At 65.5% G+C, this 56,110-nt stretch carries 54 protein-coding genes and 1 tRNA gene (1 of these 55 running past the window's edge); 32 read left to right on the top strand and 23 right to left on the bottom strand.

Features of this window, described 5'->3' with window-relative positions:
• Positions 1-648, top strand: partial view of an NRDE family protein gene (locus IE122_RS08375; protein WP_189620704.1) — the 3' portion only. It extends 81 nt beyond the left edge of the window; the window shows 648 of its 729 coding nt (coding positions 82-729); its start codon lies off the left edge, out of view; it ends in the stop codon at positions 646-648.
• Between the two features lie 192 nt (positions 649-840).
• Here the strand turns inward: IE122_RS08375 and IE122_RS08370 are convergent, their stop codons facing one another.
• On the bottom strand, positions 841-1,449 hold the full coding sequence (locus tag IE122_RS08370; RefSeq protein WP_189620703.1) for a hypothetical protein: 609 nt from the start codon (positions 1,447-1,449) through the stop codon (positions 841-843).
• Positions 1,450-1,838: 389 nt separating this feature from the next.
• Between IE122_RS08370 and purB the strand changes: the two genes are divergently transcribed.
• The 3 genes from purB (at position 1,839) to pyrF (ending at position 4,257) form a co-directional block, all read left to right on the top strand.
• The gene (gene purB, locus IE122_RS08365; protein ID WP_189620702.1) at positions 1,839-3,152 is read left to right on the top strand and encodes an adenylosuccinate lyase; all 1,314 of its coding nucleotides are present in this window, start codon (positions 1,839-1,841) and stop codon (positions 3,150-3,152) included.
• Positions 3,153-3,242: 90 nt separating this feature from the next.
• On the top strand, positions 3,243-3,578 hold the full coding sequence (locus IE122_RS08360; protein WP_189620701.1) for a LapA family protein: 336 nt from the start codon (positions 3,243-3,245) through the stop codon (positions 3,576-3,578).
• Position 3,579: 1 nt separating this feature from the next.
• Positions 3,580-4,257, top strand: a complete 678-nt coding sequence (gene pyrF, locus IE122_RS08355) for an orotidine-5'-phosphate decarboxylase (RefSeq protein WP_189620700.1) — start codon at positions 3,580-3,582, stop codon at positions 4,255-4,257.
• A 21-nt stretch (positions 4,258-4,278) separates the two neighbouring features.
• Here the strand turns inward: pyrF and IE122_RS08350 are convergent, their stop codons facing one another.
• Positions 4,279-4,998: a glutathione S-transferase family protein gene (locus tag IE122_RS08350; protein ID WP_189620699.1), complete on the bottom strand. Its 720-nt coding sequence runs from the start codon at positions 4,996-4,998 to the stop codon at positions 4,279-4,281.
• A gap of 180 nt (positions 4,999-5,178) precedes the next feature.
• Here IE122_RS08350 and IE122_RS08345 point away from each other — a divergent pair, with 180 nt between their 5' ends.
• The gene (locus IE122_RS08345; protein ID WP_189620698.1) at positions 5,179-5,943 is read left to right on the top strand and encodes an SIMPL domain-containing protein; all 765 of its coding nucleotides are present in this window, start codon (positions 5,179-5,181) and stop codon (positions 5,941-5,943) included.
• A 7-nt stretch (positions 5,944-5,950) separates the two neighbouring features.
• Here IE122_RS08345 and IE122_RS08340 read toward each other — a convergent pair whose 3' ends face one another.
• Positions 5,951-6,361: a DUF4019 domain-containing protein gene (locus tag IE122_RS08340; protein ID WP_229813911.1), complete on the bottom strand. Its 411-nt coding sequence runs from the start codon at positions 6,359-6,361 to the stop codon at positions 5,951-5,953.
• 55 nt (positions 6,362-6,416) lie between these two features.
• On the opposite strand from IE122_RS08340, the gene IE122_RS08335 reads away from it, so the two are divergent.
• The 5 genes from IE122_RS08335 (at position 6,417) to IE122_RS08315 (ending at position 10,931) form a co-directional block, all read left to right on the top strand.
• A complete protein-coding gene (locus IE122_RS08335) occupies positions 6,417-7,061 on the top strand; it encodes a phosphoribosylanthranilate isomerase (protein ID WP_189620697.1) in 645 nt (214 codons plus the stop codon).
• Positions 7,062-7,133: 72 nt separating this feature from the next.
• The gene (gene trpB / locus IE122_RS08330; protein ID WP_189620696.1) at positions 7,134-8,375 is read left to right on the top strand and encodes a tryptophan synthase subunit beta; all 1,242 of its coding nucleotides are present in this window, start codon (positions 7,134-7,136) and stop codon (positions 8,373-8,375) included.
• A gap of 46 nt (positions 8,376-8,421) precedes the next feature.
• Positions 8,422-8,814 (top strand): endonuclease domain-containing protein, encoded by a 393-nt coding sequence (locus IE122_RS08325; protein WP_189620695.1) that lies wholly within the window; start codon positions 8,422-8,424, stop codon positions 8,812-8,814.
• On the top strand, positions 8,811-9,593 hold the full coding sequence (trpA, locus tag IE122_RS08320) for a tryptophan synthase subunit alpha (protein WP_189620694.1): 783 nt from the start codon (positions 8,811-8,813) through the stop codon (positions 9,591-9,593). Before IE122_RS08325 ends, trpA begins: the two co-directional genes overlap by 4 nt.
• Positions 9,594-9,596: 3 nt before the next feature.
• Positions 9,597-10,931: a bifunctional folylpolyglutamate synthase/dihydrofolate synthase gene (locus tag IE122_RS08315; RefSeq protein WP_189620693.1), complete on the top strand. Its 1,335-nt coding sequence runs from the start codon at positions 9,597-9,599 to the stop codon at positions 10,929-10,931.
• Here IE122_RS08315 and IE122_RS08310 read toward each other — a convergent pair.
• Positions 10,920-12,572 (bottom strand): AmpG family muropeptide MFS transporter, encoded by a 1,653-nt coding sequence (locus tag IE122_RS08310; RefSeq protein ID WP_229813908.1) that lies wholly within the window; start codon positions 12,570-12,572, stop codon positions 10,920-10,922. The genes IE122_RS08315 and IE122_RS08310 overlap by 12 nt on opposite strands.
• A 109-nt stretch (positions 12,573-12,681) precedes the next feature.
• Here IE122_RS08310 and IE122_RS08305 point away from each other — a divergent pair, with 109 nt between their 5' ends.
• Together IE122_RS08305 and rsmD are read left to right on the top strand one after the other, a co-directional pair.
• Complete coding sequence (locus tag IE122_RS08305; RefSeq protein ID WP_189620692.1) at positions 12,682-13,650, top strand: pseudouridine synthase; 969 nt, start codon at positions 12,682-12,684, stop codon at positions 13,648-13,650.
• A gap of 38 nt (positions 13,651-13,688) precedes the next feature.
• Complete coding sequence (rsmD, locus tag IE122_RS08300; RefSeq protein ID WP_189620793.1) at positions 13,689-14,237, top strand: 16S rRNA (guanine(966)-N(2))-methyltransferase RsmD; 549 nt, start codon at positions 13,689-13,691, stop codon at positions 14,235-14,237.
• Between the two features lie 235 nt (positions 14,238-14,472).
• Here the strand turns inward: rsmD and IE122_RS08295 are convergent, their stop codons facing one another.
• On the bottom strand, positions 14,473-15,099 hold the full coding sequence (locus IE122_RS08295; protein ID WP_229813906.1) for a hypothetical protein: 627 nt from the start codon (positions 15,097-15,099) through the stop codon (positions 14,473-14,475).
• Between the two features lie 147 nt (positions 15,100-15,246).
• On the opposite strand from IE122_RS08295, the gene IE122_RS08290 reads away from it, so the two are divergent.
• Positions 15,247-17,529, top strand: coding sequence for an ATP-dependent helicase (locus IE122_RS08290; RefSeq protein ID WP_189620791.1), 2,283 nt, complete (start codon positions 15,247-15,249; stop codon positions 17,527-17,529).
• Positions 17,530-17,587: 58 nt separating this feature from the next.
• On the opposite strand, the gene IE122_RS08285 is transcribed toward IE122_RS08290, so the two are convergent.
• On the bottom strand, positions 17,588-18,184 hold the full coding sequence (locus IE122_RS08285; protein WP_189620691.1) for a methyltransferase family protein: 597 nt from the start codon (positions 18,182-18,184) through the stop codon (positions 17,588-17,590).
• Positions 18,185-18,402: 218 nt separating this feature from the next.
• Here IE122_RS08285 and IE122_RS08280 point away from each other — a divergent pair, with 218 nt between their 5' ends.
• Positions 18,403-19,191 carry a sterol desaturase family protein gene (locus IE122_RS08280; RefSeq protein ID WP_189620690.1) on the top strand — a complete coding sequence of 263 codons (789 nt, stop codon included), beginning with the start codon at positions 18,403-18,405 and terminating at the stop codon, positions 19,189-19,191.
• On the opposite strand, the gene IE122_RS08275 is transcribed toward IE122_RS08280, so the two are convergent.
• Entirely contained in the window at positions 19,177-20,625 is a 1,449-nt protein-coding gene (locus IE122_RS08275; RefSeq protein ID WP_189620689.1) for a DEAD/DEAH box helicase, read from the bottom strand. The two genes, IE122_RS08280 and IE122_RS08275, sit on opposite strands and share 15 nt — an antisense overlap.
• Positions 20,626-20,820: 195 nt before the next feature.
• Complete coding sequence (locus tag IE122_RS08270; RefSeq protein WP_189620688.1) at positions 20,821-21,414, bottom strand: hypothetical protein; 594 nt, start codon at positions 21,412-21,414, stop codon at positions 20,821-20,823.
• Positions 21,415-21,570: 156 nt separating this feature from the next.
• Here IE122_RS08270 and IE122_RS08265 point away from each other — a divergent pair, with 156 nt between their 5' ends.
• Positions 21,571-23,004 (top strand): FAD-binding oxidoreductase, encoded by a 1,434-nt coding sequence (locus IE122_RS08265; RefSeq protein WP_189620687.1) that lies wholly within the window; start codon positions 21,571-21,573, stop codon positions 23,002-23,004.
• A 124-nt stretch (positions 23,005-23,128) separates the two neighbouring features.
• Positions 23,129-23,914 carry a SapC family protein gene (locus IE122_RS08260; RefSeq protein ID WP_189620686.1) on the top strand — a complete coding sequence of 262 codons (786 nt, stop codon included), beginning with the start codon at positions 23,129-23,131 and terminating at the stop codon, positions 23,912-23,914.
• A gap of 370 nt (positions 23,915-24,284) precedes the next feature.
• Here IE122_RS08260 and IE122_RS08255 read toward each other — a convergent pair whose 3' ends face one another.
• Positions 24,285-25,253, bottom strand: coding sequence for an N-formylglutamate amidohydrolase (locus tag IE122_RS08255; protein ID WP_189620685.1), 969 nt, complete (start codon positions 25,251-25,253; stop codon positions 24,285-24,287).
• A gap of 155 nt (positions 25,254-25,408) precedes the next feature.
• Here IE122_RS08255 and cpdR point away from each other — a divergent pair, with 155 nt between their 5' ends.
• The 4 genes from cpdR (at position 25,409) to IE122_RS08235 (ending at position 27,944) form a co-directional block, all read left to right on the top strand.
• Positions 25,409-25,783 carry a cell cycle two-component system response regulator CpdR gene (gene cpdR / locus IE122_RS08250; protein ID WP_189620684.1) on the top strand — a complete coding sequence of 125 codons (375 nt, stop codon included), beginning with the start codon at positions 25,409-25,411 and terminating at the stop codon, positions 25,781-25,783.
• Positions 25,784-25,903: 120 nt separating this feature from the next.
• A tRNA-Val gene (locus tag IE122_RS08245) sits at positions 25,904-25,978 on the top strand.
• 199 nt (positions 25,979-26,177) lie between these two features.
• A complete protein-coding gene (locus IE122_RS08240; RefSeq protein WP_189620683.1) occupies positions 26,178-26,582 on the top strand; it encodes a nuclear transport factor 2 family protein in 405 nt (134 codons plus the stop codon).
• A gap of 138 nt (positions 26,583-26,720) precedes the next feature.
• Entirely contained in the window at positions 26,721-27,944 is a 1,224-nt protein-coding gene (locus tag IE122_RS08235; protein ID WP_189620682.1) for an NADP-dependent isocitrate dehydrogenase, read from the top strand.
• A gap of 68 nt (positions 27,945-28,012) precedes the next feature.
• Here the strand turns inward: IE122_RS08235 and IE122_RS08230 are convergent, their stop codons facing one another.
• A complete protein-coding gene (locus tag IE122_RS08230; protein ID WP_189620681.1) occupies positions 28,013-28,510 on the bottom strand; it encodes an acyltransferase in 498 nt (165 codons plus the stop codon).
• A gap of 95 nt (positions 28,511-28,605) precedes the next feature.
• A complete protein-coding gene (sthA, locus tag IE122_RS08225; protein WP_189620680.1) occupies positions 28,606-29,997 on the bottom strand; it encodes a Si-specific NAD(P)(+) transhydrogenase in 1,392 nt (463 codons plus the stop codon).
• 166 nt (positions 29,998-30,163) lie between these two features.
• On the opposite strand from sthA, the gene IE122_RS08220 reads away from it, so the two are divergent.
• Entirely contained in the window at positions 30,164-30,664 is a 501-nt protein-coding gene (locus tag IE122_RS08220; RefSeq protein WP_189620679.1) for a hypothetical protein, read from the top strand.
• Between the two features lie 67 nt (positions 30,665-30,731).
• On the opposite strand, the gene IE122_RS08215 is transcribed toward IE122_RS08220, so the two are convergent.
• Positions 30,732-31,400 (bottom strand): outer membrane protein, encoded by a 669-nt coding sequence (locus tag IE122_RS08215; RefSeq protein WP_189620678.1) that lies wholly within the window; start codon positions 31,398-31,400, stop codon positions 30,732-30,734.
• 279 nt (positions 31,401-31,679) lie between these two features.
• On the opposite strand from IE122_RS08215, the gene rlmN reads away from it, so the two are divergent.
• Positions 31,680-33,014: a dual-specificity RNA methyltransferase RlmN gene (rlmN, locus tag IE122_RS08210; protein ID WP_189620677.1), complete on the top strand. Its 1,335-nt coding sequence runs from the start codon at positions 31,680-31,682 to the stop codon at positions 33,012-33,014.
• On the opposite strand, the gene IE122_RS08205 is transcribed toward rlmN, so the two are convergent.
• The 5 genes from IE122_RS08205 to IE122_RS08185 form a co-directional block, all read right to left on the bottom strand.
• On the bottom strand, positions 32,986-33,351 hold the full coding sequence (locus IE122_RS08205; RefSeq protein WP_189620676.1) for a hypothetical protein: 366 nt from the start codon (positions 33,349-33,351) through the stop codon (positions 32,986-32,988). The two genes, rlmN and IE122_RS08205, sit on opposite strands and share 29 nt — an antisense overlap.
• Complete coding sequence (locus IE122_RS08200; protein ID WP_189620675.1) at positions 33,348-34,193, bottom strand: PhzF family protein; 846 nt, start codon at positions 34,191-34,193, stop codon at positions 33,348-33,350. Before IE122_RS08200 ends, IE122_RS08205 begins: the two co-directional genes overlap by 4 nt.
• 7 nt (positions 34,194-34,200) lie before the next feature.
• A complete protein-coding gene (locus tag IE122_RS08195) occupies positions 34,201-34,746 on the bottom strand; it encodes a glutathione peroxidase (RefSeq protein WP_189620674.1) in 546 nt (181 codons plus the stop codon).
• Positions 34,747-34,825: 79 nt separating this feature from the next.
• Complete coding sequence (locus tag IE122_RS08190; RefSeq protein ID WP_189620673.1) at positions 34,826-35,476, bottom strand: CoA transferase subunit B; 651 nt, start codon at positions 35,474-35,476, stop codon at positions 34,826-34,828.
• Positions 35,476-36,183 carry a CoA transferase subunit A gene (locus tag IE122_RS08185; protein WP_189620672.1) on the bottom strand — a complete coding sequence of 236 codons (708 nt, stop codon included), beginning with the start codon at positions 36,181-36,183 and terminating at the stop codon, positions 35,476-35,478. The genes IE122_RS08190 and IE122_RS08185 overlap by 1 nt, the downstream gene beginning before the upstream one ends.
• A gap of 92 nt (positions 36,184-36,275) precedes the next feature.
• On the opposite strand from IE122_RS08185, the gene IE122_RS08180 reads away from it, so the two are divergent.
• Positions 36,276-37,160, top strand: a complete 885-nt coding sequence (locus IE122_RS08180; protein WP_189620671.1) for a LysR family transcriptional regulator — start codon at positions 36,276-36,278, stop codon at positions 37,158-37,160.
• A gap of 117 nt (positions 37,161-37,277) precedes the next feature.
• Here the strand turns inward: IE122_RS08180 and mmsB are convergent, their stop codons facing one another.
• From mmsB to IE122_RS08160, 4 genes are all read right to left on the bottom strand, one after another.
• Positions 37,278-38,147 carry a 3-hydroxyisobutyrate dehydrogenase gene (gene mmsB, locus IE122_RS08175; protein WP_229813904.1) on the bottom strand — a complete coding sequence of 290 codons (870 nt, stop codon included), beginning with the start codon at positions 38,145-38,147 and terminating at the stop codon, positions 37,278-37,280.
• 159 nt (positions 38,148-38,306) lie between these two features.
• Positions 38,307-39,002, bottom strand: a complete 696-nt coding sequence (locus IE122_RS08170; RefSeq protein WP_229813902.1) for a TadE/TadG family type IV pilus assembly protein — start codon at positions 39,000-39,002, stop codon at positions 38,307-38,309.
• Positions 38,999-39,601, bottom strand: coding sequence for a TadE/TadG family type IV pilus assembly protein (locus tag IE122_RS08165; protein ID WP_189620669.1), 603 nt, complete (start codon positions 39,599-39,601; stop codon positions 38,999-39,001). The genes IE122_RS08170 and IE122_RS08165 overlap by 4 nt, the downstream gene beginning before the upstream one ends.
• Positions 39,598-41,523, bottom strand: coding sequence for a pilus assembly protein TadG-related protein (locus tag IE122_RS08160; protein ID WP_229813900.1), 1,926 nt, complete (start codon positions 41,521-41,523; stop codon positions 39,598-39,600). The genes IE122_RS08165 and IE122_RS08160 overlap by 4 nt, the downstream gene beginning before the upstream one ends.
• Before the next feature lie 287 nt (positions 41,524-41,810).
• Between IE122_RS08160 and IE122_RS08155 the strand changes: the two genes are divergently transcribed.
• The gene (locus IE122_RS08155; RefSeq protein WP_189620667.1) at positions 41,811-42,287 is read left to right on the top strand and encodes a low molecular weight protein-tyrosine-phosphatase; all 477 of its coding nucleotides are present in this window, start codon (positions 41,811-41,813) and stop codon (positions 42,285-42,287) included.
• Here the strand turns inward: IE122_RS08155 and IE122_RS08150 are convergent.
• A complete protein-coding gene (locus IE122_RS08150; protein WP_189620666.1) occupies positions 42,278-42,877 on the bottom strand; it encodes a GNAT family N-acetyltransferase in 600 nt (199 codons plus the stop codon). The genes IE122_RS08155 and IE122_RS08150 overlap by 10 nt on opposite strands.
• Before the next feature lie 423 nt (positions 42,878-43,300).
• On the opposite strand from IE122_RS08150, the gene purC reads away from it, so the two are divergent.
• Positions 43,301-44,083 (top strand): phosphoribosylaminoimidazolesuccinocarboxamide synthase, encoded by a 783-nt coding sequence (gene purC / locus IE122_RS08145; RefSeq protein WP_189620665.1) that lies wholly within the window; start codon positions 43,301-43,303, stop codon positions 44,081-44,083.
• Positions 44,084-44,140: 57 nt separating this feature from the next.
• Positions 44,141-47,008, top strand: a complete 2,868-nt coding sequence (locus IE122_RS08140; RefSeq protein WP_189620664.1) for a M16 family metallopeptidase — start codon at positions 44,141-44,143, stop codon at positions 47,006-47,008.
• Between the two features lie 208 nt (positions 47,009-47,216).
• Here the strand turns inward: IE122_RS08140 and IE122_RS08135 are convergent, their stop codons facing one another.
• On the bottom strand, positions 47,217-47,894 hold the full coding sequence (locus IE122_RS08135) for an HAD-IA family hydrolase (protein ID WP_189620663.1): 678 nt from the start codon (positions 47,892-47,894) through the stop codon (positions 47,217-47,219).
• Between the two features lie 60 nt (positions 47,895-47,954).
• Here IE122_RS08135 and glmU point away from each other — a divergent pair, with 60 nt between their 5' ends.
• From glmU to IE122_RS08105, 6 genes are all read left to right on the top strand, one after another.
• Entirely contained in the window at positions 47,955-49,337 is a 1,383-nt protein-coding gene (gene glmU / locus IE122_RS08130) for a bifunctional UDP-N-acetylglucosamine diphosphorylase/glucosamine-1-phosphate N-acetyltransferase GlmU (RefSeq protein ID WP_189620662.1), read from the top strand.
• Positions 49,338-49,384: 47 nt separating this feature from the next.
• Positions 49,385-50,215 (top strand): AIM24 family protein, encoded by an 831-nt coding sequence (locus IE122_RS08125; RefSeq protein ID WP_189620661.1) that lies wholly within the window; start codon positions 49,385-49,387, stop codon positions 50,213-50,215.
• A 39-nt stretch (positions 50,216-50,254) separates the two neighbouring features.
• A complete protein-coding gene (locus IE122_RS08120; protein ID WP_189620660.1) occupies positions 50,255-50,509 on the top strand; it encodes a ribbon-helix-helix protein, CopG family in 255 nt (84 codons plus the stop codon).
• Between the two features lie 3 nt (positions 50,510-50,512).
• Complete coding sequence (locus IE122_RS08115) at positions 50,513-50,878, top strand: type II toxin-antitoxin system VapC family toxin (protein ID WP_189620659.1); 366 nt, start codon at positions 50,513-50,515, stop codon at positions 50,876-50,878.
• Between the two features lie 18 nt (positions 50,879-50,896).
• Positions 50,897-52,720 (top strand): glutamine--fructose-6-phosphate transaminase (isomerizing), encoded by a 1,824-nt coding sequence (gene glmS / locus IE122_RS08110; protein ID WP_189620658.1) that lies wholly within the window; start codon positions 50,897-50,899, stop codon positions 52,718-52,720.
• Between the two features lie 1,037 nt (positions 52,721-53,757).
• Positions 53,758-56,064, top strand: coding sequence for a putative bifunctional diguanylate cyclase/phosphodiesterase (locus IE122_RS08105; RefSeq protein WP_229813934.1), 2,307 nt, complete (start codon positions 53,758-53,760; stop codon positions 56,062-56,064).
• The last annotated feature ends 46 nt before the right edge of the window (positions 56,065-56,110 follow it).

Raw genomic sequence — 56,110 nt, 5'->3', positions numbered from 1 at the left:
CGCCTCGCCGCGCCCTTGGCCCGCTGGCCTGACGAGCCGGGCCTGATCGCCGGCCGCGACCTGACCGGCGGCGGCACCTGGCTGGGGGTGAGCGAGGCCGGACGATTCGCCGTTGTCACCAACTACCGCACGCCTGAAGGCGCACAGCCCGGCCGCCCGTCGCGCGGCAAGCTGGTAACCGATGTGCTGTGCGGACGGGAGAGCGAGCCGGTGGCGACGATGAACCCGTTCAACCTGTTCCTCGTCGATCGCGGCAGGGTTAGCCTCCTCACCAACTACCCGGCGCAAGAGGACCGCCCGCTGCCCCCCGGCCTCCACGGCCTGTCCAACGGCGGCTTCGATGCGCCCTGGGCCAAGACCCGCCGCCTGATCGCCGCGCTTGACCGCTGGCTGGCAAGCGGCACCGGCGATCCCGCAACACTGCTGACCACCCTGCGCGACGAGACCCCGCCGGCCCCGGACGCACCAGCGGATTCGCCCGACGCGATCCCGCTGTTCATCCGCAACGCCGTCTATGGCACACGGTGCTCTACGGTCGTCGCCGTGGGCCGCGACGGCACGGGGAAGATCGTGGAACGACGCTTCGATGCCGAAGGTGCGGTGACGGGGGAGACCGCGATCGGCTTCCGGTGGGAAGCCCGGGGCTGAAACGACCGGGAAGCACGCCTCTGTTCACGCCAAGGCCGCTTCGGGCGCGCAACATCAAGCTCCCTCACCCCCCTCTTTCGTCATCCCCGCGAAGGCGGGGACCCAGTTGATGTTCCAGCAACAAACACCTTCAACAGATGGGTTCCCGCTTTCGCGGGAATGACGAGGTTGGGTGCGTCGCGATAAATCAGGCTATTCTGCAACTTTTGCATCACTGCCTAAAATAAATCTCACGCTATATAACTCTACGTGACTTACGGCCTTCCCACCGCAATCCTTCACGATTGCGGTCGTCTGACCTATTATTTGAGAGCACGCTTGAATCGCGTAGGCCTGGTACTTGTCCGCAGCATTTTCGCAGCGGTCAACCGCCCCCGCTGCTGACACGAGAAGATTCAGGTTGATGTCAAGGAAACCCTTTACCCCCTTGGGCAAACGATTCACACTGAGGACGAGGTCCCGCGGCCATACGAACTGGGGCGGCTTGCCACCACCATCATAGCCCATGACCACGGTTTCCGCGCGTCCGAAGGCCGGCATGCCATCGATTTTGGCGACGTTTCTGAAACGGAGCTTGAGCGCCAACGAACATACCTGCTCCATGCTCGAAGCAGCGCCTTGTCCATCGCCCGCTTCGCAGGCCAACACTTGTCCATCTGGCGATATATCCAAGGTAACCGCGCGAACAAAAGGCAGTTTCAGCCCTGCGGCATCGACCATTTCATGAAACTGCTCCGCAATTTGCACATCGGCCTTTGAAGCGGTCAGGGCGATGGCCAGAGGGATAAGGATTGCGGTCATGTGCGCTCCTAGTGCGAACGTCACTCCATGTACCAGAAGTGCCAAATTTCTCTAGCCATCGCGCTGTCCGTTCACACGCGAGAATTGTTGGCTTGCTGGCAGACATCAATCGCATGGGAGAAAATCAAAATGATTTCACGCGGAGGCGCAGAGGCGCAGAGGTGTCGCGCCTGCGGCTATGCCGCCGTTCTCTTCAATGGGTGCGTTTGCCGCAGCGTCGAAAGGGAGAGGAAGCCTGCGGCGCCGAGCGACACCTCTGCGCCTTTGCGCCTCCGCGCCTCTGCGTGAACCATTCTTTTCTTCAATCAGCCCGCCGCAAAACGCCCCGGCCTTGCCTTTCGCGCCCCCCCGCCCTAGCGGCGGGCCGTCAGGAATTGAGGAGTCGAACCATGGTACCCCGCTACGCCCGCCCCGCGATGACCGCGATCTGGGAGCCCGAAGCGCGCTACCGCATCTGGTTCGAGATCGAGGCGCACGCCGCCGTCAAGATGGGCGAGATGGGCACCGTGCCCGAAAGCGCGGGCAACGCGCTGTGGGACTGGTGGGCAACCAACCCCGCGATCGACGTCGCCGCGATCGATGCCATCGAGGCGGTGACCAAGCACGATGTCATCGCGTTCCTGGACTGGGTGGCCCAGCAGGTCGGTCCCGAAGCGCGGTTCATGCACCAGGGCATGACCAGCTCCGACGTGCTTGACACCACGCTGAACGTCCAGCTCGCCCGCGCCGCCGACATCCTGATCGCCGACATCGACGCCCTGCTCGCCGCGATCAAGCGCCGCGCGGAAGAACACAAGTACACCCCCACGATCGGTCGCAGCCACGGCATCCACGCCGAGCCGGTCACCTTCGGCCTCAAGATGGCCGAGGCTTACGCCGAATTCACCCGCGCCCGCGCCCGTCTCGTCGCCGCGCGCGCTGATGTGGCGACATGCGCGATTTCCGGCGCGGTGGGCACATTCGCCAATGTCGATCCGGCGGTGGAACTCTACGTTGCCGACAAGCTGGGGCTGGAAGTGGAGCCGGTTTCCACCCAGGTCATCCCGCGCGATCGCCACGCGATGTTCTTCGCGGTGCTGGGCGTCATCGCCAGCTCGATCGAGCGCCTCGCCACCGAAGTGCGCCACCTGCAGCGCACCGAAGTGCTGGAGGCCGAGGAATACTTCTCGCCCGGGCAGAAGGGTTCGTCGGCGATGCCGCACAAGCGCAACCCGGTGCTGACCGAGAACCTGACCGGCCTCGCCCGCGTGGTGCGCTCGGCCACGATCCCGGCGATGGAAAACGTGGCGTTGTGGCACGAGCGCGATATCTCGCACTCGTCGGTGGAACGGTTCATCGGCCCGGACGCCACGATCACGCTCGATTTCGCGCTGGCGCGGCTGACCGGAGTGATCGACAAACTGCTGGTCTATCCCGAGCGCATGCAGAAGAACCTCGATCGCATGGGCGGCCTCGTCCATTCGCAGCGGGTGCTGCTGGCGCTGACGCAGGCCGGCCTCAGCCGCGATGCGTCCTATCGCCTGGTTCAGCGCAACGCGATGAAGGTATGGGAATCCGACGGCCAGCTTTCGCTGCTGGAACTTCTCAAGGCCGATCCCGAAGTCGCCGCCGCGCTGACGGCGGAGCAGATCGAGGACAAGTTCAACCTCGACTATCACTTCAAGCACGTCGACACGATCTTCGCGCGCGTGTTCGGCGGCTGAAAATCCGCGCGATTCTCCTCAACCGTGGCCTTCCCTTCGGCGGTATTCCGTCTTAGACCGCGATAAGCGGACGGGGTTGAGGAGAACGCAATGCAGGTCATCCGCACCATTGGCTGGGTCGTACTGACCGCGATTCTGGTCGGGTTTCTGGTGATGAACTGGGGGCCCGGCGTGCCGGTGAACTTCTGGATCAAGCCCAGCGGTGAAGCCGGCGGGTTCCTGTGGCCCGTCGGCGTGGTGGCGCTGGCATTCCTGCTGCTGGGCGCAGTGCCGATGTGGCTTTACCAGCGCGCGTTGCGCTGGCGGCTGACGCGGCGGATCAGTTCGCTGGAAAACAGCCTGCGCGCGCTCAGCATGCCGGCCACCGATGCCCCGGTCGTTCCGACCGACCCTGTTGCAACCCAAACCCCCTTGGAAAATCCGTAAGATGAATCGCAATCCCGTCTATCTCGCGCTCGACCTTCCCCGCCTTGACGCCGCCGAAGCGCTGGCGCGCAAGGTTTCCGGGCATATCGGCGGGATCAAGCTGGGGCTCGAATTCTTCTGCGCGCATGGCCACCACGGCGTCCACGAACTGCACAAGCTGGGGCTGCCGATCTTCCTTGATCTCAAGCTGCACGATATTCCCAACACCGTCGCCGCCGCGATGCAGGCGATCCACGTGCTGGAACCGGCGATCGTCACGATCCACGCTGCCGGCGGGCGGGCGATGATGGAAGATGCCAAGGCGGCTGCGGGAGAGAACTGCAAGGTCGTCGCGGTAACCGTGCTGACCAGTCTGGATGATGACGATCTGACTGCCATCGGTGTGTCGGCAGACCCGCATGCCCAGGCCCTGCGGCTGGCCGAACTGGCCCATTCGGCCGGGCTCGACGGCATCGTCTGCTCCGGCCACGAAGTCGGCGCGGTGCACAAGCAGTGGAAGGACGGCTTCTTCGTCGTCCCCGGCCTGCGCCCGGCAGAAGGCAAGACCGGCGACCAGAAGCGCATCGTCACCCCGCGCCAGGCGCGTGACAACGGCGCTTCGGTGCTGGTCATCGGCCGGCCGATCAGCCGCGCCGAAGACCCCCTCGCCGCCGCCCGCTCGATCGAGGCGACGCTTTAAGCGCCGCCCCCTCGGCAAAAATCAGACGATCACCACGTACTTGCCGATGCCATCCATCGGATAGAATGCCGCGCCCTTTTCGTTGCGTTCGTATCCGGTATCGACGGCGTAGGCCTTGCGATAGCCTTCCTGCACGGCCGGCCGCGCCGCGACGGCTGTGGTCCAGCGTTCGACATTGGCGAATTCGCCGGGGTATTCGGTGCGCGGGTCCATGTATTCGATCCACGGGAAGCAGGCCATGTCGGCGATCGAATAGTCGCCGCCCAGGTATTCGGCTTCGGCCAGCCGGCCGTCCATACGGGTCAGCATGGACCGCCACATGTTGCGATAGCGGTTCTCGGAATAAGTCGTGTCCGCCCCGTTCTTGAAGTGATCGGCCAGCGCGCGGAAGTGCCAGTGCTGGCCACCGATCGGGCCGAGGCCGCCCATCTGCCAGAACAGCCATTCGACCACCCGCTGGCGACCGCGCAGGTCGGCGGGCAGGAAACGGCCGGTCTTTTCGCCGAGGTACTGCAGGATCGCGCCCGATTCGAACGTCACCAGCGGCTCCCCGCCATCGGCCGGTTCATCATCGGCCAGCACCGGCAGGCGCCCTGCGGACGAGCCGCTGAGCAACGAAGTGTCGCGATGTTCGTTCTTGCTGAGGTCGATCGGCTTGAGCGCATAGGGAAGTTCCATCTCCTCCAGCGCGATGCAGATCTTGTGAACATTTGGACTGGGGCAATAGTAAAGCGTGATCATTGGCATTTCTCCCGTGCGCCACGCTACTCCCGTCCGGCCCGCACAACAATACCCTGACCAAATGGTGTCATTAGGGTCAGGACCGATGAATTGCCTTGCCGTCGTTCAGCCAAATGCAATTCGCCGCATTTCAAACACCGTTCATGGCCGGTCATTCCGGCGTCGAGAGAGAAACGAACCATGCGCAAACTAGCCCTTCTTGCCGCAGCCTCGCTGATTGCCGCCCTGCCCGTCTGCGCGGCGCAGGCGCAGGATGCCTCGGTCATCCCGGCGATTGCCGCCGGGCACACCCTGCTGACGGTATCCGCCCAGGGCGCGTCCACCCGCACCCCGGACATGGCCGGTTTCTCGGCCGGGGTGACCACGCAGGGGGCCACCGCCAGCGAGGCGCTGACCGCCAATTCCGCCGCCATGGCCAAAGTGATCGCCGCGCTCAAGCGCGCCGGCGTTGCCGACAAGGACATCCAGACCAGCACGATCAACCTCAACCCGCAATGGGCCCAGCCCAAGCGCCTCCCGGACGGCAGCTATGAAGACGCGCCGCAGCGGATCATCGGCTATCAGGCCAACAACTCGGTCAACGTGCGCGCCCGCAAACTGGACCAGATGGGCAAAGTGATCGACGCCCTCGTCTCGGCCGGGGCCAATCAGGTCAACGGGCCCAACTTCATGCTGGCAGAACAGGCAGCGGCAGAGGACGAAGCCCGGGTGGACGCGATCAAGGCAGCGCGCGCGCGGGCCGAGCTCTATGCCCGCGCTGCCGGGCTGCGGGTGGTGCGGATCGTCTCGATCAACGAAGGTGGCGGCTATGCCCGGCCGATGCCGATGATGTACGCCAAGGCCGACATGGTAGCCGCTGCCCCGCCGCCGGCACCGCCGCCGGTTGCTGCGGGGGAACTGGAAACCTCGGTCACCGTCTCGGTCGCCTTCGAACTGGCACCGTAAGCGCCGCTCAGTTGATAATCATGTCCTGCGACTGGATATTGTAGCCCGCCAGTTGCAGGTTCTTCTCGTCGATTTTGCGATAGACGAACTGCTCGGTACCGGCACCTTTCTCGAAAGTGGTCTCCATGGCCAGGGTGAGGAAGGTGCCACCGGTGGTGGCGTTGGTGTTCCACCCAACCTGCTTGCTGTCCTTGACCCCGCCCAGCTTGCGGTGAACGGCGGCCAGTACCTTGGTCAGTTGATCCTGGGTGGTGGCCGCACGCATGTCCGAGCCGGTGGTTTTCCAGATCGCGGCATACTGCTCGGCATCAAGGGCGCGGTGGAATTGATCGACCTCCGCGGCGGCCTGACTGAACGATTCCTTCACGCCGCAGCCGCACAGCATTGCCAGCGCCGCAATAGCAACTAGATAGCGCACCTTCGCTTCTCCGGTTCATGGCCGATAGCGCATCACTCTAGGCAGGATTCCGGCGATGCCAACACCCGCCATCAAAATCTGCGGCATCAACAGCGAAAGCGCGATGCGCGCCGCGCTGAAGGCGCGGGCGAATCATGTCGGCCTCGTGTTCTTCCCGTCCAGCCCGCGCAACGTCACGGTGCGCGAAGCGGCAGCACTTTCGGCTCAGGCGCAAGGGCAGGCGAGCCGGGTGGGCCTGTTCGTCAATGCCGATGACGCGACGATCGCCGAGGCTGTGACGGCCGCCGGGCTCGACATCCTGCAATTGCACGGGGCGGAAACGCCCGAACGCGCCGGGCAGCTTCGCGCCCGCTTCGGCCTGCCGGTTTGGAAGGCGTTGTCCGTCGCCAGCGCCGAGGACGTGCTGCGCGCCAGCGCATACGCCGGTGCGGTCGATCTGGTGCTGTTCGATGCCAAGACCCCAAAGGGCACCCTGCCCGGCGGCATGGGACTGAGCTTCGACTGGAGCCTGGTGGCCCACTGGAAGGGCCCGGTCGCCTGGGGCCTGGCCGGCGGACTTAACCCCGAAAACGTGGCGCAGGCGGTGGCAGTGACCGGCGCGCCGCTGGTCGATGTGTCCTCCGGCGTCGAAAGCGCGCCCGGGGTCAAGGACGAAGGCCGCATCGCCGCCTTCGCGATGGCGCTGCGCGGCATTTCCTGAGGCGGAAAAAGCGCGCCTCGCGCGTGGCGGATCGCTGGACAAGCAGCGCCCCCTCTGCCAATCGGCGGCATTATGACCGCTCAACCCCTGCCCAACTCGCTGCGCTCGCTGCCCGATGAAAACGGCCACTTCGGCCAGTTCGGGGGACGCTATGTCGCCGAAACGCTGATGCCCCTGATCCTCGATCTGGAGAAGGAATATCGCCGCGCGCAGGACGATCCGGCGTTCTGGGCCGAATTCGATGACCTGATGAAGGACTTCGTTGGCCGCCCCAGCCCGCTTTACCATGCCCCGCGCATGACCGAGCACTTCCGTGGCCTCGCCCCCGCGGGCAAGGGCCCGAAGATCTATTTCAAGCGCGAGGAGCTGAACCACACCGGCGCGCACAAGATCAACAACTGCATCGGCCAGATCCTGCTGGCGATGCGGATGGGCAAGACCAAGATCATCGCCGAGACCGGTGCCGGTCAGCACGGCGTTGCCACCGCCACGGTCGCCGCGCGGTTCGGCCTGCCCTGCACCATCTTCATGGGTGCCACCGATGTGGAACGTCAGAAGCCCAACGTCTTTCGCATGAAGCTGCTGGGGGCCGAGGTGGTCCCCGTGACCAGCGGGGCGATGACGCTCAAGGATGCGATGAACGACGCGCTGCGCCACTGGGTCGCCAACGTGCATGACACGTTCTACATCATCGGCACGGCAGCGGGCCCGCACCCCTATCCGGAACTCGTGCGCGATTTCCAGTCGATCATCGGCAAGGAAACGCGCGAGCAGATCATGGAGAAGGAAGGCCGCCTGCCCGATATGCTAGTGGCTGCGGTAGGCGGCGGATCGAACGCGATCGGCCTGTTCCACCCGTTCCTCGACGATCCCGATGTCGCGATGACCGGCATCGAAGCGGCGGGCCACGGCATCGAGACCGGCAAGCATGCCGCCAGCCTCGCCGGTGGCAAGCCCGGCATCCTCCACGGCAACAAGACCTACCTGCTGCAGGACGAGGACGGCCAGATCACGGAAGCCCACTCGATCAGCGCCGGGCTCGACTATCCGGGCCTCGGACCCGAACATTCCTGGCTCTACGAAAGCGGCCGGGTGAACTACGTGCCGATCACTGACGATCAGGCGCTGGAAGCGTTTCAGTTGTGCTGCTCGCTCGAAGGGATCATCCCGGCGCTGGAAAGCGCCCACGCCCTCGCCGCATTGCCGCAACTGACCGCCGCGATGGACGCCGACAAGCTGCTCGTCGTCAACGTGTCCGGCCGGGGCGACAAGGACATCTTCACCGTCGCCGAAGCACTGGGGGTGGAGCTTTGATAAAAAGCCCTCTCCCCTTTAGGGGAGAGGGTTGGGAGAGGGGCATATGCGCGACGCTAGGCTGACCATTTATGCCAAGGCGATGCGTCGGGAAATGACCGAACCCGAAACCCGGATATGGCTGAAAGTCCGGGCACAACGATTGAACGGCGTGAAGTTTCGTCGACAGAAGGTGATCGGGCCCTACATCGCCGATTTCGCGGCGAACGATCCAAGGCTCGTCATCGAAATCGACGGCCAGACCCACGACGTGGACGATCGGCGCGATGCCGAACGGACACGCTATCTGAACGAACGCGGATACCACGTGATCCGGTTCACGAACCTGGACGTGATGACCAATATGGATGGTGTGATGATCGCGCTTTCGCAAGCTCTGGAGATGGCGGGGAAGTCCCCTCTCCCAACCCTCTCCCCTGAAGGGGAGAGGGCCATATGAGCCGCTTCGAAACAGCCTTCGCCAAAGGCCCCGCGCTCGTCTGTTTCATCACCGCCGGCGATGGCGATACCGCGGCGAATCTCGACGCGCTGGTCGAGGCCGGCGCGGATGTGATCGAGCTCGGCATGCCCTTCACCGATCCGATGGCCGATGGCCCGGCGATCCAGGAGGCGAACCTGCGTAGCCTGGCCAAGGGCACCCGCACGGCCGATATCTTCCGCATGGCGCGTGAATTCCGCGCCCGCCATCCCGAAACCCCGCTGGTGCTGATGGGCTACGCCAATTCGATGGTCGCGCGCGGGACGGAGTGGTTCGGGGATGAGTGCGCCAAGGCCGGCGTCGATGGCGTCATCTGCGTCGATATCCCGCCCGAGGAAGACGCGGAGCTGGGCCCGGCGCTGCGCGCGGCGGGCGTTTCGCTGATCCGCCTGGCCACGCCCACCACCGATGCGGCGCGGCTGCCGGCCGTGCTCGAAGGATCGTCCGGGTTCCTCTACTACGTCTCGGTCGCCGGGATCACCGGCACGCAACAGGCTGCCCAGGCTTCGATCGAAGAGATGGTGGGCAAGCTCAAGGCCGCCAGCTCCATCCCGGTCGCAGTCGGCTTCGGCGTGCGCACGCCCGAACAGGCCGCCGCGATCGCTGCGGTTGCCGATGGGGTGGTAGTCGGATCGGCGCTGGTCGATCTGGTCAAGCAGCATGGCGACGATGCCCCCGGCCCGCTCCGCGAACTGACCGCAGCGCTGGCGCAAGCCGTCCATGCGGCGCGCCGGGTCTGAGCCATGGCGCGCCCGGCCGACTTCGCGGTTTCCGATAACCCCGAGGTTCAGGCGCAACTTGACCGGCTGGCCGCGCTGTCGCTGCCGCAGGGCCGGATCGGCCTCGAACCGGTCCGCGAACTGCTGGACCGGCTGGGCAACCCGCAGCGCTCGCTGCCGCCGGTTTTCCATGTGGCGGGGACTAACGGCAAGGGGTCGACATGTGCCTTCCTGCGCGCGGCGCTGGAGGCGGCAGACCACCGGGTCCACGTCTTCACCAGCCCGCATCTGGTCCGCTTCAACGAACGCATCCGGGTCTCGGGCGCGCTGATATCCGACGATCTGCTGGCAGAGCTGCTGGCCGAAGTGCTGGACGAGGCCGAGGCCGGCGCGATCGCGGTCAGTTTTTTCGAGGTGGCGACGGCGGCGGCGTTCCTCGCCTTTTCGCGCGTCCCTGCCGATGCCTGCGTCATCGAGGTCGGCCTGGGCGGGCGGCTGGACGCCACCAATGTGCTGGAAGCCCCCGCCGCGTGCGGGATCGCCTCGCTCGGCATCGACCACGAAGCGTTCCTGCTCGCCCCCGAAGCCGGTGTTCCTGCCGAGCCGCTGGCGCGGATCGCGTTCGAAAAGGCCGGGATCGCCAAGCCGGGAGTGCCGCTGGTGACGCTGGCCTACGGACAGGATGCTGTTGACGCTGTCGAGGAGCAGGCCGAGCGGGTGATCGCCCCGGTGTTCCGCCAGGGGCGCGACTGGTCAATCCGTGCGCAGGACGGCGGCCTGCTGTATCGCGATCATCACGGCGATCTTGCCCTGCCGCTTCCCGCACTGGCCGGGGCGCACCAGACCGCGAACGCCGCGCTGGCGATCGCCATGCTGCGCCATCAGGATGCGCTGCCGATCGCTGACGAGGCGCTGGCGGCCGCGATGGGCCGGGCCAACTGGCCGGCCCGGCTGCAGCGGCTCGCCGATGGTCCGGTCACGCGGCTGCTTCCGCCCGCTACGCCATGCTGGCTCGATGGTGGCCACAACCCCGATGCGGGTGCGGCGCTGGGCGTTCACTTTGCCGGCAGTTCCGCACCGATCCATCTCGTGATCGGCATGCTGGCGAACAAGCACCCGGAGGCGCTGATCGCGCCGCTGCGCCGCCATCTGGCCAGCGTGACGGTGGTGCCGGTGCCCGGCCACGAATACCACGCGGCCAGCGCATTCCGCGCGCTGTTCCCGCAGGCGGATGAAGCGGACGATGTGGAGACGGCTCTGCGCGAGTTGTCCGTGGCACCCGGAGACACGGTGCTGATCGCGGGATCGCTCTATCTGGCCGGGACGGTGCTGGCGGCCAACGGGCAGCTACCCGACTGAAGCCTCCGCCGTCCGGCGGCCCGCGCGTGCCTGGCGCATCGCCTCGATCACGCACAGCACCACGGCGACAAGCCCCAGCGCGGCAGTGGTATAGAACACCCGCGCATAGCCGCCCTCCTCGATCATCTGGCCCAGAGCCGCGCGGCCGAGCGAGCCGACCAGCACCGTCAGCGAGGACAGCAGCGCGTATTGCACCGCCGCGTGGCTCTTGGCGGTGATGCCGGACAGATAGGCCACGAACGCCGCCCCGGCGATGCCGCCCGCGAGGTTCTCTCCGGCGATGGCCAGCAGCAGGCGCGCCAGCCGGGGATCGGCACCGAACTGGCCCACCGCCCAGGTGAAGCCCGACAGCCGCCCGAAGGCATCGAGCCCGGCGCCGCCTTGCGCCAGATCGGCGTAAAGCAGGTTCGAAGCGGCGGCGAGCACCGCGCCGAGGATCACGGTGGGCATGCGGCCAAGCCATGCGAACAGCAGCGCTGCCAGCGCGATCCCGCCCATCGTCATGCCGACGCCGAAGAACTTGGAGGCGATCGCCACCTCGTCGTTCGTGTAGTGCAGTTCCTGCAGGTAGAACGGCAGCGCGAACGGACCCCAGATCGAATCGGTCAACCGGTACGTCAGGACGATCGCCAGGACCAGGATCGCCGCCCAGCCCAGCCGGCTGACGAGTTCGGACAGCGGATCGATCAGCGCATCGTAAGCGTGATCGAGGAAACCACGCGCCGCCGCATCGCCCGGTGCCGGCGGATAGCGCCCGGTCCTCCGCCATCCGTCAAGGATGCCCGCCAGCACCGCCGGCACCACCACGGTGGCGATGACGATCAGCGGCCCGTAGAGCTTGATGAACGCCGTGGCATCGGGGCGCGCAGCCGCATCGCTGCCCAGCGAGCGGACCATGAACACCAGCACCGTCACCAGCGCCCAGCCCCACAGCGCGCCGACCAAGGCCAGCACCGTAAGCCGCACGCTGCGGGCGAGGCCGTGGCCGGGTGTATCGTCGGTCCCGGCCAGCGGTTCGTCGGCCGCCGTGTCGGGCGCGAACCAGCTTGCAGCCATGGCGAGGTACATGAAGCCGCCGAACAGACCATAGACCAGCGGCCAGCCGATCCGCGCCGCCATGATCAGCGCCAGCGCGCCACCGGCCAGTGCCGCCAGCCGATAGCCCAACTGGTAGATCGAGGAGAGCAGTTCGAGCGGCGCATCCTCGTCCGCCACTTCGACGCGCCAGGCGTCTATCGCGATATCCTGCGTGGCGCTGGCGAACGCGGCGATGCCGGCCAGCAGCGAGAACATCCCCAGCGAGGTCACCGGATCGAGCGAGGCCAGCACGATCAGCACCGTGCCGACCAGCGCCTGGATCGGCACCAGCCACGAACGCCGCCGCCCCAGCCGCCACAGGAACGGCACCCGCCCGCGATCCACCAGCGGCGACCACAGGAACTTGAAGGCATAGGCAAGCCCGATGAGCGAGAACACGCCCATCGTTTCCAGATCAACGCCGGTCTCGCCCAGCCACGCATAGAGCGTACCCAGAAGTAGCGCATAAGGCAGGCCTGATGCCATGCCGAACACCAGCATCACCCCGGTCTTGCGATTGGTGAAGGCCGAACGCAGCACATCGATGGTCTTGCGATCGGCCATTGTCACTCCCTGAACCGCCCGATGCGGCTGCCGTTGCGCGGAACTTACCGTGCGCCACCGTAATGGGAAGGCTGGATGAACCGGCGATCAACAGGTATGGGCCACAGCCATGTCCAGACCACCCAGCAAAAGCGGCCCTCCCGGGGGCACGACGCGCGGCCCTCGCCGGCCCGGCCGCCCCGGCTCCGATTCCGGCCGCCCCGGCTCCCGCCGTTCAGAAGGCGGGCCCGGCCGCACCGCTCCCGGCCCCCGCAAGGGCGGCACCGAGCGGCCGCCGGTCAGCCAGTTCCGCTCGACCGGCAAGCCACCGGCCCCGCCGCAGCAACCCAAGGACCGCGAAGGCGATCGCATCGCCAAGCTGCTCGCCCGCGCCGGCATCGCCAGCCGCCGCGAGGTGGAGCGCATGATCGCCGAGGGCCGCGTGAAGATCGGCGAGGAGGTGGTGACGACGCCGGCCACCGTGCTGACATCGCTGGCCGGCGTGTCGGTAGACGGCGTGGCGGTGAAGGCGGCCGAGCCGACCCGGCTGTTCGCGTTCCACAAGCCCGCCGGCCTCATCACCGCAGAGCGCGATCCTGCCGGGCGGCCGACGATCTACACCGCGCTGCGCAACGCGCTGCCGGCGGGTGCCGGGCGGGTGATGCCGGTCGGCCGGCTCGATTTCAGCACCGAAGGGCTGCTGCTGCTGACGAACGACGGCGGCTTCAAGCGCCAGCTCGAACTGCCCTCGACCGGGGTGGAGCGCACCTATCGGGCCCGCGCCTTCGGCGATATTAGCCAGGCGCAACTCGAAGACCTGATCGAGGGGATCGAGATCGACGGCGTCCGCTACGGCAAGATCGACGCCAACCTGGAGCGGCGCACCGGCCGCAACCAGTGGATCGAGATGACGCTGACCGAAGGCAAGAACCGCGAGGTTCGTCGCGTGCTCGAACACCTCGGCCTCGAAGTCAGCCGGCTGCTGCGCGTCGGCTACGGGCCGTTCCATCTGGGCGATCTGCCCAAGGGCCAGGCGGTGGAGATCGAACCCAAGCAGGTCGTCCGCTTCCGCGAAAGCCTGGGCGGCAGGAACGCATGAAGCCCCCACGGAGCAAGGCGGGTGCAAAGCCCGGCGGCATGCGCATCATCGCCGGAGAATGGCGCGGTCGGCGACTGTTCGCCCCCGAAGGCGAAGCCACGCGGCCGACATCGGATCGCACCCGCGAAACGCTGTTCTCGATGCTGGTCAGCCGGCTGGGCAGTCTGGAGGGGCTCAAGGCTGCGGACCTCTTCGCCGGATCGGGCGCGCTTGGCCTCGAAGCGCTGTCGCGCGGCTGCGCGCATTGCCTGTTCGTCGATTCCGATGCCGCCGCGATCCGCGCCATCCGCCGCAACATCGCCAACATGCAGGCCCAGTCCCGCAGCGACGTCCGCGCCAGTTCGGCGCTGTCGCTGGGCCCGGCGCGCGAGGCGCTTGATCTGGTGATGCTGGACCCGCCCTATGCTTCCGGCGCGGGCGCGGTGGCGATCGACAAGCTGGCGCGGCTGGGCTGGATCGGCCCGCAGACCTGGGTCAGCCTTGAAACCATGCGCGATGAGGGCGTGGCGGTCAAAGGCTTCGAAATCGCTGCGGAGCGGACGGTGGGCAAGGCTCAACTCTACCTGTTGCGCCAGTCCGCAACTTAGACCGCAGTGACGTTCGATGGCGCCGCCTGCTCCTCCACCCTTAAGGCGGGAGGTTGGGAGGGGGGTGTACCTGGCCAGCATTGACGCGCTGCCTGCGGCATCACTCCCCCTCCCCCAGCCCCTCCCCGGCGGGGAGGGGAGACGCAAACTCCGCTCATTCAGGCTACGCCCGCTCACGAAAACAGGGGCACCGGCAAGCCGATGCCCCTGCTTTACGCGCATTTGCGTGACGAAATCAGACGCCGCCGCGATTGCGGCAGCTATCCTTTACGGTCTTGCTGCAGACCGGATATTCCTTGTTCATGGCATCCGCCGGCGGCGGCGTCAGCGCGCCTTTGTACGGACCGCCCTGATAGCTCTGGTCGGCGGGCATCGCCGGGCGCACGTTCTGCTCGGCGCTTTGCGGGTTGGGGACGCCGGTGGTCGGCATGCCCGGTCCCGGAGGGTTGGCTTGGCCCGGCGGCGTAGTGGGCGTGGTACCCGCCATCTGCTGCAGGATCGAGGTCCACGCGGTTTCGCGCTGTTCCGGGGTCATCTTGTAGACCTGCCCGCGCTGGTCGGCCGTCAGCGCCCAGTAGCCAGTCTGCTGTTCGGTCTTGAGGCTCCAGTAGTAGTCCTTGTACGCCTGAGGCCAGGTTGCGTAATCGGCCTTCTTGTCGGCCGGCCAGGTATCGTAAACCGCCTGCTGTTCGGGCGTCAGCCCGGCCGCAGGGGCGGCGGGATCGGTTGCCGGGGCGGTAGCAGGCGGCGGCGTCATGGTTTCCTGCGCGAGGATCGGCGCGGAAACGGAAGCCGAAAGTCCGGCCAGCACCAGAGCGCTCGCCCCTTTCAGGCTCCACCCTTTCAGAATAGTGTTGCGCATCGTAACTCTCCATTGCGATTATCTTGGAAATGCGACGAGCGGCAGGGGGAATTGTTCCGCTGCTGCGACGAAGCGGCCTTGCGCCGGGTTAATCCGTTCCCTAGTTGTTCGCGGGTGAACACCCCGCAAGCCCCCCTCCCCACCGCGATGGACGGCCCGCCGGGCGATCCGCTGCTTGACGGCCTGAACCCGCCCCAGCGCGAGGCGGTGCTGACCACCGAAGGGCCGGTGCTGATGTTGGCGGGTGCCGGCACCGGCAAGACCGCCGCGCTGACCCGCCGGCTCGCCCATCTGGTGCGCGCGCGGCTGGCCTGGCCAAGCGAGATCCTGTGCGTCACTTTCACCAACCGCGCCGCGCGCGAAATGCGCGAACGGGTCGGCCATCTGATCGGCCCGGCGGTCGAAGGGATGCCGTGGCTCGGCACCTTCCACGCCATCGCCGCCAAGATGCTGCGCCGTCACGCCGAACTCGTGGGCCTGCAGGCCAATTACACGATCATCGATACCGACGATCAGCTTCGCCTGCTCAAGCAGCTTATCGTGGCCGAAGGGCTGGACGAAAAGCGCTGGCCGGCACGCCAGCTTGCCGGCTGCATCGATCGCTGGAAGAACCGGGGCCTTCTCCCTGACCAGCTCGATGCTGGGGAGAACGAGGCCTATGCCAATGGCAAGGGCCGCGCGTTCTACCAGCTCTATCAGGATCGATTGAAAACCCTGAACGCCTGCGATTTCGGCGATCTGCTGCTGCACATGCTGACCATCCTGCGCGGCCATCCCGAAGTGCTGGCGCAGTACCAGCAGCGCTTCAAGTACGTGATGGTGGACGAATATCAGGACACCAACCAGGTCCAGTATTTCTGGCTGCGGCTGCTGGCGCAAAGCCGCAAGAACATCTGCGTGGTGGGTGATGACGATCAGTCGATCTATTCCTGGCGCGGGGCTGAGGTTGCCAACATCCTGCGGTTCGAAAAGGACTTTCCCGGCGCGCGGGTGATCCGGCTGGAGCAGAACTATCGCTCCACCCCGCAGATCCTGGCCGCCGCATCGGGCCTGATCGACGCCAATACCCAGCGGCTCGGCAAGACCTTGTGGACCGATCGCCACGCCGGCGACCGGGTGCGGGTGATCGGGGTGTGGGATGGCCCCGAGGAAGCGCGCCGTGTGGGCGACGATATCGAGCGGCTGGAACGCGAAGGTGCCGCGCTCAATCAGGTCGCGATCCTGGTGCGCGCCCAGTACCAAACGCGCGAGTTCGAAGACCGCTTCATCTCGATCGGCCTCAACTATCGCATCGTCGGCGGTTTCCGGTTCTACGAACGCGCGGAAATCCGCGATGCGCTGGCCTATCTGCGCCTGATCGCCCAGCCCGCCGACGATCTGGCGTTCGAGCGCATATACAACGCCCCCAAGCGCGGGCTGGGCGCGAAAGCGCTGGAAAAGCTGCACCTGCTGGCGCGGCGGCGCGGCATACCGCTGGCGGCAGCGGCGCTGGAAATCGTCGATACCGACGAACTGCCCGCCCGCGCCCGCAACACGTTCCTGGCCTTCATGCGCGATGTCGCGCGGTGGCGCGATCTGGCGAAGACACAGAACCCCGCCGACCTGATCCGCACCGTCATGGACGAGAGCGGCTATACCGAAGCGCTGCAGGCCGAACGCACCGCAGAGGCGTCCGGGCGGCTCGAAAACCTGTCTGAACTCGCCCGCGCCATGGAGGAATACGAAAGCCTCGGCGATTTCCTCGAACATGTCAGCCTGGTGATGGACAACGAAGCGGCGGCGGACGAGGAAAAGGTCACCATCATGACCATGCACGCCGCCAAGGGGCTGGAATTCGATCACGTGTTCCTGCCGGGCTGGGAGGAAGGCGTGTTTCCGTCGCAGCGTGCGCTGGATGAAGGCGGGCTTGCCAGCCTGGAGGAAGAGCGCCGGCTCGCCTATGTCGCGATCACCCGCGCGCGGCGGCGCTGCACCATCCTCCATGCCGCCAACCGGCGCATCTATGGCCAGTGGACCAGTTCGATCCCCTCGCGCTTCATCGCCGAACTGCCGGGCGATCATGTCGATAACGAGACCACGCTGTCAGGTGGCGCTTCGCTGTGGCGCGCGCAGTGGACCGAACATGCCGATCCGTTTGCCGAAGTGGCACGTGCGCAACCGGCGCGGACCGTCACGCGCGGCCCCGGCTGGCAGCGCGCCGCCGCCCGCGAATTCGACACCGCGCCGCGCCGCATCGCCGAGACGACCCGCAGCGCCGCCAGCTTCGCCGCCAAGCCGCGCACCGATATCGAAATCGGCGCGCGGGTGTTTCACGAGAAATTCGGTTACGGCACGGTGGCGGCGCAGGAAGGCAACAAGCTGGAAATCGACTTCGAAACGTCGGGCCGAAAGCGCGTGATCGACAGTTTCGTCAAACCCGCTGCCGAATAGAAAAGCGCCCGGAAAGCCGTAGCTTCCGGGCGCTCTGGAATCGGTGGGGATGTCCGGTTCAGATCAGGCCGGGCATCAGCCGGAAGCGCACCTTGCCGGCGTATTCCTGATAGGCCGGATCGCGCATCAGCACGCGCTCTTCCTCGCGGGTGCGGGCCCACAGCAGCACCCAGGCCAGCCCCAGGATCGCGACGTTCCACAAATGCGGGTAAAGCAGGATGAAGCCGAGGTGGCTGATCATGTAGCCCATGTACATCGGGTGGCGCACGAAGCGGTACATGCCGTCCGACTTCACGCCGCGATTGGCCGGCACGATGCCGAAGCTGCGGCGCAGCGACAGCTTGGCCAGCACGGACAGTGCGAACCCGCCGGTGATGAGTGCGGTGGTTACCGCTTCGCTGGCGAGAGCGGTGCCGAGCGGCGCGATCAGCAGCGCCATGCTGGTGCCGCCGAAGCCGAGGATGATCGAGCGCATGTCGGTCGCCACATCGCCGGGGCGCTGCAGAAAGATGAAGACAACACCAGCGAGTTCCGCCGCCAGCGAGACCATCACTTGCGGATGCTCTCCCACCACCGGCAACAGGCGCCGCAGGGTGAAGTAGGCGAGGACGGAAAGGAATGCACATTCCGCGTAATGGATGACGCGCTGGTTCATGGCTCGGCTGCCCCGTTGATCTGCCCCGCAATCGCTTGCGGTATGAGCCCCCGGTTTATGCGTGTCTGGTAAACAGGCCGTTACGGATGCGGTGGCCTTGCGGAATTTCCACACCATTTGGAAACCATGTTGGCGCTAGGCAGGGGCATCGGCTGCGCGCGTGGCCGGGCTGTTCAGGGACGCTTGCCGCAATGTGGGATATTTCCGGGATATTGTGGATGCTGGCTATCGGTGCGGTGCTGTTCGTGCCACTCGAACGGCTGCTCCCCGCCCCCAAGGCCGGCCGGCGCGGCCGCGCCGCGTTGGTGGCGGACCTGCTCCACGCGACGGTCGGCGGCCAGATGACCAAGGTCTGCGCCGCGCTGCTGCTGGCGATCATGCTGTCCGGCAGCGCCCACACCGGGGTCGCCGGGCACTGGCCGCTGGCGGTGCAGGTCATCGTCCTGCTGCTGATCTGCGATTTCCTGATCTATGCGGTACACCGGCTGGAACATGCCGTGCCGCTGCTCTGGCGCTTCCACCGCATTCACCACAGCAGCACACACCTGGACTGGCTGGCCTCTGCGCGGGTCCATCCGATGGAACAGATCGCCATCACCACCCTGACCGGGCTGCCGATGTACCTGGTGGGTTTTTCGACCACGGCCATCGCCATCTACCTGGCGGGCTATACGTTCCATTCGGCGCTGCTGCACGCCAACACGCGGCTATCGTTCGGGCCGCTGGAGGCGGTGTTTACGCCGCCGCGCATTCACCACTGGCACCATGCCGATCAGGTGGAGGCCTATGACAGCAACTTCGGATCGCAACTGGTGATCTGGGACCGGCTGTTCGGCACCGCCTATCGCCCCGACGCCGATCGCCCTGCCCGCTTCGGCGTTGATGCCCCCCCGGCGGAGGATTTCGCCGCGCACCTCCTGGCACCTTTCCGCGCCCAGCCGGAGCCGTTCACCCCCACTTTCGATGGCACCATGGCGGTGCCGGCGAGCGTGTCAGGCAATCGCTGAGAAGTTGAGGAATTCAGGCACCGGCCCGTTCCAGCCGCCGCTATCGCCCGGCTCCAGATCGGCCTGACGCGGCCGCCGGTTATCCCTATCGCCATCGCGCCGGGTGCTGCCGCGCTTTTCGGCACCGTTGCCGCGATCATCACCCGCAGCAGGCCTAGTCTCGCGGCGGGGTTCAGCTTTACGACCCGTTTCCGGTTCGCGCCGGGCCTCGGGCTCACGCCGGGGCTCTGCTTCGCGACGCGGCGCGCGCTTGGTGCGTGCGTTCTTCGCCGGGCGCTCGGCCGGCTCGGCGCTCGCGGGCCGTTCCCCGGCCTCTTCCGAGCCCAGCGTATAAAGCGGGATGGGCCCGCCGGTCAGCTTCTCGACGTTCTCGATCGCTTCGGCATCTTCCGGCGCGACCAGCGTGAAGGCACGACCCGTGGCCCCGCCACGGCCGGTGCGGCCGATCCGGTGGACATAATCATCCGGGTGCCAGGGCGTATCGAAGTTGAAGACGTGGCTCACGCCCTTGATATCGAGCCCGCGCGCGGCGACGTCCGAGGCGCACAGGATGTTGATCTGCCCGGCCTTGAACCGATCGAGTTCCGCAATGCGCGCGGGCTGTTCCATGTCGCCATGGATCTCGCCGGCGGCAAACCCGTGCTGCTTGAGGCTCTTGGCCAGTTCGCGCACGGTGGTCTTGCGGTTGCAGAAGATGATCGCGGTGCTGACGTTATCGGCGTGCAGCAGCGCGCGCAGCGCCTCGCGCTTCTTGCGGGCCGTGACCGGCACCTTGTACTGCGCGATGTTGACGTTGGTGCTAGCCGGGCGGGCCACCTCGATGTACTTGGGGCTCGTCAGGAAGCGGTCAGCCAGCTTCTTGATCACCGGCGGCATCGTCGCCGAGAACAGCAGCGTCTGGCGGTTGGTCGGCAGCTTGGAGCAGATCGTCTCGATATCGGGGATGAAACCCATGTCGAGCATGCGGTCCGCCTCGTCGATGACCAGCAGTTCGCAGCCTGTGAGCATGATCTTGCCCCGCTCGAACAGGTCCATCAGCCGGCCCGGGGTGGCAATCAGCACGTCGACCCCGCCCTGCAGCGCCTTGAGCTGATCGCCCATCTGCACGCCGCCGATCAGCAGCGCCATCTTGAGATCGTGGTTCTTGCCGTACTTCTCGAAGTTTTCGGCGACCTGCGCCGCCAGTTCGCGGGTCGGCTCCAGGATCAGCGAACGCGGCATCAGCGCGCGACGGCGGCCGTTGCCCAGCACATCGATCATCGGCAGAACGAACGCGGCGGTCTTGCCGGTGCCGGTCTGCGCGATGCCGATCAGGTCCTTCATCATCAGGACCGCCGGGATCGCCTGCGCCTGAATCGGCGTCGGCTCGGTATAGCCGGCAGAAGTAACCGCCTGGAGCAGTTCGTCAGAGAGGCCGAGATCGGCGAAGCTCATGGGCAGGACAGTTTCCGGGATAGAGTGAAATGATCGGCTGATGCAGTGTTCGGCAAGGCCTGCCACGCCGAAAAGGCGAAAGACCCGAAAATACAGGCTTCGCCGCTGCGTGTCATGCGAGCTTTGGGGCGGCCCCTATGCGCAAACGGGGGGGCAAGTCAAGTTTTTGCGCACTTTGCAGGGCGGACCGAGGGGTCAGCGCCGGTCTTCGACGAGTTGCCGGATCCGCGTCAACGTGCAGTTGGCACCGCTGCGCGACAGCAGCTTGTCGCGATCGACGCACAGGTTCCCGTCCGAAGAATTTGCAAGGTAGAACCCCGAATAGAAATCGCGCGCCCGGCACGCCCGATCGAGCTCGGCCGCCACCATCGCGCCGTTGCGCAGAAACAGCAGCAAACGGTTATCCCCCTGCGGACGGACGCCAGCGATGGCGGACATGCTGAGGCACTTGCCCATCTTGCGCTCCAGATAGCGCGGAGCCAGCGTCATATCGGGCAGGCCGACGAAGGCATCGGGCACCATCGGCGCCGCGCCGCGCGGGGCGATGCGGATGGTCATGCGCTGTTCGATGCGGATCTGGTAGGAATCCATAGGCTGGATCGACCGGAAGGTCATTGCGGCCGGAACCACCTCGTCAAGACCGCGCATCGCCGGCGCATCCTCCGGAAGCAACGCCGGTGCGGCAGCGGCAGGTGGCGATCCGGCATCGCGGTCCTTGCCGCCATCATCCCCCGCCACTGCCGGAAACAGCAGAGCAATCGGATAAAGCAGGATACTCGCAAAATTCATCGAGCCGCCGGTCCCATCGGTATTTCCAAGCCGCAAACCCTCAACGGCTTCGCCATGGCGATGCCTTTGCCTTACCGCAAGAGCTTGAACCACCGCTTAATGCGCGCATCGGCAGACAGGGGTGAAAGCCGTGCCGCGTTGTGCCATAGCTGTGCCATGACCCCCACTACCGACAGGCTCGACACGTTTCTGGGCGCGGTCGCCGCGACGCTGCCCGATCTCACGATCACGCAGGACCCGGACCTGCTCGATCCCTGGCTGACCGACTGGCGGGGGCGGTTCACCGGCCGCGCCTGCGCCCTCGCCTCGCCGGACAGCACGCACCAGCTCGCCTCGCTGGTACGGCTCTGCGCCGCGCACGGGGTGCCGATCGTGCCGCAGGGCGGCAACAGCGGCATGTCAGGCGGGGCCACGCCCGATGTCAGCGGTGAAGCGCTGCTGCTGTCACTGCGCAAGATGAACCGGATCCACGCGATCGACAGCGCGGCGCGGCGCGTCACCTGCGATGCCGGGGTGGTGCTGCAGACGCTGCACGAAGCGGCCGAGGCGCAGGACCTGCGGTTTCCGCTGACGCTGGGCGGCAAGGGATCGGCAACGGTCGGCGGGCTGATCTCCACCAATGCCGGTGGGACGCAGGTGCTGCGCCACGGTTCGATGCGTGCGCTGGTGCTGGGCCTTGAGGCGGTGCTGGCGGACGGGCAGGTGTTCTCGATGCTGACCCCGCTCAAGAAGGACAATCGCGGCTTCGATCTCAAGCAGTTGCTGATCGGTTCCGAAGGCACCCTCGGCATCGTCACAGCCGCTACCCTCAAGCTGCTGCCGGCGGTGGCCGAGCGGGTCGTGATCTGGGCCGGGGTGCCGTCGCTGCACGCCGCCCGCAAGCTGCTGCTGCATTGCGAGGAGAGCATGGGCGACGCGCTCGAAGGGTTCGAGGTGATGCCGAGCGCCTCGCTCGACGCGGTGATCGAGCACTTGCCCGGTGCGCGCGCGCCGCTGGGCGAGCCGCATGCCTGGCATGTCCTGATCGAAGTCGTCGCCGATCGCGCGGGCGCAGCAACGCTGCGCGATGGGTGCGAGACCACGCTGGCCAGCGCGTTCGAGGCCGAGCTGGTCGAGGATGCGGTGATGTCCGCCAACGAGACGCAGGCGGAGGCGTTCTGGCTGCTGCGCGAAACCGTCGCCCCCGCCGAACGCGCGCGCGGCCCGGCCGTGCAGCACGACATTTCCGTACCCGTGGAACTGATGCCCGATTTCGTCGAGGAGACCGCGCCGCTGATCGAAGCGAAATGGCCCGGCGTCGAAGCGGTCGCCTTCGGTCACCTTGGCGATGGCAACATCCACTATCACGTGATCGCCCCGGCGGCGACGGATGCGCGGCTGTGGCAGGAAGGCGAAGGCAAGCAGATCAGCCGCTATGTCCACGATCTGGTCACCCGGTGGGGCGGCTCGATTTCCGCCGAACACGGCATCGGCCAGCTCAAGCGCGCCGAACTGGCCCGGCTGGGCGATCCGGTCGCCTTGTCGATGCTGCACGCCGTCAAGCATGCGCTGGACCCAAAGGGCCTGCTTAACCCCGGCAAGCTGATCTGAACCCGCGGGCGGCGTCCACGCGGGGATTTGCGCGGGAAGCTGGGGTCCCCGGCTTGCGTGGTGCCCAAGCTGGCCGTAAAGCGGGCACCGATTGCAGCCCAATAGACGTTTCGGAGAGAGTTCCATGGCCAGCGCGCCGCAGAATGCCGCCCTACCCCTGTTCTACAACGATCTCGTGCCGCTCAACTCGCAGCAGCATTCGGCGTGGAAGACCCGCTCCACCGACAAGGCCACTTGGCTGGTCGACGTCAATTCGGTGCCGCTGACGGTCGAGGAATTCCCGCAGGCGCAGCGCAACTTCCCGATCGTGTTCACCGCCGGCGAAAACGCCGTGCCGCTGGCACTGTTCGGGATGAACGAAGGCGTCAACGTCTTCGTCGAAGCCGACGGCTCGCTGACCAACCCGGTCTACATCCCGGCCTACGCGCGCCGCTATCCGTTCATGCTGGCCCGCCTGCGCCCGGATACCGAAGAACTCTCGCTCTGCGTCGATCCGTCGAGCGATCTGGTCGGCGAGGACATTGAGGGCGAGCCCCTGTTCGATGGTGCCGAAGCCAGCGAGACCACCAAGTCGATGCTCCAGTTCTGCGAAAACTTCGAGATCGCCGGCAACAAGACCGCCCAGTTCATCGCCGAATTGCGCAAGCACAACCTGCTGATGGACGGCGAACTGAACATCGATGCCGGCACCGGCCAGCCGTTCACCTATCGCGGCTTCCAGATGGTGGACGAATCGAAGCTGCGCGAAGTGCGCGGCGATATCCTGCGCCAGTGGAATCAGAACGGCATGCTGGCGCTGATCTACGCCCACCTGTTCTCGCTCGAACTGGTCCGGGACATCTTCGGCCGCCAGGTCGCCCAGGGCAAAGGCCCGGCCCTGACCCCGAACCCCGCGCTGCAGGACGTCTGAGGCCGCGCAATCGCGCCGCAAATCCGGAAGGTGTGCACTTTTCGCCACACCTTCCGGACAATCAGAGCACGCTTTTCAGTTTGCTCTTATCAAGCGCCATGCATTTTGCTTTGATGCCGTCTTGAATCCCCGAAAAGGCATGCTATGTTGGCTATGCTTGATCGGCGCACCCCTCATGGCCCGGTCAGGTTGGTGCACTTCGGTGCACTTCCTCCCTGAACCTTGGCCACCTCGCGCACCGCGCGAGGTGGTTTTTTCAAAAAACGAGACTTTCGCTCGGTTCGCGCAGGCGTGGGCGTTCGCGCATGCGCGCCAACGTCGTGCTTTTGGCTATCCGATGCCGGGAAACATCGCCTTATCGAGCACGGCGTTATTCCGCTGCCAGCGGCCAGGCCGGACCTTCGCCGTCCGTCCGCACCCCGGACTGCCCCAGCTCGGCCACGCAGCACGCCAGTTTCCGCACCAGCCCGCTCAGCGCACTGACGATTCCCTCGAAGCCGCGCCCCGGTTCGCTCAACTCGCCATCCAGATAACGGCTGCGATCGATCTCGATCTGCAGGGCATAGATGCGCCGCTGCGGCCGGGCATGGCGTTCCAGCACATAGCCGCCAGCATAAGGCCGGTTGTGCGCGGCCTCCAGCCCGCATTGGGCGAAGTGCGCAAACGTCGCGGCGATGACCTCGCCGTGGCAAGTGGCCCCGAACCGGTCGCCGATGACGATGGCCGGCGCACCTTGGCCCGCACGCGGCGACAGCGGCGGCATGGAGTGGACATCCAGCAGCAACGCCGCGCCCCAGCGGCCCCGCAAGTCTTCCAGCGCGGCGCCTACCGCCGCATGATAGGGCGCATGGATGCCATCGACCCGCGCGTCGAGTTCTGTCATCTCGTGGCGATGCCGCCAGACTTCGCCGATCCCGGGCAAGCGACGCGGGATCAGGCCGAGCCCGCTGCGGGCACGATGGCTGGGAACATGGCCGGCCAGTGGCGGCCGCCCCGCCCGGCTGAACATCTCCCAATCGACATCCTCGGTGGAGCGGTTGAGATCGATCATCGCGCGCGGTGCCATCGCGGCGATCAGCCCGGCCCCGGTGCTGCGCGCCATGCCTTGCGCCACCAGATCGACATAGCGATCCTCCAGCTTGAGCAGGGTCGCGCGCGGGTTGCGCATGGCCCGCAATACGGCGCGCGGATAGTCGCGTCCGGCGTGCGGCACCGAGAGCAGTACGGGGATCGCCGAGGGGCTGGTGCCGGATTGAAAAAATGAGGGCCGCCCGCCGCTTCCGGGGATATGGCCACCCCGAACCCGGCCCGAATCGCTGCCTTCGCCTGCTCCGTTCATGCATCCCAAGCTGTGCGTTTCGCCCCCTGCTGTCAAAGCGTCCCGTAACCGGTCAGTGCTGAAAGCGGGCGAGAATTTTAACCCGTGCTCCGCTATAAGCCGGGCAAGGCGTCGCCACACCAGACAGTTCCACATAAAAACCCGGACATGAGATCATGATTCGCATCCTGCTAGCCGAAGACGACGAAGCCATGCGCACTTATCTCGCGCGCGCGCTCGAACGGGCTGGCTACGATGTGGTCGCGGTCGATTGCGGGACCGCCGCCCTGCCCTGGCTGGAAACCGAAGCGTTCGACCTGTTGCTGTCCGATATCGTCATGCCCGAGATGGACGGGATCGAGCTGGCGCAGCGCTGTGCGGAAATGTCGCCGATGACCAAGGTCATGTTCATCACCGGATTCGCCGCCGTGACTCTGCGCGCCAGCCGCGAGGCACCGCAGGCAAAGGTGCTGTCGAAGCCCTTCCACTTGCGCGATATCGTCATGGAAGTGCAGCGCGTTTTCGGGCTCAGCGAGACTGCGCAGCTCTGAACGATGGCGGGGCGCGGACAACCGGAAATAAAGCGGCCAAAGCCGCTTGCATCGCTCCGAACTCGACGCTAAAGGGCCAGTCCTCCGGCGGGAAGCTGTCGGAAACATGCCGAATGGTGTGGGCGTATAGCTCAGTGGTAGAGCACTATGTTGACATCGTAGGGGTCGCAAGTTCAATCCTTGCTACGCCCACCATTCGAAAGGCCCCGGGGATCGCAGGATCCGCCGGGGCTTTTTCGTTTTGGCCCGCAATGCATCGGCGTGCCCCGCCCCGGCCTTGACTCCGACGGCGGGGCCGACAAACATATCGAGCGATTGGTTTGTTATTTCCGCGCAAAGCCTTGCGCAGCCCCCCATGCCCGGCTCGCCGCCGCGCACAAAGCAGGACCCGCTCATGACCGACACCCCCCATCCGCTGATTGCCGGCCTGACGCGCGGCTGGGCCGGCGATCTTGAAACGCTGCTCTCGCTCTACACCGAGGACTGCCGGTTCGAGGACAAGCCGTTCGGCCTGGTTCACCATGGCCATGCCGGGGTGAAGGAGGTGTTCGAATTCACCTTCTCGATGATGCCCGACTTCAAGGTGACCTATCATCGCCATACCGAAATCGGCGATACTGCCGCCGCCGAGTGGACCTTCACCGGATCGTTCCATGGCGAATTCGAAGGCCGCCGGCACGCCGGGACGCCGGTGAGCATGGACGGTGTCTCGTTCATGACGCTGCGCGACGGCAAGATCCTGACCAATTGCGATTACCACAACCTCGGCACGCTTTCGGCCCAGCTCGCCGCCGCCTGATCTGCTTTTGATTCGCAATCGCATCATCATCGCGCAGGCACGTAAATACCGGCCCAACCCGGCGGACTCGCGCCTTGCTATCGTGCGCCTGCGTGCCTAAGACACGCGCAAATCTCACTCCCTGGGAGCCCGCACGGTATGGCAAAGATCAAGGTCAAGAATCCGGTCGTCGAAATGGACGGCGATGAAATGACGCGGATCATCTGGCAATGGATCCGCGAACGCCTCATTCTCCCCTATCTCGATATCGACCTGAAATATTACGATCTTTCGGTCGAAAAGCGTGACGAAACCGAAGATCAGATCACGGTCGACGCGGCCAACGCCACCAAGGAATGCGGCGTTGCGGTAAAGTGCGCGACGATCACCCCTGATGAAGCCCGGGTCGAGGAATTCAGCCTCAAAAAAATGTGGAAGTCGCCGAACGGCACGATCCGCAACATCCTGGGCGGCGTCGTCTTCCGCGAACCGATCGTCATCAGCAACGTGCCCCGGCTCGTCCCCGGCTGGACCGACCCGATCGTGGTCGGCCGTCACGCCTTCGGTGACCAGTATCGCGCCACCGACACCAAGATCCCCGGCCCCGGCAAGCTGCGCCTGGTGTGGGACGGCGAAAACGGTGAGAAGATCGATCTCGACGTGTTCGACTTCCCGGCCGCCGGCGTCGCCATGGCGATGTACAACCTGGACGAATCGATCCGCGATTTCGCCCGCGCCTCGTTCAACTACGGTCTCGGCCTCAAGTGGCCGGTGTACCTGTCGACCAAGAACACCATCCTCAAGGCCTATGACGGCCGCTTCAAGGACCTGTTCCAGGAAGTGTTCGACAACGAAGGCTTCGCCGAGAAGTTCAAGGCTGCCGGGATCATCTACGAACACCGCCTGATCGACGACATGGTCGCCTCGGCGCTCAAGTGGTCGGGCAAGTTCGTCTGGGCCTGCAAGAACTACGACGGCGACGTGCAGTCGGACACCGTCGCGCAGGGCTTCGGCTCGCTCGGCCTGATGACCTCGGTACTGATGGCCCCCGACGGCAAGACCATTGAAGCCGAAGCGGCGCACGGCACCGTCACCCGTCACTATCGCCAGCACCAGCAGGGCAAGGCGACCTCGACCAACCCGATCGCCTCGATCTTCGCCTGGACCCGCGGCCTGATGTACCGCGGCAAGTTCGACGACACCCCCGACGTGGTGAAGTTCGCCGAAACGCTGGAACGCATCTGCATCGACACCGTGGAAAGCGGCAAGATGACCAAGGACCTGGCGCTGCTGATCGGTCCCGATCAGCCGTGGATGACCACCGAACAGTTCTTCGAAGCCATCGTCGAGAACCTTGAGGCGGAAATGGCCAACTGGGCCTGATCCAGCCGCAGCTCGCGATGTGAAAGGCCGCCGGCGATACCCTCGCCGGCGGCCTTTTTATTTGCGCCTCAATCCAGCGCCCGGATCAGCCGCGCGGGAACGCCGCCTACCAGCGTGTTTTCGGCAACGTCCGAAGTCACGACCGATCCCGCCGCGATCACACTGCCGGCCCCGATCGATACACCCGGAAGGATCGTCGATCGCGCGCCGATCCAGCACCCGTCGCCGATGACCACCGCCGAGGTGGTGGTTTGCCCCGCCCGCGCGCCGCGCTCGCCGATCTCATGGCTGCCGGTGAGGATCAGGCAGTCCGGGCCGATGTCGCAACCGGCCCCGATGGTGATGGCGGCCCCTCGCCGCGTGTGGAATTTCGTGTCCGGGCTCAGCCACGTCCCCGCGCCGATCGACAGCTCGCCCCGGCCGTAGACCCGGCAGCCGCCGCAGACCCATACCCGATCACCCAGGCTGATACCCGCCCGGCGCAGCAGTACGCGCCGGAGCCCGAAGCAACGGGTGTGCGGCAGGGGCAGCCAAGCCAACAGCCAGTCGATCAACAGGCGCATCATGCGAGGCCTCTCCTCAAGCGTCGAACCGTCAAAAGAAAAGCACCCCTGTTCCTGCTGGCCGCATCAGCGATATGCCGTTCGGCGGCAAAAAGGAACTACCGTGCCATGCGGTTCCACGCATCGAGCGCGGCGATCTTGTAGGCTTCCGCCAGCGTCGGGTAATTGAAGGTGTTCTCAATGAAGTAGTCGATCGTGCCCTTCAGGTTCAGCACCGCCTGGCCGATGTGGATCAGTTCGGTCGCCCCCTCGCCGATGATGTGGACGCCCAGCAGGCGGCGGGTCTTGTTGGAGAAGATCATCTTCATCAGCCCCTGCTCCAGCCCCATGATATGGCCCCGGCTGGTTTCGCGCAGGCGGGCGATGCCGCATTCGTAATTGATGCCGCGCCGGCGCACTTCCTCCTCGCTCATCCCTACGGTCGAGATTTCGGGCACCGCATAGATACCGTAAGGGAAATAGGCCGGTGCCGGCGGCAGCGGCAGGCCGAAGGCGTGGCAGGCGGCAATGCGGCCCTGCTCCATCGAGGTCGAGGCGAGGCTGGGAAACCCGATGACGTCGCCCGCCGCATAGATGTGGGCCGCAGACGTCTGGAATGTCGTCGCATCGACGGCGACCCGGCCGCGCCCGTCCACGTCGATCCCGCAGGCATCGAGCCCGAGCCCGGCGGTCGCACCCATCCGCCCGGCGCAATAGAGCAGCATTTCCGACCGCACTGCGCGCCCGTCCTTGAGCGTGGTGACGATGCGGCCGTCCGCCCCCCTGGCCACCGTTTCCACCGCCGATCCGAGCCGGAAAGTCACCCCGCGATCGCGCAACTGGTGGACGAATTCCTCGATGATCTCGCGATCGATGAATTCGAGAAAGTTGGCGCGCGGCTCGATCACGGTAACCGCCACATCCAGCGCCGAAAAGATCGTGGCATATTCGATCCCGATCACGCCGGCCCCGACCACGGCCAGCGACCGGGGCAGCCGGGCGATGTCCACCACCTGATCGCTGTCAAGGATGTCGGGATCATCGAAGTCGATGCCTTCGGGCCGGTGCGGCACCGTGCCCACCGCGATCAGGAACCGGTCCCCCTCCACCGCCAGTTCGCTGCCGTCGGGCGAAGTAACCACCACCCGGTGCAGATCGACGAAGCGCGCGAAGCCCGCCATCGTCGCCACGCCGTTGCGCAGGAATTGGTGCTCCAGCACATCCACTTCGTGCGCCAGCGTCTTGCCCAGCCGGATCGACAGGTCCTGGCTGCCGATCTCCTTTTTCACCCGATAGGACCGGCCGTAAAATCCCCGCTCACGCCAGCCGGACAGGTTGAGCGCCGTCTCGCGCAGCGTCTTGGACGGGATCGTGCCGGTATGCACGGAAACGCCGCCCACCTTCAGCCGCCCCTCGATCACCAGCACCGACTTGCCCAGCTTGGCCGCCTGGATCGCCGCCCGGCGTCCTGACGGGCCGCTGCCGATCACGATAAAGTCGTATCGTCCCACGTATGTTTCCCCCGGAAAAGCCGGTCGGCAGAAATGCCGACTGCGGTTCCTCCCCTCCCGAAGTGATACAACGCAGAGTGCGTCGGCGCGTGCTGCATTGCAACAGGAATGAACAGGATTGCAGCGCCCGGTTTCCTTGCCGGCGCACCGGCCCTATAGCCCGGGCATGACACGTTGGGCGCGCCTTCTCCCGGTTCTGATCGCAGCGGTTGCGCTGGCCGCGCCGGCGGCCGCACGCGAAAGCCTTGGCCTTTACGAAACCTGGGGTGCGTTCCGCGATCCGCTGGTGCCGCGCTGTTATGCCATCGCCATGGCCCAGCCCAGCGCGATGCGCCGCGATTACCAGCCCTTCGCGGCGGTCGGCACCTGGCCGCGACGGGCGGCGCGCAACCAGGTCCATTTCCGCCTGTCACGCAAGCTGATGCCCGGTGCCGCGATCGTGCTGCGGATCGGCGAGGAACGGTTCGCGCTCACCGGTGGCGGCGGCGATGCCTGGCCGGCCGATGCGCGCGCCAACGCCGCCATCCTTGCCGTCATGCGCTCCGCCCCGGCGATGACCGTATCGGCGCGCGACGATCGCGGCGGTGGCTTTTCGAATACCTGGCCGCTGGCGGGGGCCGCATCGGCGATGGACGCCGCCTCGATCGGCTGCGCTCGGCTGCGCTGACGCGAAAAAGGCGGGAGCCGCAGCCCCCGCCTTTCCGGCCTGCCCGCTGGTGCGGACGGGCGCTCGATCAGAACCGCACGCCGACGCCGGCAACGATCTGGTGACGATCGAGGTCGAGGTCGAAACGGCTGCTGTCCGGGATGTCGTCACGGAAATCGACTTCGCCGCGCTTGTAGTTGGAATAGCGGTATTCCACCTTCACGAACGCGTTGTTGGTCACCGCCTGCTCCACACCGGCACCCACGCGCCAGCCGTCCGCATCCAGATCGCGGTTGGTCGTGACCGTACCGCTGGCATTGCGAATGTCGAACTTGGCATTGGTGTAACCACCCTTTGCGTAGACGAGGGTCTTGGGGGTCACGGCATAACCGACGCGCGCGCCCAGATAGAGGTCGCGGTTGGTCTTGACGTTGCCGATGCCGAACCCTTCGAAATCGCCATTGTCAAACTTGGTCTTGGCGGTCGACCAGGTCACTTCCGCCTCAGGGCCGACGACGAAATTGCCGACCTTGAAATCGTACCCGGCGCCCACGCCATAGAGCAGGCCATCGATATCCTGGTCGTTGGGCACGTCGGAATCGTCATCGATGCTGCTGCCTGCCCGGCTCATGTCATAGCCGATCACGCCTTCGACGTGCGGGCCGGAAAACGGTTCGGCCGGCGCGACGTCCTGCGCGAAGGCCGGGGCGGAGGCGAGTGCGGTGCCGGCAAGGGCACCGAACAGAAACTTCTTCATAGGGAACTCCATAGTCAACTGCGGTGCGATCCAACCGCATGGACCGGTGGAATGCGCGGCATCGACGCGAAGTTTCCTGAACCTAACACAACGAAATCATTGATGTTTTTGGGCAACACTGGTGCGATGGACGGAGCCGCCGATCGGTTCGATCGAAGGAACCGGATCACGCAAAGCCCGTTCGCGTGGGCGCGCAAAGCCGTTTGCAGACCTATGGTTTCCGATAGGGCGGCCGATCTTTGCGCAATCGCGCGAAATCGATTATAGGCCCGCCCAATCATGACAGACACGAACTCCATGCCTGCCGGCGGGATCATGGCGATCCCGGGCCAGATCGACCCCGTACCCGTTCCCCGCACCGCTGTGGTGGATGGGGTGACGCCCCGTGCCGATGGCCGGATCGACCTGATGGGCCTGCCGCGCAAGCGCATCGCCGAACTGTTCGAACAGGCCGGGCTTGATGCCAAGGCGGCGAAACTGCGCGCCAAGCAGGTGTTCCACTGGCTCTATCATCGCGGCGTCACCCGCTTCGAGGCGATGACCGATATCGCCAAGACCATGCGCCCCTGGCTCGAAGACCGCTTCGTCATCGGCCGCCCCGACATCGTCGAGGCCCAGCATTCGACGGACGGCACCCGCAAGTGGCTGCTGCGCACCGCCGACGGTCACGATTTCGAGATGGTGTTCATCCCCGATGCCGATCGCGGCACGCTGTGCGTGTCGTCGCAGGTGGGCTGCACGCTCAACTGCCGCTTCTGCCATACCGGCACCATGCGCCTGGTCCGCAACCTGACGGTCGGCGAGATCGTCGGCCAGGTCATGCTCGCGCGCGATGCGCTGGGCGAATGGCCCAAGGCGGGCGGCAACATGGCCGGGCTGGACGAGGACGAAGACGAAGGCAGTTACAGCGCCGATGGCCGCCTGCTCACCAACATCGTGATGATGGGCATGGGCGAGCCGCTCTACAATTTCGACAATGTGCGCGATGCGCTGAAAATCGTGATGGACGGCGACGGCCTGGCCCTGTCCAAGCGCCGCATCACCCTCTCGACCAGCGGCGTCGTCCCCAAGATGGCGCTGTGCGGCGAGGAAATAGGCGTCAACCTCGCCGTCTCGCTCCACGCGGTGACCAAGGACGTGCGCGACGAGATCGTGCCGATCAACAAGAAGTACGGCATCGAGGAACTGCTGCAGGCCTGTGCCGACTATCCCGGCGCCAGCAACGCCCGGCGCATCACCTTCGAATACGTGATGCTGAAGGACAAGAACGACAGCGACGCCGACGCGCGCGAACTGGTCCGCCTGCTGCGCCACTACAACCTGCCGGCCAAGGTCAACCTGATCCCCTTCAACCCCTGGCCCGGCGCGCCTTACGAATGCTCCACCCCGGAGCGCATCCGGGCGTTCTCGAACATCGTGTTCGAAGCCGGCATCAGCGCCCCCGTCCGCACCCCCCGCGGCCGCGACATCGACGCCGCCTGCGGCCAGCTCAAGACCGCAGCGGAAAAGAAAAGCCGCGCGGAACTGGAGCGGTTGTATGCTGAGAAGGAAGCGGAGCTGGGGTCATACCGTTTAGGGTGCCCTGTCACTTTTTTACGTACCAACCGCCATTGATCAGAACCGCAGCGCAGAGCCAAGTGATCGCGATCGACCAGACTCCGGCACCACCAAGAATACCGAGCACGAAGCGCGGCAATGTGAACGTCCTATCGAGCAACAGAGCTATCCCCAAAAAAACAAAGCCAAGCATGTAAGCTGAAATGCCGAAGCGCCCCGTCCTTTCCATACCTAGCTCACTTGATCGAGCCATGAACGCCGCACGCAGCATTGCAAATGCCGCTGCAATCACAAATGGAAGAATCCAATAAGTTATTTTTGAAGAGACCAATATACCTACGATCACGATTGCCCATGACATTGCAACATTGGCGATAAACAAACTTCTGGTCATGGTTTCTCAGCTATTAGACCTTGATGTGCAACCATCGCGCACCGCCCACCAATCCACACAACTCCATCCCCATCCCGGCTCACATATACCAGCCCGTCCGCGCCCACCTTGCGCCCCTGCGCCGCAACGTAATTGCCCGCAACCAGCCCAGCCCCGAACAGGTGCAGCGCGACACCCGCGTTGAAGCTCCCGGTCACCGGGTCCTCGCAGAACGCGCCGAGCTGGTTGGCGAAGAAGGCGCGCAGTTCCCAGTCGGCCGGGCCGCCCGGCGGGCATGGGCCGGCAAGGCCGATGTCGGTGCCCGCCGGGGCCTTCGGGGCAGGCTCTGCCGCCAGCACGGCTGCGGCGCTGGTGAGGCGCAGAAGTTGCCATTGCGGGCCGTTGGCGACGTGCACCGCCTCCACCACCGCCGCCGCATCCACCCCCGCCAGCCGGATAGCTTCGGCCCGGTCCTCGGGCGAGAGCGGGCCCGAGCGGACCAGCGGCGGCGCGGCGAAGGCCAGCCGGTCGCCGTCCTGCTTCACGGTGACGAGGCCGATGCCACATTGCTGCACCACCCTGCCCGCCGCCTTCGGCACCCCGCCCGCCGCCAGCCACGCATGGCAGCTCCCCAGCGTGGGATGCCCGGCAAAGGGCAATTCGCCGCCGGGGTAGAATATCCGCACGGCATAGTCCGCCGCCGGATCGGTCGGCGCGGAGAGAAACGTAGTCTCGGAAAAACCGAGCCAGTTGGTCAGCGCCTGCATCCGCGCATCGGACAGCCCGCCGCCGTCGTGAACAACGGCCAGCGGATTGCCCGAGAGCGGGCCGTTAGCGAAGACATCGACCAGATCGAGCTGCATCGCCGGGCTACTTCGCCAGTTCGGCCTCGATCGCCGATACGACCTCGGCGGCCTTGGGCTCCAGCCCCGGTGCGAACCGGCCCGCCACCGTGCCGTCGCGCGCGATCAGGAACTTCTCGAAGTTCCACAGCACGTCGGGATCCTGCGTCGGCGTCATGCCATAACCCTTGAGCTTTTCGCGGAATTCCTCGGCCGGGCCGGTCTTTTCCGGTTTCGCCGCCGTCAGCGCGGCATAAAGCGGCTGCTGGGCCGGGCCGGTCACGTCTGCCTTGGCAAACATCGGGAAGGAAACATCGTAGGTGAGCGAGCAGAACTGCGCGATCTCGTCCTCGCTGCCCGGCTCCTGCCCGCCGAAATCGTTGGCGGGAAAGCCCAGGACTTCGAACCCCTGGTCCTTGTACGAACGGTAAAGCGATTCCAGCCCTTCATACTGCGGCGTCAATCCGCACTTGGAAGCGACGTTGACGACCAGCAGGACCTTGCCCGCATGCTCGGCGAGACTGTCGGCCGCCCCGTCGATGCGGGTCAGCGGGATGGCGGCAAGATCGGTCATGGCATGTCTCCCGTGCGCAGGTGTGCCGGGAAGATATGCAACCCCGGCGCGGCTCTCGCAAGCCGCGCCGGGAAGAGGTTCACACGATATAGTGCGCGGTGGTCTTCGCAGCCACTTCCTCAGGCGTGACGCCCGGCGCGCATTCGACCAGCTTGAACGGGCTGGCGTGGTCGGGCCGCTGGAACACGGCCAGATCGGTGACGATCATGTCCACCACGTTCTTGCCGGTCAGCGGCAGGGTGCAGGCGGGAATGAACTTGGGATCGCCGTTCTTGCTGGTGTGTTCCATCACGACGATGATCTTCTTCACGCCGGCGACGAGATCCATCGCGCCGCCCATGCCCTTGATCATCTTGCCGGGGATCATCCAGTTGGCGATATCGCCATTTTCGGCCACTTCCATCGCGCCCAGCACGGTGAGATCGATATGGCCGCCGCGGATCATCGCAAAGCTTTGCGCGCTGTCGAAATAGGCCGATTGCGGCAATTCGCTGATCGTCTGCTTGCCGGCGTTGATCAGATCGGGATCGACTTCGTCCTCATATGGGAACGGCCCGATGCCCAGCATGCCGTTTTCCGACTGCAGCGTCACCGTCATGCCCTCGGGGACATAGTTGGCGACCAGCGTGGGGATGCCGATACCGAGGTTGACGTAGAAACCGTCTTCCAGCTCGCGGGCCGCGCGCGCGGCCATTTCATTGCGGGTCCAACCCTTTGTTTCCTGGGCCATCAGACAGTCTCCCTCTCGCGGATCGTCTTGAATTCGATCTTCTTGTCATACGGCGCGCCGACGACGATGCGCTGGACGTAGACGCCGGGCAGATGGATGGCATCGGGGTCGAGCGAGCCGGTGGGGACGATCTCTTCCACTTCGACCACGCAGACCTTGCCGCAGGTGGCGGCCGGCACGTTGAAGTTGCGCGCGGTCTTGCGGAACACGACGTTGCCGGTTTCGTCGGCCTTCCAGCCCTTGACGATCGACAGGTCGGCGAAGATGCCGCGTTCGAGGACGTATTCCTGCCCGTCGAACACCTTGGTTTCCTTGCCCTCGGCCACCTGGGTGCCGACGCCGGTCTTGGTGTAGAAGCCGGGGATACCCGCACCGCCGGCGCGCATGCGCTCGGCCAGGGTGCCCTGCGGGCAGAATTCCACTTCCAGCTCGCCCGACAGATACTGCCGTTCGAACTCCTTGTTCTCACCCACATAGGACGAGATCATCTTCTTCACCTGCTGCGTGCGCAGCAGCTTGCCGATGCCTTCGTTGTCGATGCCGGCGTTGTTGGATGCGAACGTCAGGCCCTTGACGCCACTGTCGCGAATGGCGTCGAGCAGCCGTTCAGGGATGCCGCAAAGGCCGAAACCGCCGGACGCGATGAGCAGTCCGTCCTTCAGCAATCCTTCAAGCGCCGCTTCGGCGCTCGGAAAAATCTTCTTCATGAGATTCGTCTCCCGTTGTGGGAGCTTGCGTACACCATTCAATTCGATCAGGAATAGCGATAGTTTTTTATCGTTTTTGATAGACTATACTTATGAAACGCATTGCCATCTACCACCTCGAAACGCTGCTGATGATCGCCCGCCTCGGCACGTTTCGTGCAGCGGCGGAGCGGCTGAACACCACCCAGCCCGCCATTTCGGCCCGGGTGCGCGAGGTCGAGCTGCAACTTGGTGTCCAGCTTTTCCGGCGCGAAGGGCGGCGCATGGTGCTGACCACGCGCGGGCGGCAACTGGTGCAGGCGTGCGAACCGCACTGGGCCGGCCTGGAGCAAGCCCTGATGGAGGCGAGCGACTTTTCCGGTGCCACCGGGGTGGTGCGGATCGGATCGGGCGAGATGGCGGCATCGACCTGCCTCACCGACCTGGTGGTCGAAATCCAGCGCGACCTGCCGGGGGTGACGATGGAGGTGGAGTTGGACCTCACCCGCCGCATGGTGGAGCGGCTGCTGGCGGGTACGTGCGATATCGTGCTGCTGGCAGGGCCGGTCGCCAGCCCCGGCGTGCGCACCGCGCCGATCGGCTCGCTCGATCTGGTATGGGTCGCCAACCCCGCGGTCGCCCGCAACCATGCCGCCGGAACCCTCCCCGGCGTGTGGTCGCTGCCGGTGCAGTCTCCACTTCACGGCGAGACGATGGCCGCGCTCGATGCGCTGCCGCGCGCGCCGCGCAGCGTCAGCACCTGCAACAACGTGCGCACCCTGATCGATGTGATCGTGCGCGGCGCGGGGGCCGCCGTCCTGCCGGAAATGATGATCCGGGAGGAACTGGCCTCCGGGGTATTGGTCGAAGTGCTGCCCCGCCCAGCGCGGCGCATCCACTTCGAAGTGGGCATCCGCGATCGCGAGCAGGAGCCGCTGGTGCTGGAACTATTCCGCCGCGCCAGCGCGCTGCGGGTCGATCCGGGGGCTGTGGGCTGAACGCCAAAAACCATCGTCATCCCCGCGAAAGCGGGGAGCCATCTCCTTTCGGTGCGATATCGATCGGCATCAGATGGGTTCCCGCTTTCGCGAGAATGACGACGATTTTTTAAAGCTTCAAAGCGTCGTGAAGATCGCGCCGAAGTCCAGCCCGCCGTTGCCGCTGTCGACGAAGGCTTCGTAGATCGCCTTGGCGTGTTCGCCCATCGGCACCTTGGCACCGGCATGCGCCGCGCCGTCCATCGCCAGGCGCAGGTCCTTCAGCATCAGCGCCGAAGCGAAACCGCCGGCATAGCCGTTGTCCGCCGGGCTGGCCGCGCCGACGCCGGGGGCGGGGGTATAGTCGTTGAGCGACCAGCAGTACCCGGTCGACTTCGAGCTGATCTCATAGAACTTCTGCGGTTCCAGACCCGCGCGCTCGGCCATCTTGAGCGCTTCGCAGGTGCCGATCATGTGGATCGCCAGCAGCATGTTGTTGCACATCTTGGCGACCTGACCCGCACCGATCGCGCCGGCATGGATCACCGCCTTCGCCATCGGCTCCAGCACCGGCTGCGCGGCGGCGAAGGCTTCGTCCGAACCGCCGACCATGAAGGTGAGGTTGCCGCCGGCCGCCGCCGCGACACCGCCCGAAACCGGCGCATCGACCATCGGATACCCGGCATCACCAGCCAGCGCCGCCACTTCGCGCAGCGTCGCCACGTCGATCGTCGAACTGTCGATCAGCAGCGCGCCCTTGGGGGCCTTGCCGATCACGTCGCTGGTGTAGACGCTTTTCACGATCGCGCCGTTGGGCAGCATGGTGATGACCGCTTCGGCATCGGCGACAGCGGCGGAAACCGTGTCGAACGGCTCGCAACCGGCTTCCTTGGCGCGGGCCAGCGCTTCGGCAGAAAGGTCGAAGGCTTTCACGTCGTGGCCGGCTTTGGCCAGATTGGCCGCCATGCCGCCGCCCATGTTGCCAAGGCCGATGAATGCGATCTTCATGTCGTGCTCCACTTTGCGCATATGGTGCGTTTCAACGGGGAGCGGCGTGAAAAGGTCTCCTCCGCCGCGCTGGCGTGGCCGTGCCGCAGCGCCGGACCGGCGTCAACGGCCTATTTCGCTGTCAATTGACCATTCGCACGAATGCGCGACCTGCCGCGATCAGGTGCAGGCGGATTGGCCGTTGCCGGGGATCGTCCCGGTGTTGCGATCGTCGCGGACCAGCAGGGCGGCTTCGCGATGAAACTCGGTCGGTCGGACGAAGACGTTCCCGAACAACGGCTGGTAGGAATAGAACACTTCGACGAACATCACCGCCCCGGTGGGCGCGCCCGATACGATCGGCGGGGCATGGATCACGTGATTGGTCGCACCCATTCCGTTCAGCGTAGCTCCGCTCAGGCCGTAGTTCTGCGCGCCGTAATAGGAATTCCTGGCAAGACTTCCCCGGCAGCGCTGCCAGTGAATGTATTCGCGGTTCGTTGATACATCGCGCTCTAGGCTGGAAATGATGATCCGGCCCCGGCTGGAAAAGTTGAATGCGGCACCCTGCAGGAGCGCCCCGGTCATCACCGAATCGACCTGCGCGGCCGTGACCGTCGGCGATACCGCGCTGTTGTCGGTCTGGCCGAGACGCGAAGCATTGTCCGCCGCCGATGTCGCCATCTGGCTGATCTGCATGTTGATGGTCGACATATAGGCGATTTCGGTGCCGTAGAAGCCGAGCGTGATCAGCACCGGCAGGACCAGCGCGAACTCCATGATGGCAACGCCGGCCGCACCGGTCCCCTCGCCCGCGCGCAGCTTGCGCAGGCGGTGAGCGGCGACACGCCACTTGCGGGTCAGCCGCGCGGTCATGTGCAGGTCCTCGCGGCAGTGCTGTACTGGCCCTGGTTGCCGAACGGCTGGTTCTTGGTCACGGCCGTCGCCCTGAGCGTCCGGGTGCCATTGGCATTGCCGGTGAACGGCACCTTGAACAGCGGCTGGTAGGTCATCGTCGCGGTCAGATAGACGACATCGCCCGAGCCGCCGTTGCCGGTCCGGCCGATATCGGCGTCCCATGATCCGTTGTTGTTCTCGTCGGTGTAGCTCTCGCCATTGTCGCAGCGACCGTTGGCGTTGGTATCACCCCACTGTTCCGGGCGGGCGACGTCGGTGAAGTCGTAATAGCTCTTGCGCGTCGTCGTCACGCTCGCGCCGGGGGCGACGCCCGCCATGATCGTGCCCACCGCTTGGTCGGACGTGGTCGTATTGGCGGTTTCCAAGGCCGAATCGCGCGCTACCTTTTCCACGGCACCGTTCAGTACCGCGTTCAGGTATGCCATGTGGCCCATGTCGAACATGCCGATCAGCAGCACCAGCAGCACCGGTGCCGCCAGCGCGAACTCGACTGCCGCCGCGCCCTCGCAGGCACCGCGCAGGCGAGCGGCGAAGCGGCGGGTGCGCAGCGCGATCATTGCACCACCCGCAGTTCGCCCACTTCCTTGGCGATCGTCTGGAATGCGGTGTTGAGACCGGCGGCATCGGACGCCGTGTAGGAACTGTTCGGCGAAGCGCAGGTGGTCAGGTCGGTCGACAGGCTGGCCGTGAAGGCGATGACCCAGACGCGGATACCTTTGTCCTTGATCGCCGCGCAGGCCGCCAGGAAGCGCGAGGTGTGGCGCGAGGCATCGTTGCTGGACCCGTCGGTCGTGATCTTGCGATCCCACCACTCCAGCCCCCAGGCCTGATTGACGGTGTAGTTGGGCTCCATGATGCCGTCGGTCATGAAAATCAGGTGCCGGGCCACTTCGCCGCCGTTCGTGGGCGCCTGGTTGACCGTGGTGGCAAAGATCCCGTCGGGCGAAAGCAGGCGGCCGCCCCAGATGATCCCGGTATCCAGATAAGTGTTGCCGGTGGCGACCATCGCGTTGGCATAAGTGGAAAAGGCCGAGGCGGTCATCGTCTGCAACCCCTGCGCTGCGGCCGGGCACGGCGATGAAGGCTGGTCGAAGTCCTCGGTCGTGCTGATCGTGTTGGTCGTCTCGGTGTAGGAAGTCTGGCCCCAGCGATTGGTCGTCACGTTGTAGCGATTGTACATGATGCCCGGCCACATCGGCGCCCACTGGGTGGCGACGTTCGTCGTCGGAGCCATGTCGATGTTGATGTCGTAAGCGGTCGACGGCGAATAGCCGGTCAGCGTGGAATAGCTGAAGCTGCTCTGGTTGACCGTGTCGCGTTCATGGATGCACCCGTTCCAGGTATAGCTGCGCGAGGCACCGCTGCTGCCGTTCGGGACCGATGTTGAGGCGAAAGTCTTGAACGTGCTGGTATCGAACGCGACCGGCTTGTAATCCCAGTGATCGAACACCTGGGTCGCGATCGGGTTGTAGGTGTCCGTCGTCGTCGTCGTCGCGATACGCGTCGCGTAGTTGGCGTAGAGATAACGGCTGGAGCAGTAATAGCTCGTGGCCTTGATCTGCGTCTGGACGGAAATGGTTGTCGTCACCTGCTGGTTGCTGCCGTTTGTGGTCGTGCTCGATGTGACGGTCGCCGAACCGGAGTTCGAAAACGTCGTTTCCGCCGGCGTCGAACTGGCCGCATTGGAACAGGCGGTGCTGCTGCTGTAACGCGAGGAATTGTACAGGCCCGTCGTCGCCGTTCCGTTCACATAGACCGTATTTGACGACGATGAATTGGGGCTGTTGCCGTAGCTGTATTCGGTCCGGTATTCCGGCTCGCGCGACTGGTAGGTCGTGCTGTCGCGCAGATAGGCCGGATTGAGATTGTACAGCAGGCGGCCGACGTTGACCGTGGTGCTGAACGGCACGAAGCCGTAGCGGATGCGGGCGTTGGACCCGGCGGTCGATGTCGAAAGCGTGGTATAGAAGTTGTTCATCGCCGTGCGCAGCGCCGCGATGCGGGTGGTGTTGCCCAGCGAACTGCCCATCGATCCGGTGTTGTCGAGCACCATCATCACGTCGGAATTGCCGACACCCATCGAGCTGGCGCAAGTTGCGGTAAGATTGATCACGCGATAGCCGAACACCTTCATCACGTCGGTGTTCAGGCTGGTGGTGGCGGTCCCCTCGACGGTGTTGCCGTTGTCATCGGAACTGGGGGTGAACACCGTGTTCGATGTGTTCTGGACAAGGTCATCATAATTCGCGGCAAAATAGTTGCGCGCGGCAGTGATCGCGGTGCTGTCGAGCCCGGCGGTGGTCACGGACTTGCGCCCGGCCAGCACGGCCGCGTCGCAGGCGGCCTGCAGCTGGTTCTGCGTGCGATAGGATCGCGCGAAATCGATGGCCGAGCCGATGACCAGCGCCGCGATCAGCATACCCACGGCGGCAAGGGGCAGAATGTTGCCGCCCGTGTCACGCAGGACGGCTTTGAACATGCTTCTCAACTGGCGCATCGACGTTAACCAGAAACAGGCATGGGAAATCCACGCCAGGTTTCCTGCAATTACGCTTCAAACATTAATGAATTCTTCCTCTGCCCACTTCTCGACACAGGCCCGGTAAGGCTGATTACTGCAGCATTTGGAAGGTTAACAGGATTGGGGTCAGCCCCTGCCCCCAAGCGGAATCCGGTTCCCGATGCCAAACGGTTGCATCCGTAAAATTGCTTTGCGCGCCCGGACGGGTAGGATCACCGGCCCGATCCGATCGTTGCGCGGTGCCTATGCAAAGTTCCCCTGTCCTGTCCGTGCTGTTCGTCTGCCTTGGCAATATCTGCCGCTCGCCGCTGGCCGAAGCCGCGCTGCGGGAGACAGCCGGGGCGGCCGGACTGTCACTGCTGGTCGATTCCGCCGGAACCGGTTCGTGGCACATCGGCCACCCGCCCGATCCGCGCGCCCGCGCCGAAGCCGCGCGCCACGGCATAGATATCGGCTCCTACCGCGCCCGGCAGGTCACGCCGGACGATTTCCTGCGGTTCGACCGCATCTATGCGCTCGACCGCAGCAACCTGTCCGATCTGCAGAAACTGGCCCCCGCCGGCGCGACCGCGCAAGTGGCTCTGCTGCTGGATGCCGTCCCCGCGCTGGCGGGGCAAAGCGTCGCCGACCCCTACCACGGCGATGCGGCCCACTTCGCGCAGACCTGGCAGGAGGTGACCCTGGCCGCGCGCCACATCGTCGACGTGCTGCGTCAGCCCTGACCGGACAGATCCCGCACCCAGCACTGCATCGGCTTCTCGCACTCGTCCTCGTCCCGGTGGTCCTTCCACGAAAGCCGGGCGATGAGGCCCGGGATCGGCTCGTACCCCCGCCGACGCCAGAAGGCGTCCAGCGGCACGTAGCCTTGCGGCCGGTCCGGATGGTCCTCCTCGCGGATCACGGCGGCAAAGGTACTCGCCAAGGCCCCGCAGCCCCGTGCATGGGCCTCGCGATGATCGAAGAACGCATGGCCGATCCCGCGCCCGCGATACGCGGGCTGCAGCACGGATTCGCCGAAATAGAACATCCGCGAAACGTCCACCCCCTGCGCGAGGTACGGGGCCTGAAATGCCGCATCCTGCGCCGACATCGGCGATGCCGTGGCCGCACCCACCACGCGGTCACCATCCAGCGCGCAGACCAGCACCGCATCCGGTGCCGCCATGAATTCGCGCAGGTACTCCGCCTCGTAGGCTGTGTTGCCATCGTAGAGATACGGCCAGTCCGCGAACACGGCGATGCGCAAGTCGGCCAGCGCGTCACTGGCGGCGGCGATTTCGGGCCCGGTGAGGGTTCGGACGGTCAGCGACATGCCCGCCTGCCTAGCGCGACGACCGCAATTGCGGCAAGATGTCCCGGCCCGGCATACAGGGCACTCGCATATGAAATTGCTTATCGCATTCGTCACCCTGAACTCGTTTCAGGGTCCATCGTGCCGCGGGCCGGGACCCTGAAAGGCGATGGACGCAGGGACCAAGCCCTATTCGATGGTGGGGCAAACCGCGCAATGGATGCTGAAACGAGTTCAGCATGACGAAGCTGCAGGTAAACTCGTTATGTGCGATTGCCCTGGCCCGGCATATGAGCCCGGTTTGCTTTTGGAGCGCTATCCATTATATGCGGCCCGAATTGCCCCGGCCGCGTGAGGCGCGCAAGCGACTCGAGTGTGCCGGGGCTTGCTCTTTTTTGCCCGCTGGTCAGCCCGTTTCCAGCTCTTGCTCCAAGGACGAAACCGATGTCCCGTCGCCGTCAGATTTACGAAGGCAAGGCCAAGATCCTCTACGAAGGGCCCGAGCCCGGCACGATCATCCAGTATTTCAAGGACGATGCCACCGCCTTCAACGCGCTCAAGAAGGGCACGATCCAGGGCAAGGGCGTCATCAACAACCGCATCAGCGAATACGTCTTCACGCGCCTGAACCACATCGGCGTGCCGAACCACTTCATCCGCCGCCTGAACATGCGCGAACAGCTGGTGCGGCAGGTGGAGATCATCCCGATCGAAGTGGTGGTGCGCAATGTCGCCGCTGGCTCCATCTCCAAGCGCCTCGGCATCCCCGAAGGCGAGATGCTGCCCCACACGCTGATCGAATATTACTACAAGGACGATGCGCTGGGCGATCCGATGATCGCCGAGGAACACATCGCCTGCTTCGGCTGGGCCACCAACGAGGAGATGCAGGACATCTCGTCGATGGCGATCCGCGTGAACGATTTCATGTGCGGCATGTTCGCGGCGATCAACATCCGCCTCGTCGATTTCAAGCTCGAATTCGGCCGCATCTGGGACGGCGATTACAGCCGTGTGATCCTGGCTGACGAGATCAGCCCCGATGGTTGCCGCCTGTGGGACATGACCACCGGCGAAAAGCTCGACAAGGACCGCTTCCGCCGCGATCTGGGCGGCGAGGAAGAGGCCTATCAGGAAGTGGCCCGCCGCCTTGGCCTGCTGCAGGACGAAAGCGGGCCGACCGAAGTGTTCGACCTGTCCAAGCACCGCAAGCTGCGCGGCAAGTAAGACCTGCCGCCGGCAAGCCGCTTGCCCCCGCCGGGCGAGCGGCTAGGGTGCGCGGCGATGCGCCCTTCCCCTTACCGCTTCCCCCTCGCCCTGTCGCTGGCCGCCGCGCTGACGCTTTCCGCCTGCGCGCCGCAGGTGGCATCCACGCCGCCGCCGCGCCCTGACGATACGAGCTGGGCTTTCGAAAAGAGCGACGTTCCGGTCGATCCGGATTACCGCTTCCTGCGGCTGCCCAACGGCATGCGGGTGATCCTGCGCCACAACGCCATGCCCAAGGGCACGGCGCTGGTGCGGATGGACGTCAACGCCGGTTCGCTCGACGAGAGCGACGGCGAGCAGGGCTATGCCCACTTCCTCGAACACATGGCCTTCAACGGCTCCACCCGGGTGCCCGAAGGGCAGATGGTGGCCCTGCTCGAACGCAAAGGCCTGGCCTTCGGAGCCGATACCAACGCCTCCACCAGTTTCGACCGCACCGTCTACAAGCTCGACCTGCCCCGCGCCGATGCCGATCTGATCGACACCGCGCTGATGCTGATGCGCGAGACGGCGAGCGAACTGACCATCTCCCCCGAAGCGGTGGGGCGTGAGCGCGGCGTGATCCTCTCGGAAATGCGCGATCGCAACAGCTTTGCCCTGCGCGATTTCGTCGATTCCGTCAGCTTCCTCTATCCCGGCTCGCGCTATGCCCAGCGCTTGCCGATCGGTACCCCGGCGTCGATCCAGAACGCCACCGCCGAAGGGCTGACCGCGTTCTATCGCCGCGAATATGTGCCGGGCCACGTGACGCTGGCCGTCATCGGCGATTTCGATGTCGATGCGGCAGAAGCTGCCATCCGCCGCCACTTCGAAAGCTGGAGCGCCGCTCCGCTTGAGCCACAGCCCGATGCCGGCCCGGTCAAGACCGCCGACAAAGGCCGCACGGGGGTATACCTCGATCCGGCGCTGTCCGAACGCATCGTTGCCATGCGCAACGGCCCGTGGCTGGACGAGCCCGATACCGTCGCCCAGCGGCGCGAGAACCTGCTGCGCCAGATCGGCTATGAAATCGTCAACCGCCGGCTCCAGCGCCTGTCGCGGCGGGCAGAGCCGCCGTTCCGGGCAGCCGGCTTCGGCACCGGTGACGTGTTCGAAACCGCGCGCTCCACCCGGCTGATCGTCGATACCGTCGATGGCAAATGGCAGCCCGGACTGGATGCCGCCGCGCAGGTCTACCGCACCGCCCTCAAAAGCGGCTTCACCGATGCCGAAGTGGCCGAACCGGTCGCCAACGTGCGCCGCGCGCTGATGGACGCCGCCGCCTCGGCGGATACGCGCAGCAATGGCGCGCTGATGCAGGCAGCGCTCGATCTGGTCGATGATCGGCTGGTGCCCGCCACGCCGCAATCGGCGCTGCAACGCTTCGAAAGTTTCGCGTCCACGATCGATCCGGCCGCCGTGCTGGCGGCGCTTCGCCGCGAAGCCATCACCCTCAAGGACCCGCTGCTGCGCTTCAGCGGGCGCACCGCGCCGGTGGGCGGCACTGAAGCGGTGCGCAAGGCCTGGAACGCAGCAATCCGCGCGGATATCGCGGGCGGCACCACAGCGGCAACCGGCACTTTCGCTTACGACAGCTTCGGCACGCCCGGCACCGTGCAGAGCGATACCCGCGACGCGCGGCTCGGCATTCGCGAGGTGCAGTTCGCCAACGGCGTGCGGCTGAACCTCAAACGCACCGATATCGCCAAGGACCAGATCGCGGTCAGCCTTGCGATCGACGGTGGCGACATGCTGGACACGCGCGCCAATCCCACCGCGACCGAGATGGTGCCCTATCTGGATGAAGGCGGCCTCGGCAAACACAGCCGCGATGATCTCGACACCCTGCTCGCCGGGCACACGGTGGGACTGGGGCTATCGTCGTCCGGCAGCACGTTCGAGGCCGGCGCGGGCACCACCCCGCAGGATCTGGAACTGCAACTGCGCCTGCTCGCCGCGCTCGTCACTGACCCCGGCTATCGCGCCGAAGGCGAGGTGCAGTACCGGCAGGCGATCAACACCTACTTCAACCGCCTGCGCGCCACGCCCGGCTCGGCGCTGGGGGCCGACATCGGCGGCATCCTCAGCGATGGCGACCCGCGGTTCACCCTGCAAAACCCCGACACCTACCGGGCGCTGAGCTATGCCCGGCTCAAGGCCGACATCACCGATCGCCTGACCCATGGCGCGATCGAAATCGGCATGGTCGGCGATCTCGACGAGGACAAGGCGATCGCCATGGTCGCCGCCACCTTTGGCGCATTGCCGGCGCGCGAGGCGCAGTTCCGCAGCCATGACGACGTACCTCCGCGCCCCTTCACCACGGCGCGCAACTTGCGCGTGATCCGCCACGACGGCCCCGCCGATCAGGCGCTGGTCCAGGTCATCTGGCCGACGCGTGACGACAGCGACCCGCTCGAAGCGCTCAAGCTCGGCCTGCTGGAGCGGGTGATGCGGATCGAACTGACCGACACCTTGCGCGAAAAGCTGGGCAAGACCTATTCGCCTTCAGCGTCCAGCACGCTGTCGCGGGACTGGAAGGGCTACGGCACCTTCACCGTCACCGCGTCGATCGACGGCACAGAAATGGCCGCCACCCGCGCGGCGATCGCCGAGACCGTCCAGGCCCTCCGCGACGCGCCGGTCGATGCCGACGTCCTGCTGCGGGCGCGCGCGCCGATGCTGGAAAGCCTGGCCAACGCGCTCAAGACCAACGGCGGCTGGCTGTCGCTGGTCGATCGCGCGCAGACCGAAAGCGACCGCATAGACCGCTACCTCGCCGCCCAGACCCGCCTCGCCGCGCTCACCCCCGCCGATGTGCAGGCAATGGCAAAACGCTGGCTCGCGCCGGGCGCTGCGGTGACGGTGCTGGTCCTGCCGAACGGAGCGGCCGCGCCGGGGCAGTAGGGACCGTTCTCAAATCCTCGTCACTCTGAACTCGTTTCAGGGTCCATCCCGCCGTTTACGCCGCAGCGTCGGGATAGCGCTTCCGACGCGGCTGCACCTCGCCCGCCCAGAACGGCGCGGGCGGCAAGATGGATGCTGAAACAAGTTCAACATGACGAAGCGTGGGCCTAACCGCCTTTGAAGCCGGAATGTTTTTTACGAAACGCTCTCACCCCAGCCGCTCCAGCGCCGGCACCAGCTCGTCGAAATGGTCGATCACCGCCGCCGCACCCAGGTCGTGCGCCGGCCGGTCGCGGAAGCCGAAGCTGACCGCAACGCAGGGCAGGCCGGCGGCCGCAGCCGCGCCCGTATCGTAAATGGAATCGCCGACATAGGCAGCCCTGCCCGCATGCCCGGCGCGTTCGAGCATCAGGTTGATGAGGTCCGGCCGTGGTTTCGACCGCCCCGGCCCCAGCGTATCGCCGCCGATCACGGTGTAGAAGCGGTCGGTCAGCCCCAGCCCGTCGAAGATCGCTCGCGCAAAGCGCTCCAGCTTGTTGGTCACGACCGCCAGTTTGACCCCGCGCGCCTCCAGCGCATCGAGCATGGCGTAACCGCCCGGAAAAAGGTCGGTATCGATGCAGATGTTCGCCTCGTAGAAGGCCAGCAGCGCGGCGTGCAGCTCTTCGAAACGGTCGGGAGGAAGCGCCCCGCCGGTCACCTCCAGCGCTCGCACCAGCATCTTCTTGGCACCGCCGCCGATCAGATCGCGCACTTCGGCCGCCGGAACGGCCGGGCGGCCTTCCAGCGAAAGCGCGTGGTTCGCCGCGCGGGCAAGGTCCTTGTGGGTATCGAGAAGCGTACCGTCGAGATCGAAGCCGACGATGGCGAAGGGAAAGCTGTTCATCCCCGATGCCGTGCAGTGTTGGTGTGGAAACCGCAACAATTTGCTGGCAGATGACGGGGCATGGTCGAAAATTCCGCTCCCGCCGCGCCCCTTGCCATCGTCGTCCTTGCCGCCGGCAAGGGCACCCGGATGAAAAGCGATCTGCACAAGGTGCTTCACCCGATCGCCGGACGGCCGATGCTCGATCACCTGCTGGCCAGCGCCGAGGAGCTGGCACCCCGCACCCAGGTGGTCGTCGCCGGCCACGGGCGCGAACAACTCGAACAGGCGCTCGGCGCGCGCGCCACGATCGCCGTGCAGGAGCCGCAACTGGGCACCGGCCACGCCGTCCAGCAGGCGCAAGGAGCGCTTGCCGGTTTCGCCGGGGACGTGCTGATCCTCTACGGCGATGTGCCGTTCGTGCGCCCCGAGACCATGCGCGCGATGATCGCCCGGCTGCACGAGGCCGACAGCCCTGCCGTGGTCGTTCTGGGGTTCGAGCCTGCCGATCCGCTCCAGTATGGCCGGATCCTCGCGCATGACGACGGCCGCATCGCCATGATGGTCGAATACAAGGACGCGACCGAGGAACAGCGCGCCTGCCGGCTGTGCAATTCCGGGCTGATGGCGGTCAACAGCGCCGATCTGTTCGACCTGCTCGGCCGCGTCACTAACGATAATGCCCAAGGCGAATACTACCTCGTCGATATCGTCAACGTCGCCACGCTGGACGGCCGCACTTGCGCCGTCATCAGGACCGACGATCCCGATGAAGTGGGCGGCATCAACAGCCGGGGCGAACTGGCCGAAGCCGAAGGCCGCTGGCAGGCGCGCCGCCGCCGGCAGGCCATGGTCGATGGGGTAACCCTGATCGCCCCGGACACCGTGTTCTTCGCCTGGGATACGCAGCTCGGCCGCGATGTGACGGTGGAACCGAACGTCGTGTTCGGCCCCGGCGTCACGGTGGCGGACAACGTCGTGATCCACGCCTTCTCGCACCTTGAAGGAGCTACGCTGGAAAGCGGCGTCTCGATCGGCCCCTACGCGCGGCTGCGGCCCGGCGCGGTGCTCAAGGCCGGCTCGCGCATCGGCAACTTCGTGGAGATGAAGAACGCGGTGCTGGGCGAAGGGGCCAAGGCCAACCACCTGACCTACCTGGGCGACGCCACCGTCGGCGCCGGCGCGAACATCGGCGCGGGCACGATCACTTGCAACTACGACGGCTATTTCAAGCACAGGACGGTGATCGGCGAACGCGCCTTCATCGGCTCCAACTCGGCCCTTGTTGCCCCGGTCAGCATCGGCGCGGACGCCATCGTCGCCGCCGGCAGCGCCGTGACCCGCGACGTTGCCGATGGCGAACTGCGGCTGGTCCGCGGCGAGCAACTGGTAAAACCCGGCTGGGCCGACCGCTTCCACGACGCGATGAAGAAGAAAAAGGCCGACGCGAAGAAAAGCGGCTAAGCCCCGCCCCACGCGCGCCCAAACTGCCCCATCACACGGAGACGATGATGCCCAACAGCCCCTGGAGCCACACCCGCAACGCATCCCTGTCCGATGACATCGATTTCGAGATCAAGGGCCAGGAACTGCAGTTCGTCGAGATCGAACTCGATCCCGGCGAAAGCGCCGTCGCCGAAGCGGGGGCGATGGTGTGGAAGGACGCCAGCGTCGATATGTCGACCGTGTTCGGCGACGGGTCGGGCGATCAGGGCGGCGGGTTCATGGGCAAGTTACTCGGCGCCGGCAAGCGGCTGGTCACCGGCGAAAGCCTGTTCACCACCGTCTTCACCCACAAGGGTTCCGGCAAGGCGCGCGTCGCCTTTTCCGCGCCGATCCCCGGCGCGATCCTGCCGATCAAGCTCGATAGCGTGGGCGGCCGCCTGATCTGCCAGAAGGACGCCTTCCTGTGCGCCGCGCGCGGGGTGTCGATCGGCATCCAGTTCCAGCAGCGGATCATGACCGGGCTGTTTGGCGGCGAAGGCTTCATCATGCAGCGGCTCGACGGTGATGGCTGGGTGTTCGTCCAGATGGGCGGAACCGTGGTCGAACGCGAACTGCGCCCGGGCGAGGAACTGCACGTCGATACCGGCTGCGTCGCCGCCTATACGGCGGGGATCGAATTCGACGTGATCCGCGCCGGATCGGTCAAGTCGATGATCTTCGGCGGCGAAGGCGTGTTCTTCGCCCGGCTGCGGGGGCCCGGCAAGGTGTGGATCCAGTCGCTCCCGTTCTCCCGCCTGGCCGGCCGCATGCTCGCCGCCGCGATGCCCGCCGGCGGGCAGAACCGGGGCGAAGGATCGATCCTGGGCGGGCTTGGCAACCTGCTCGACGGCGATTGAGCGATTGCGCATGATATCACGATATGATATCGCGATATCATGACCCGCATTCTGGCCGATCTTCCCGATGAGGACATCAGGTGGCTGGACGCCCGCGCCGCGACGCAGGGCAAATCCCGCGCCTCGGTGCTCCGTGAAGCGGTGGCGCGTTTCAAGGCGCAAAGCCCCGCTGACGATCGCAAGGACTGGATCGAACGCGGGTATGGCTATTGGGCTGATCGGTTGGACATCGGCGATGGCGTCGAATACCAGCGCGCCATCCGCGAGGATCGCACCCCTTACGAAGACCTTTGATCGGTGTCCGACCCCTTTTTCGACACGAACATCATCATCGACTGGCTGAACCGCAAACCGATGGCGCGTGCCGAACTGGGTCGCTACCAGCGCCATCGCATCAGCCGGATCGCGTGGACCGAAGTTCTTGCGGGCGAGCCGCTGGAAACCCGCGATCTGGTGCGCGATCTGATCGCCCCGTTCGAAGTGGTGGAGATCGATGCGCGGATTGCCCAGACCGCCGCAGACATCCGTCACCGCTCGCGCATGAAACTGCTGGACGCCCTGATCCTGGCAACCGCGCAGGTCAACGGAGCCATCCTGGTTACACGAAATACCAAGGATTTCCCGGCTAACATGCCGGGCATCCGCGTGCCCTACTCCATCTGAACGAAAGTACCCGCCTGCATGTGTGGCATCATCGGAATTGTCGGCAAGGAAGACGTGGCGGACCGGCTGGTCGATGGCCTGCGCCGGATGGAGTATCGCGGTTATGACAGCGCCGGGGTCTGCACGGTCGAAAACGGCCAGTTGATCCGCCGCCGCGCCGAAGGCAAACTGCTCAATCTCGTCAAGGCCTTGGCGGTCGATCCGGCACCGGGCCTCACCGGGATCGCCCACACCCGCTGGGCCACGCACGGCGCACCGACCGCCGCCAACGCCCATCCCCACGCCACCGCCGAACTGGCATTGGTCCACAACGGCATCATCGAGAATTTCAAGCCGCTGCGCGAAGGGCTTGAAGCGCGCGGCCGCCATTTCGAGAGCCAGACCGATACAGAAGTGGTCGCTCACATGGTTTCCGAGCAGGTCGAAGCGGGCCTGTCGCCGCAGGATGCGGTCAAGGTCGTGCTGCCGCAGTTGCGCGGCGCGTTTGCGCTGGCGATCGCCTTTCGTCGGCACCCCGACATGCTGATCGGCGCGCGCCTCGGCTCGCCGCTGGTGGTGGGCTATGGGGATGGCGAAACCTATCTCGGCTCGGACGCATTGGCGCTTGCCCCCCTCACCCAGCGTATCACCTATCTGGAAGAAGGCGATTGGGTCGTCATCACCCGCGACGGCGCGCAAATCTACGATGCCGACAACACCCCGGTCGATCGCGAAATCGTCGCCTCGGGCGCGTCCGCCGTGCAGATCGAGAAGGGCCATTACCGCCACTTCATGCAGAAGGAAATCTTCGAGCAGCCCACGGTGGTGGCGCAGACCCTGCGCAGCTACGTGCGCCAGATCGATCAGTCGGTCGCGCTGCCGCAAATCGATTTCGACCTGTCCACCATCAACCGCATCACCATCGTCGCCTGCGGGACCAGCTTCTATGCCGGAATGGTCGCCAAGTACTGGATCGAGACCTTCGCACGGTTGCCGGTGGATATCGATGTCGCCAGCGAGTTCCGTTACCGCGATCCGGTGCTGGAGCCCGGCGGCCTCGCGCTGTTCATCTCGCAATCGGGCGAGACTGCCGATACCCTGGCCGCGCTGCGCCACTGCAAGGCGGCCGGACAGACCATCGCCGTCGTCGTCAACGTGCCCACCAGCACCATGGCGCGCGAAGCGGACTTGCTGCTGCCGACCCACGCCGGGCCGGAGATCGGCGTCGCCTCGACCAAGGCGTTCACCTGCCAGCTTGCCGTGCTGGCGGCACTCGCCGCGCATCTCGCGGTCAAGCGCGGGCGGATGGACCGGGCGGAAGAAACGGCAGTGGTCAACAACCTCGTCGAAATCCCCTCATGCCTGAACGCCGCGCTTGCCCATGACGATGAGATCGCGGCGATGGCCCACCTCATCGCCCCGGCGCGCGATGTGCTCTATCTGGGGCGCGGGCAGGACTATCCGCTGGCGCTGGAAGGCGCACTCAAGCTGAAGGAAATCAGCTATATCCACGCCGAAGGGTATGCATCGGGTGAAATGAAGCACGGCCCGATCGCGCTGATCGACGAGGCAGTTCCCGTCATCGTCCTCGCCCCGTCGGGGCCGCTGTTCGAAAAGACCGTCAGCAACATGCAGGAAGTGCGCGCCCGAGGCGGCAAGGTGGTGCTGATCTCGGACAAGGCCGGGATCGAGGAAGCTGGCGAAGGCTGCATCGCCACGATCGAGATGCCCGAAGTCCACCCCCTGATCGCCCCGCTGGTCTATGCCGTGCCGGTGCAGTTGCTGGCATACCACGTGGCCTGTGTGAAAGGCACCGACGTCGACCAGCCGAGGAACCTGGCGAAAAGCGTGACGGTGGAATAGACCCATCCTCCCCCTCGGGGGAGGGGAACCATGCGCAGCATGGTGGAGGGGCACAGGCAGCACGGCCTGACCGGGCGGCGTCAATCATCCGGTGCCCCCTTGCGATAGGATCAACATCCTCAGGATTGTCGCGAGAAGAAGAAAAACGGGTTCACGCAGAGGCGCGGAGGCGCAGAGGTGTCGCTCAGCGCCGCAGGCTTTCTCCCTGTTTCAACGGAGAGGCAAACGCGCCATCGAAATGGAAAGCGGCGCAGCGCCAAGCACAACACCTCTGCGCCTCCGCGTGAACCATCTTTTCCTGCTTTCGTCCGGGCGGATGCAAATGTCCCGCACGAAACGCCCGCCTCCTCACCCCGAATTGTTGCAGGGTCCATCGGGCAGTTCGCCCCTCCGCCCATGCCGACCGCCGCATCGCCAATCAGGCTCTCACGTGCGAGGTCGGGCGGCGTCAATCATCCGGTGCCCCCTCGGGAATCGACATCCTCAGGATTGTCGCGAGAAGAAAAAAACGGGTTCACGCAGAGCCGCGAAGGCGCAGAGGTGTGGCGCAGCGCCGCAGGCTTCCTCCTATTTTCAACGGGAGACAAGCGCACCGATGAAACAGGAAGTGGCGCTGCGGCGAGCAGAACCTCTCTGCGCCTTCGCGCCTCTGCGTGAAATCCTCTTTGTTGGGAGAGGTTCTATATCCCCCTCCCCTACTGTCCTACACACCCGCCGCACGGTATCATCCGCGCAGCTCTTTCTCATTGTCGGCCCCACTGCGACCGCGAATTTTTTCGGCACATGTGTAACTTTCGAAAAACATGACTATCCCACTGTTTTATATGAACAATATCACTAGAACAGAAAGTTACACGGTGTAACCTTTGTAAACTTCGCTGACCCCATTTCCCGCTTCCCGCCGCGATATGTGAACTATTTTGCACTCGTCGCCCTACGCATTTACCCGGCACTAACCACCCTTGGGGTATGGGCGGGGGGTGAACCGTGCGCCCACTCAGATTTTGTCCTTGCCCAAGGACCTGCCCATCCTTGCCGTGCTCGGCGTGACCGATCCGGCGGAGGGCGATTGGGGGCGCTTGCGGGGCCTCCAGTATTCCACCCTGCCCGGTGCCGGCATCGGCCGTTCGGTATCGCAGGGCGTGGCCGCGCTGGCCCTCGGGTTCTTCCTGATGGGCCGCATCCCCGCGGCAATCCTCGCGCTATGGCTGGTGATAGTCGGTGCCGGCCTGTTCAATGCCTGGCGGATCGACCAGTCCCTGATCGGGGCCGAGCGCCGCCGGTTGTCGAGCGCCGAGATCAAGCGCCAGTTGCTCGGTTCGATCATCAATGCGTTGACCTGGGCCATCCCGTTTGCCGGGTTCGGGTTCCTGATCGATGCCCAGATACTGGTGAAGATGTGGACCGTGCTGGCGATCCTGATGGTCGGCACGGCCATGCTGATGCCGGCTGTGCCCATGGCCACCGTCCTGTTCGCGGGCATCGCCGGCGGCACGGCCGCGGCGCAGTTTGCGTTTTCCGGCATGATCGACATGGCGACGATCAGCGCGCTGTTCTCCTTCCTGGTCATTTTCGGCGCGGTGGAGAACGGGCGGCGCGACCTGACCGCGAAAGTTGCCCATGTCGGCATGGTCGAAAAGGACGAGGTCGTCTCGATGCTGCTGCGCGAATTCGAGGAAGGCGAGGCGGACTGGCTGTGGCAGGTCGATACCGGCCGCCGCGTGCGCGCAATCTCCCCCCGCTTCGCCTTTGCGCTGGCCCGCGAGGCCCGCGAGATCGAGGGCCTTTCGTTCATCCAGCTCATCGCCGGCGAGGCGTGGGAGACCGGGCAGTTCCCCAGCAGCCTCCACGATCTGGCCGAGCGGCTGAAACGGCGCGAGCATTTCTCCAATCTGCTGGTGCGCGTCTCCATCGCCGGACAGGCGCGCTGGTGGGAGCTTTCGGGCACTCCCAAGTTCACGGATGAAGGCCACTTCGACGGTTTTCGCGGCGTCGGCTCGGATGTCACCGAAGCGCGCGAGAATTCCGACAAGATCGCCTGGCTCGCCCGATATGACACCCTGACCGGCCTGCCCAACCGCATGATGCTGACCGAAACGCTGGGCGAGGCGCTGGCCGATGTCGAGCGCTGGCGGCGGCGCTGCGCGTTCCTGATGATCGATCTCGATCGCTTCAAGGCGGTCAACGATACGCTGGGCCACCACATCGGCGACCAGTTGCTGGCCCGCGTTTCGGAACGGCTGAAAGAACAGCTCAGCGAAAACGAGCTGTGCGGCCGCTTGGGCGGCGATGAATTCGCCATCGTCATTCGCGACGCGTCCGATCTCGATCACGTCAAGCGCGTCGCCGAGCGGGTCATCCACCGCCTGTCGCAACCATACGAAGTGGATCACCACACCCTGTTCGTCGGGGCATCGGTCGGCTCGGCGATCGGACCGCGCGATGGGGCGACGGTCGAGACGCTCATGCGCAACGCCGATCTGGCGCTGTATCGAGCCAAGGATTCGGGCGGCAACGTCCACTACAGCTACGAGCCGGCGTTGCACGCCCATGCCGAGGAACGCCGCCGACTGGAATTCGCTCTGCGCCGCGCGCTCGATTCGAACGAATTCAGCCTGGTGTTCCAGCCGGTCGTCGATGCCACCAGCGAGGCGGTGACCAACTTCGAGGCGCTGCTGCGCTGGAACAGCCCGGCGCTGGGGCCGGTCAGCCCGGCCAAGTTCATCCCGCTGGCCGAAGATACCCGCCTGATCGTGCCGATCGGCGAATGGGTCCTGCATCAGGCCTGCATCGCCGCGACGCACTGGCCCGAGCATATCCGCATCGCCGTCAACGTCTCGGGCGAGCAGTTGCTGGACCAGAGCTTTGCCGCCACAGTGGTCTCCGCCCTCTCCGCCAGCGGTCTTGCGCCGCAGCGGCTGGAACTGGAGGTGACCGAAAGCGTCTTCCTGCGCGACGGCAATCAGGCCCGCGCCGCGCTGGAGCAGGCGATGGCGCTGGGCTGCAAGATCGCGCTGGACGATTTCGGCACCGGCTATTCCTCGCTCGGTTACCTGCGCAAGCTGCGCTTCTCCACGATCAAGGTCGATCGCAGCTTCGTGCAGGGTGCGGCCACCGGCAACGCCGAAAGCCTGGCGATCATCCGCGCGGTCGTCGCCATGGCCGACAGCCTGGAGATGTCCACCACCGCCGAAGGTGCGGAGACCGAGAAGGAGGTAGAGATCATCCGCCAGCTCGGCTGCCGCAAGATCCAAGGGTACTACTTCGGCCGGCCGATGGCGGCACATGATGCCGAAGCGCTGTTCCGCAGCCGCCACTACCTGTCCAAGCAGACCGCCGCCTGATCCTGCCGGTGGCGGCTTGCGGGCCGCCGTGTTCCCGCGTAACACA

This window comes from Novosphingobium colocasiae, from assembly GCF_014652555.1.
GTDB lineage: Bacteria > Pseudomonadota > Alphaproteobacteria > Sphingomonadales > Sphingomonadaceae > Novosphingobium > Novosphingobium colocasiae.
This window is presented reverse-complemented; position numbering and strand designations above follow the sequence as displayed.

Coding starts and splice junctions, on each gene's coding strand:
- IE122_RS08370 (WP_189620703.1), bottom strand. CDS start 1,449: ATGACCGCAATCCTTATCCCTCTGGCCATCGCCCTGACCGCTTCAAAG.
- purB (WP_189620702.1), top strand. CDS start 1,839: ATGGTACCCCGCTACGCCCGCCCCGCGATGACCGCGATCTGGGAGCCC.
- IE122_RS08360 (WP_189620701.1), top strand. CDS start 3,243: ATGCAGGTCATCCGCACCATTGGCTGGGTCGTACTGACCGCGATTCTG.
- pyrF (WP_189620700.1), top strand. CDS start 3,580: ATGAATCGCAATCCCGTCTATCTCGCGCTCGACCTTCCCCGCCTTGAC.
- IE122_RS08350 (WP_189620699.1), bottom strand. CDS start 4,998: ATGATCACGCTTTACTATTGCCCCAGTCCAAATGTTCACAAGATCTGC.
- IE122_RS08345 (WP_189620698.1), top strand. CDS start 5,179: ATGCGCAAACTAGCCCTTCTTGCCGCAGCCTCGCTGATTGCCGCCCTG.
- IE122_RS08335 (WP_189620697.1), top strand. CDS start 6,417: ATGCCAACACCCGCCATCAAAATCTGCGGCATCAACAGCGAAAGCGCG.
- trpB (WP_189620696.1), top strand. CDS start 7,134: ATGACCGCTCAACCCCTGCCCAACTCGCTGCGCTCGCTGCCCGATGAA.
- IE122_RS08325 (WP_189620695.1), top strand. CDS start 8,422: ATGCGCGACGCTAGGCTGACCATTTATGCCAAGGCGATGCGTCGGGAA.
- trpA (WP_189620694.1), top strand. CDS start 8,811: ATGAGCCGCTTCGAAACAGCCTTCGCCAAAGGCCCCGCGCTCGTCTGT.
- IE122_RS08315 (WP_189620693.1), top strand. CDS start 9,597: ATGGCGCGCCCGGCCGACTTCGCGGTTTCCGATAACCCCGAGGTTCAG.
- IE122_RS08310 (WP_229813908.1), bottom strand. CDS start 12,572: ATGGCCGATCGCAAGACCATCGATGTGCTGCGTTCGGCCTTCACCAAT.
- IE122_RS08305 (WP_189620692.1), top strand. CDS start 12,682: ATGTCCAGACCACCCAGCAAAAGCGGCCCTCCCGGGGGCACGACGCGC.
- rsmD (WP_189620793.1), top strand. CDS start 13,689: ATGCGCATCATCGCCGGAGAATGGCGCGGTCGGCGACTGTTCGCCCCC.
- IE122_RS08295 (WP_229813906.1), bottom strand. CDS start 15,099: ATGCGCAACACTATTCTGAAAGGGTGGAGCCTGAAAGGGGCGAGCGCT.
- IE122_RS08290 (WP_189620791.1), top strand. CDS start 15,247: ATGGACGGCCCGCCGGGCGATCCGCTGCTTGACGGCCTGAACCCGCCC.
- IE122_RS08285 (WP_189620691.1), bottom strand. CDS start 18,184: ATGAACCAGCGCGTCATCCATTACGCGGAATGTGCATTCCTTTCCGTC.
- IE122_RS08280 (WP_189620690.1), top strand. CDS start 18,403: ATGCTGGCTATCGGTGCGGTGCTGTTCGTGCCACTCGAACGGCTGCTC.
- IE122_RS08275 (WP_189620689.1), bottom strand. CDS start 20,625: ATGAGCTTCGCCGATCTCGGCCTCTCTGACGAACTGCTCCAGGCGGTT.
- IE122_RS08270 (WP_189620688.1), bottom strand. CDS start 21,414: ATGAATTTTGCGAGTATCCTGCTTTATCCGATTGCTCTGCTGTTTCCG.
- IE122_RS08265 (WP_189620687.1), top strand. CDS start 21,571: ATGACCCCCACTACCGACAGGCTCGACACGTTTCTGGGCGCGGTCGCC.
- IE122_RS08260 (WP_189620686.1), top strand. CDS start 23,129: ATGGCCAGCGCGCCGCAGAATGCCGCCCTACCCCTGTTCTACAACGAT.
- IE122_RS08255 (WP_189620685.1), bottom strand. CDS start 25,253: ATGAACGGAGCAGGCGAAGGCAGCGATTCGGGCCGGGTTCGGGGTGGC.
- cpdR (WP_189620684.1), top strand. CDS start 25,409: ATGATTCGCATCCTGCTAGCCGAAGACGACGAAGCCATGCGCACTTAT.
- IE122_RS08240 (WP_189620683.1), top strand. CDS start 26,178: ATGACCGACACCCCCCATCCGCTGATTGCCGGCCTGACGCGCGGCTGG.
- IE122_RS08235 (WP_189620682.1), top strand. CDS start 26,721: ATGGCAAAGATCAAGGTCAAGAATCCGGTCGTCGAAATGGACGGCGAT.
- IE122_RS08230 (WP_189620681.1), bottom strand. CDS start 28,510: ATGATGCGCCTGTTGATCGACTGGCTGTTGGCTTGGCTGCCCCTGCCG.
- IE122_RS08220 (WP_189620679.1), top strand. CDS start 30,164: ATGACACGTTGGGCGCGCCTTCTCCCGGTTCTGATCGCAGCGGTTGCG.
- IE122_RS08215 (WP_189620678.1), bottom strand. CDS start 31,400: ATGAAGAAGTTTCTGTTCGGTGCCCTTGCCGGCACCGCACTCGCCTCC.
- rlmN (WP_189620677.1), top strand. CDS start 31,680: ATGACAGACACGAACTCCATGCCTGCCGGCGGGATCATGGCGATCCCG.
- IE122_RS08205 (WP_189620676.1), bottom strand. CDS start 33,351: ATGACCAGAAGTTTGTTTATCGCCAATGTTGCAATGTCATGGGCAATC.
- IE122_RS08200 (WP_189620675.1), bottom strand. CDS start 34,193: ATGCAGCTCGATCTGGTCGATGTCTTCGCTAACGGCCCGCTCTCGGGC.
- IE122_RS08195 (WP_189620674.1), bottom strand. CDS start 34,746: ATGACCGATCTTGCCGCCATCCCGCTGACCCGCATCGACGGGGCGGCC.
- IE122_RS08190 (WP_189620673.1), bottom strand. CDS start 35,476: ATGGCCCAGGAAACAAAGGGTTGGACCCGCAATGAAATGGCCGCGCGC.
- IE122_RS08185 (WP_189620672.1), bottom strand. CDS start 36,183: ATGAAGAAGATTTTTCCGAGCGCCGAAGCGGCGCTTGAAGGATTGCTG.
- IE122_RS08180 (WP_189620671.1), top strand. CDS start 36,276: ATGAAACGCATTGCCATCTACCACCTCGAAACGCTGCTGATGATCGCC.
- mmsB (WP_229813904.1), bottom strand. CDS start 38,147: ATGAAGATCGCATTCATCGGCCTTGGCAACATGGGCGGCGGCATGGCG.
- IE122_RS08170 (WP_229813902.1), bottom strand. CDS start 39,002: ATGACCGCGCGGCTGACCCGCAAGTGGCGTGTCGCCGCTCACCGCCTG.
- IE122_RS08165 (WP_189620669.1), bottom strand. CDS start 39,601: ATGATCGCGCTGCGCACCCGCCGCTTCGCCGCTCGCCTGCGCGGTGCC.
- IE122_RS08160 (WP_229813900.1), bottom strand. CDS start 41,523: ATGTTCAAAGCCGTCCTGCGTGACACGGGCGGCAACATTCTGCCCCTT.
- IE122_RS08155 (WP_189620667.1), top strand. CDS start 41,811: ATGCAAAGTTCCCCTGTCCTGTCCGTGCTGTTCGTCTGCCTTGGCAAT.
- IE122_RS08150 (WP_189620666.1), bottom strand. CDS start 42,877: ATGTCGCTGACCGTCCGAACCCTCACCGGGCCCGAAATCGCCGCCGCC.
- purC (WP_189620665.1), top strand. CDS start 43,301: ATGTCCCGTCGCCGTCAGATTTACGAAGGCAAGGCCAAGATCCTCTAC.
- IE122_RS08140 (WP_189620664.1), top strand. CDS start 44,141: ATGCGCCCTTCCCCTTACCGCTTCCCCCTCGCCCTGTCGCTGGCCGCC.
- IE122_RS08135 (WP_189620663.1), bottom strand. CDS start 47,894: ATGAACAGCTTTCCCTTCGCCATCGTCGGCTTCGATCTCGACGGTACG.
- glmU (WP_189620662.1), top strand. CDS start 47,955: ATGGTCGAAAATTCCGCTCCCGCCGCGCCCCTTGCCATCGTCGTCCTT.
- IE122_RS08125 (WP_189620661.1), top strand. CDS start 49,385: ATGCCCAACAGCCCCTGGAGCCACACCCGCAACGCATCCCTGTCCGAT.
- IE122_RS08120 (WP_189620660.1), top strand. CDS start 50,255: ATGACCCGCATTCTGGCCGATCTTCCCGATGAGGACATCAGGTGGCTG.
- glmS (WP_189620658.1), top strand. CDS start 50,897: ATGTGTGGCATCATCGGAATTGTCGGCAAGGAAGACGTGGCGGACCGG.